Origin of the sequence: Acinetobacter sp. YH16044, from assembly GCF_013417145.1 — a bacterium.
Classification (GTDB): Bacteria; Pseudomonadota; Gammaproteobacteria; order Pseudomonadales; family Moraxellaceae; genus Acinetobacter; species Acinetobacter amyesii.
Genome location: NZ_VPEK01000017.1, coordinates 1 through 57671 on the forward strand (window position 1 = coordinate 1; position 57671 = coordinate 57671).

The 57671-nt window shown below is 39.9% G+C and carries 59 protein-coding genes, 2 tRNA genes and 1 pseudogene (1 of these 62 running past the window's edge); 31 read left to right on the forward strand and 31 right to left on the reverse strand.

All coding sequences use genetic code 11. The annotated features are described in order from the left end of the window. Nucleotides 1-69: 69 nt before the first annotated feature. Together FTV38_RS10865 and FTV38_RS10870 are read right to left on the reverse strand one after the other, a co-directional pair. Nucleotides 70-1002, reverse strand: coding sequence for an integrase arm-type DNA-binding domain-containing protein (locus tag FTV38_RS10865; RefSeq protein WP_257228770.1), 933 nt, complete (start codon nt 1000-1002; stop codon nt 70-72). Between the two features lie 162 nt (nt 1003-1164). Continuing rightward, nucleotides 1165-1240 (reverse strand) — tRNA-Arg (locus FTV38_RS10870). Between the two features lie 188 nt (nt 1241-1428). Between FTV38_RS10870 and FTV38_RS10875 the strand changes: the two genes are divergently transcribed. The 7 genes and pseudogenes from FTV38_RS10875 (at nt 1429) to FTV38_RS10905 (ending at nt 7920) form a co-directional block, all read left to right on the forward strand. Beyond that, the gene (locus tag FTV38_RS10875) at nt 1429-2364 is read left to right on the forward strand and encodes an ABC transporter ATP-binding protein (RefSeq protein WP_168378014.1); all 936 of its coding nucleotides are present in this window, start codon (nt 1429-1431) and stop codon (nt 2362-2364) included. Next, the gene (locus tag FTV38_RS10880) at nt 2361-3134 is read left to right on the forward strand and encodes an ABC transporter permease (RefSeq protein WP_078190306.1); all 774 of its coding nucleotides are present in this window, start codon (nt 2361-2363) and stop codon (nt 3132-3134) included. The genes FTV38_RS10875 and FTV38_RS10880 overlap by 4 nt, the downstream gene beginning before the upstream one ends. Next, on the forward strand, nt 3134-3952 hold the full coding sequence (gene queF / locus FTV38_RS10885) for an NADPH-dependent 7-cyano-7-deazaguanine reductase QueF (protein ID WP_180022474.1): 819 nt from the start codon (nt 3134-3136) through the stop codon (nt 3950-3952). Before FTV38_RS10880 ends, queF begins: the two co-directional genes overlap by 1 nt. 17 nt (nt 3953-3969) lie before the next feature. After that, nucleotides 3970-4620 (forward strand): hypothetical protein, encoded by a 651-nt coding sequence (locus FTV38_RS10890; RefSeq protein ID WP_180022475.1) that lies wholly within the window; start codon nt 3970-3972, stop codon nt 4618-4620. A gap of 788 nt (nt 4621-5408) precedes the next feature. After that, nucleotides 5409-6410: a lytic murein transglycosylase B gene (gene mltB, locus FTV38_RS10895; RefSeq protein WP_078190309.1), complete on the forward strand. Its 1002-nt coding sequence runs from the start codon at nt 5409-5411 to the stop codon at nt 6408-6410. A 287-nt stretch (nt 6411-6697) separates the two neighbouring features. Beyond that, nucleotides 6698-7312 (forward strand): septal ring lytic transglycosylase RlpA family protein, encoded by a 615-nt coding sequence (locus FTV38_RS10900; RefSeq protein ID WP_180022476.1) that lies wholly within the window; start codon nt 6698-6700, stop codon nt 7310-7312. 151 nt (nt 7313-7463) lie between these two features. Next, nucleotides 7464-7920: pseudogene (locus FTV38_RS10905) on the forward strand (DUF962 domain-containing protein). A gap of 253 nt (nt 7921-8173) precedes the next feature. Here the strand turns inward: FTV38_RS10905 and FTV38_RS10910 are convergent. From FTV38_RS10910 to rpsB, 3 genes are all read right to left on the reverse strand, one after another. Then, on the reverse strand, nt 8174-8683 hold the full coding sequence (locus tag FTV38_RS10910) for a DUF3465 domain-containing protein (protein ID WP_180022478.1): 510 nt from the start codon (nt 8681-8683) through the stop codon (nt 8174-8176). Nucleotides 8684-8857: 174 nt separating this feature from the next. After that, entirely contained in the window at nt 8858-9733 is an 876-nt protein-coding gene (gene tsf, locus FTV38_RS10915; RefSeq protein WP_078190313.1) for a translation elongation factor Ts, read from the reverse strand. Nucleotides 9734-9874: 141 nt separating this feature from the next. Continuing rightward, nucleotides 9875-10621, reverse strand: coding sequence for a 30S ribosomal protein S2 (rpsB, locus tag FTV38_RS10920; protein WP_078190314.1), 747 nt, complete (start codon nt 10619-10621; stop codon nt 9875-9877). 207 nt (nt 10622-10828) lie between these two features. Between rpsB and map the strand changes: the two genes are divergently transcribed. Together map and FTV38_RS10930 are read left to right on the forward strand one after the other, a co-directional pair. Further along, entirely contained in the window at nt 10829-11656 is an 828-nt protein-coding gene (gene map / locus FTV38_RS10925) for a type I methionyl aminopeptidase (RefSeq protein ID WP_168378021.1), read from the forward strand. A gap of 270 nt (nt 11657-11926) precedes the next feature. Continuing rightward, nucleotides 11927-13153 carry a pyridoxal phosphate-dependent aminotransferase gene (locus FTV38_RS10930; RefSeq protein WP_180022479.1) on the forward strand — a complete coding sequence of 409 codons (1227 nt, stop codon included), beginning with the start codon at nt 11927-11929 and terminating at the stop codon, nt 13151-13153. A gap of 295 nt (nt 13154-13448) precedes the next feature. Here the strand turns inward: FTV38_RS10930 and FTV38_RS10935 are convergent, their stop codons facing one another. Beyond that, complete coding sequence (locus FTV38_RS10935) at nt 13449-13946, reverse strand: DUF2711 domain-containing protein (RefSeq protein ID WP_257228771.1); 498 nt, start codon at nt 13944-13946, stop codon at nt 13449-13451. Between the two features lie 536 nt (nt 13947-14482). On the opposite strand from FTV38_RS10935, the gene FTV38_RS10940 reads away from it, so the two are divergent. Continuing rightward, entirely contained in the window at nt 14483-14917 is a 435-nt protein-coding gene (locus FTV38_RS10940; protein ID WP_180022480.1) for a PaaI family thioesterase, read from the forward strand. A gap of 51 nt (nt 14918-14968) precedes the next feature. Here FTV38_RS10940 and FTV38_RS10945 read toward each other — a convergent pair whose 3' ends face one another. Further along, a complete protein-coding gene (locus FTV38_RS10945; RefSeq protein WP_180022481.1) occupies nt 14969-15427 on the reverse strand; it encodes a hypothetical protein in 459 nt (152 codons plus the stop codon). Nucleotides 15428-15678: 251 nt separating this feature from the next. Between FTV38_RS10945 and FTV38_RS10950 the strand changes: the two genes are divergently transcribed. Next, nucleotides 15679-15754 (forward strand) — tRNA-Asn (locus FTV38_RS10950). An 87-nt stretch (nt 15755-15841) separates the two neighbouring features. Next, nucleotides 15842-16915, forward strand: a complete 1074-nt coding sequence (locus FTV38_RS10955) for a hypothetical protein (RefSeq protein WP_180009941.1) — start codon at nt 15842-15844, stop codon at nt 16913-16915. 45 nt (nt 16916-16960) lie between these two features. Here the strand turns inward: FTV38_RS10955 and FTV38_RS10960 are convergent, their stop codons facing one another. The 12 genes from FTV38_RS10960 to FTV38_RS11015 all read right to left on the reverse strand — a co-directional run bounded on the left by FTV38_RS10960 (nt 16961) and on the right by FTV38_RS11015 (nt 27188). Continuing rightward, nucleotides 16961-17785 carry a DUF4198 domain-containing protein gene (locus FTV38_RS10960; RefSeq protein WP_180022482.1) on the reverse strand — a complete coding sequence of 275 codons (825 nt, stop codon included), beginning with the start codon at nt 17783-17785 and terminating at the stop codon, nt 16961-16963. 136 nt (nt 17786-17921) lie between these two features. Beyond that, a complete protein-coding gene (locus FTV38_RS10965) occupies nt 17922-18575 on the reverse strand; it encodes a tRNA-(ms[2]io[6]A)-hydroxylase (RefSeq protein ID WP_180022483.1) in 654 nt (217 codons plus the stop codon). Between the two features lie 17 nt (nt 18576-18592). Beyond that, nucleotides 18593-19318 (reverse strand): pyridoxine 5'-phosphate synthase, encoded by a 726-nt coding sequence (gene pdxJ, locus FTV38_RS10970; RefSeq protein ID WP_180022484.1) that lies wholly within the window; start codon nt 19316-19318, stop codon nt 18593-18595. Nucleotides 19319-19327: 9 nt separating this feature from the next. After that, a complete protein-coding gene (recO, locus tag FTV38_RS10975; RefSeq protein WP_180010013.1) occupies nt 19328-20044 on the reverse strand; it encodes a DNA repair protein RecO in 717 nt (238 codons plus the stop codon). A gap of 8 nt (nt 20045-20052) precedes the next feature. Further along, complete coding sequence (locus tag FTV38_RS10980; protein ID WP_180009944.1) at nt 20053-20250, reverse strand: NF038104 family lipoprotein; 198 nt, start codon at nt 20248-20250, stop codon at nt 20053-20055. Between the two features lie 33 nt (nt 20251-20283). Next, nucleotides 20284-21312 carry a GTPase Era gene (gene era, locus FTV38_RS10985; RefSeq protein WP_180007638.1) on the reverse strand — a complete coding sequence of 343 codons (1029 nt, stop codon included), beginning with the start codon at nt 21310-21312 and terminating at the stop codon, nt 20284-20286. Then, a complete protein-coding gene (rnc, locus tag FTV38_RS10990) occupies nt 21312-22010 on the reverse strand; it encodes a ribonuclease III (RefSeq protein ID WP_111883979.1) in 699 nt (232 codons plus the stop codon). Before rnc ends, era begins: the two co-directional genes overlap by 1 nt. Further along, entirely contained in the window at nt 21982-22353 is a 372-nt protein-coding gene (locus tag FTV38_RS10995) for a DUF4845 domain-containing protein (RefSeq protein WP_168378031.1), read from the reverse strand. Before FTV38_RS10995 ends, rnc begins: the two co-directional genes overlap by 29 nt. Nucleotides 22354-22373: 20 nt before the next feature. Next, nucleotides 22374-23201: a signal peptidase I gene (gene lepB / locus FTV38_RS11000; RefSeq protein WP_168378032.1), complete on the reverse strand. Its 828-nt coding sequence runs from the start codon at nt 23199-23201 to the stop codon at nt 22374-22376. 21 nt (nt 23202-23222) lie between these two features. Next, on the reverse strand, nt 23223-25040 hold the full coding sequence (gene lepA, locus FTV38_RS11005) for a translation elongation factor 4 (RefSeq protein ID WP_168378033.1): 1818 nt from the start codon (nt 25038-25040) through the stop codon (nt 23223-23225). Between the two features lie 195 nt (nt 25041-25235). Further along, the gene (locus tag FTV38_RS11010) at nt 25236-25685 is read right to left on the reverse strand and encodes a thioesterase family protein (protein WP_078190331.1); all 450 of its coding nucleotides are present in this window, start codon (nt 25683-25685) and stop codon (nt 25236-25238) included. A gap of 120 nt (nt 25686-25805) precedes the next feature. Beyond that, a complete protein-coding gene (locus tag FTV38_RS11015) occupies nt 25806-27188 on the reverse strand; it encodes a Do family serine endopeptidase (RefSeq protein ID WP_168378034.1) in 1383 nt (460 codons plus the stop codon). Nucleotides 27189-27416: 228 nt separating this feature from the next. On the opposite strand from FTV38_RS11015, the gene nadB reads away from it, so the two are divergent. After that, the gene (gene nadB / locus FTV38_RS11020) at nt 27417-29063 is read left to right on the forward strand and encodes an L-aspartate oxidase (protein ID WP_180022485.1); all 1647 of its coding nucleotides are present in this window, start codon (nt 27417-27419) and stop codon (nt 29061-29063) included. 80 nt (nt 29064-29143) lie between these two features. Here nadB and FTV38_RS11025 read toward each other — a convergent pair whose 3' ends face one another. From FTV38_RS11025 to pabC, 4 genes are all read right to left on the reverse strand, one after another. Further along, nucleotides 29144-29563, reverse strand: coding sequence for a PaaI family thioesterase (locus FTV38_RS11025; RefSeq protein ID WP_180022486.1), 420 nt, complete (start codon nt 29561-29563; stop codon nt 29144-29146). A 68-nt stretch (nt 29564-29631) separates the two neighbouring features. Further along, on the reverse strand, nt 29632-30237 hold the full coding sequence (gene tmk, locus FTV38_RS11030) for a dTMP kinase (protein WP_180022487.1): 606 nt from the start codon (nt 30235-30237) through the stop codon (nt 29632-29634). Nucleotides 30238-30246: 9 nt separating this feature from the next. Continuing rightward, complete coding sequence (mltG, locus tag FTV38_RS11035) at nt 30247-31299, reverse strand: endolytic transglycosylase MltG (RefSeq protein WP_180022488.1); 1053 nt, start codon at nt 31297-31299, stop codon at nt 30247-30249. 1 nt (nt 31300) lies between these two features. Further along, nucleotides 31301-32110: an aminodeoxychorismate lyase gene (gene pabC, locus FTV38_RS11040; protein ID WP_180022489.1), complete on the reverse strand. Its 810-nt coding sequence runs from the start codon at nt 32108-32110 to the stop codon at nt 31301-31303. A 161-nt stretch (nt 32111-32271) separates the two neighbouring features. Here pabC and FTV38_RS11045 point away from each other — a divergent pair, with 161 nt between their 5' ends. From FTV38_RS11045 to FTV38_RS11080, 8 genes are all read left to right on the forward strand, one after another. Continuing rightward, entirely contained in the window at nt 32272-33279 is a 1008-nt protein-coding gene (locus FTV38_RS11045) for a sulfate ABC transporter substrate-binding protein (RefSeq protein WP_180022490.1), read from the forward strand. Between the two features lie 176 nt (nt 33280-33455). Then, nucleotides 33456-34469, forward strand: a complete 1014-nt coding sequence (locus tag FTV38_RS11050; RefSeq protein ID WP_180022491.1) for a sulfate ABC transporter substrate-binding protein — start codon at nt 33456-33458, stop codon at nt 34467-34469. 33 nt (nt 34470-34502) lie between these two features. Then, nucleotides 34503-35108, forward strand: a complete 606-nt coding sequence (locus FTV38_RS11055) for an alpha/beta hydrolase (RefSeq protein WP_180022492.1) — start codon at nt 34503-34505, stop codon at nt 35106-35108. A gap of 85 nt (nt 35109-35193) precedes the next feature. After that, nucleotides 35194-36027: a sulfate ABC transporter permease subunit CysT gene (gene cysT, locus FTV38_RS11060; RefSeq protein ID WP_078190342.1), complete on the forward strand. Its 834-nt coding sequence runs from the start codon at nt 35194-35196 to the stop codon at nt 36025-36027. Beyond that, nucleotides 36024-36911, forward strand: a complete 888-nt coding sequence (cysW, locus tag FTV38_RS11065; RefSeq protein WP_180022493.1) for a sulfate ABC transporter permease subunit CysW — start codon at nt 36024-36026, stop codon at nt 36909-36911. The genes cysT and cysW overlap by 4 nt, the downstream gene beginning before the upstream one ends. Before the next feature lie 11 nt (nt 36912-36922). Then, complete coding sequence (locus FTV38_RS11070) at nt 36923-37984, forward strand: sulfate/molybdate ABC transporter ATP-binding protein (protein WP_180007626.1); 1062 nt, start codon at nt 36923-36925, stop codon at nt 37982-37984. A gap of 55 nt (nt 37985-38039) precedes the next feature. Then, nucleotides 38040-38963, forward strand: a complete 924-nt coding sequence (locus FTV38_RS11075; protein ID WP_180022494.1) for a CysB family HTH-type transcriptional regulator — start codon at nt 38040-38042, stop codon at nt 38961-38963. Between the two features lie 153 nt (nt 38964-39116). After that, on the forward strand, nt 39117-40331 hold the full coding sequence (locus FTV38_RS11080) for an OmpP1/FadL family transporter (RefSeq protein WP_180022495.1): 1215 nt from the start codon (nt 39117-39119) through the stop codon (nt 40329-40331). A 58-nt stretch (nt 40332-40389) separates the two neighbouring features. Here the strand turns inward: FTV38_RS11080 and carO are convergent, their stop codons facing one another. After that, the gene (carO, locus tag FTV38_RS11085; protein ID WP_078190346.1) at nt 40390-41100 is read right to left on the reverse strand and encodes an ornithine uptake porin CarO; all 711 of its coding nucleotides are present in this window, start codon (nt 41098-41100) and stop codon (nt 40390-40392) included. A gap of 374 nt (nt 41101-41474) precedes the next feature. Between carO and dapD the strand changes: the two genes are divergently transcribed. The 5 genes from dapD to FTV38_RS11110 all read left to right on the forward strand — a co-directional run bounded on the left by dapD (nt 41475) and on the right by FTV38_RS11110 (nt 44835). Beyond that, the gene (gene dapD, locus FTV38_RS11090; protein ID WP_078190347.1) at nt 41475-42296 is read left to right on the forward strand and encodes a 2,3,4,5-tetrahydropyridine-2,6-dicarboxylate N-succinyltransferase; all 822 of its coding nucleotides are present in this window, start codon (nt 41475-41477) and stop codon (nt 42294-42296) included. Nucleotides 42297-42409: 113 nt separating this feature from the next. Then, a complete protein-coding gene (queE, locus tag FTV38_RS11095) occupies nt 42410-43120 on the forward strand; it encodes a 7-carboxy-7-deazaguanine synthase QueE (protein ID WP_180022496.1) in 711 nt (236 codons plus the stop codon). A 29-nt stretch (nt 43121-43149) separates the two neighbouring features. Continuing rightward, the gene (gene queC / locus FTV38_RS11100) at nt 43150-43821 is read left to right on the forward strand and encodes a 7-cyano-7-deazaguanine synthase QueC (protein WP_180022497.1); all 672 of its coding nucleotides are present in this window, start codon (nt 43150-43152) and stop codon (nt 43819-43821) included. 13 nt (nt 43822-43834) lie between these two features. Further along, the gene (locus FTV38_RS11105; protein WP_078192024.1) at nt 43835-44242 is read left to right on the forward strand and encodes a hypothetical protein; all 408 of its coding nucleotides are present in this window, start codon (nt 43835-43837) and stop codon (nt 44240-44242) included. 134 nt (nt 44243-44376) lie between these two features. Then, a complete protein-coding gene (locus tag FTV38_RS11110) occupies nt 44377-44835 on the forward strand; it encodes a peroxiredoxin (protein WP_111883962.1) in 459 nt (152 codons plus the stop codon). A gap of 60 nt (nt 44836-44895) precedes the next feature. On the opposite strand, the gene FTV38_RS11115 is transcribed toward FTV38_RS11110, so the two are convergent. After that, nucleotides 44896-45495 carry a LysE/ArgO family amino acid transporter gene (locus tag FTV38_RS11115; protein WP_180022498.1) on the reverse strand — a complete coding sequence of 200 codons (600 nt, stop codon included), beginning with the start codon at nt 45493-45495 and terminating at the stop codon, nt 44896-44898. A gap of 138 nt (nt 45496-45633) precedes the next feature. Here FTV38_RS11115 and FTV38_RS11120 point away from each other — a divergent pair, with 138 nt between their 5' ends. Further along, nucleotides 45634-46521 (forward strand): LysR family transcriptional regulator ArgP, encoded by an 888-nt coding sequence (locus FTV38_RS11120; RefSeq protein ID WP_180022499.1) that lies wholly within the window; start codon nt 45634-45636, stop codon nt 46519-46521. A gap of 17 nt (nt 46522-46538) precedes the next feature. Here the strand turns inward: FTV38_RS11120 and FTV38_RS11125 are convergent, their stop codons facing one another. Together FTV38_RS11125 and FTV38_RS11130 are read right to left on the reverse strand one after the other, a co-directional pair. Continuing rightward, a complete protein-coding gene (locus FTV38_RS11125; RefSeq protein WP_180022500.1) occupies nt 46539-47105 on the reverse strand; it encodes a YceI family protein in 567 nt (188 codons plus the stop codon). An 86-nt stretch (nt 47106-47191) separates the two neighbouring features. After that, nucleotides 47192-47761 carry a nicotinate-nicotinamide nucleotide adenylyltransferase gene (locus tag FTV38_RS11130; protein WP_180022501.1) on the reverse strand — a complete coding sequence of 190 codons (570 nt, stop codon included), beginning with the start codon at nt 47759-47761 and terminating at the stop codon, nt 47192-47194. A gap of 106 nt (nt 47762-47867) precedes the next feature. Between FTV38_RS11130 and FTV38_RS11135 the strand changes: the two genes are divergently transcribed. Both FTV38_RS11135 and FTV38_RS11140 read left to right on the forward strand, forming a co-directional pair. Then, on the forward strand, nt 47868-48668 hold the full coding sequence (locus FTV38_RS11135) for an enoyl-CoA hydratase-related protein (protein WP_078192396.1): 801 nt from the start codon (nt 47868-47870) through the stop codon (nt 48666-48668). 95 nt (nt 48669-48763) lie between these two features. Then, nucleotides 48764-49537, forward strand: coding sequence for a nitroreductase family protein (locus tag FTV38_RS11140; protein WP_180022502.1), 774 nt, complete (start codon nt 48764-48766; stop codon nt 49535-49537). Between the two features lie 208 nt (nt 49538-49745). Here the strand turns inward: FTV38_RS11140 and FTV38_RS11145 are convergent, their stop codons facing one another. Together FTV38_RS11145 and FTV38_RS11150 are read right to left on the reverse strand one after the other, a co-directional pair. Then, nucleotides 49746-50063 (reverse strand): NGG1p interacting factor NIF3, encoded by a 318-nt coding sequence (locus tag FTV38_RS11145; RefSeq protein ID WP_078192030.1) that lies wholly within the window; start codon nt 50061-50063, stop codon nt 49746-49748. A gap of 15 nt (nt 50064-50078) precedes the next feature. Continuing rightward, complete coding sequence (locus FTV38_RS11150) at nt 50079-50960, reverse strand: LysR family transcriptional regulator (protein ID WP_180022503.1); 882 nt, start codon at nt 50958-50960, stop codon at nt 50079-50081. A gap of 156 nt (nt 50961-51116) precedes the next feature. Between FTV38_RS11150 and FTV38_RS11155 the strand changes: the two genes are divergently transcribed. Both FTV38_RS11155 and FTV38_RS11160 read left to right on the forward strand, forming a co-directional pair. Continuing rightward, a complete protein-coding gene (locus FTV38_RS11155) occupies nt 51117-52859 on the forward strand; it encodes an FAD-dependent monooxygenase (RefSeq protein ID WP_180022504.1) in 1743 nt (580 codons plus the stop codon). A 385-nt stretch (nt 52860-53244) separates the two neighbouring features. After that, the gene (locus tag FTV38_RS11160) at nt 53245-53862 is read left to right on the forward strand and encodes a hypothetical protein (RefSeq protein ID WP_180022505.1); all 618 of its coding nucleotides are present in this window, start codon (nt 53245-53247) and stop codon (nt 53860-53862) included. A 34-nt stretch (nt 53863-53896) separates the two neighbouring features. Here the strand turns inward: FTV38_RS11160 and FTV38_RS18110 are convergent, their stop codons facing one another. Both FTV38_RS18110 and purL read right to left on the reverse strand, forming a co-directional pair. Then, on the reverse strand, nt 53897-54025 hold the full coding sequence (locus tag FTV38_RS18110) for a KGW motif small protein (RefSeq protein WP_257223017.1): 129 nt from the start codon (nt 54023-54025) through the stop codon (nt 53897-53899). A gap of 326 nt (nt 54026-54351) precedes the next feature. Then, on the reverse strand, nt 54352-57671 hold the 3' portion of the coding sequence (gene purL / locus FTV38_RS11165; RefSeq protein WP_180022506.1) for a phosphoribosylformylglycinamidine synthase. It continues 517 nt past the right edge of the window; the window shows 3320 of its 3837 coding nt (coding positions 518-3837); its start codon lies off the right edge, out of view; its stop codon occupies nt 54352-54354.

Below are 57671 nucleotides of genomic sequence, written 5' to 3' on the forward strand. Positions count from 1 at the left end.
CGCGACTCATGAGTGCTCGGTTATATGCGGGCCAATTGGTTGTGCGATAGATTTTGTGTGTAGGCTTCTTCATTTGAAAATTATATCGCTGAAAAAGCCTTTACAGATAGGTTTGTGCAACAAAGCCACTTGATCAGACAAAGGAACAATATGTTGTAGGGCTGTCTGATTTTTGGTCTTAGGCGGTGTATAACTCCATGTTCTATTTTTAAAATCGATATCTGCCCATTTTGCTGCACGTAATTCTCCAGGACGCACAAATACATGGGGTAAGATTTTGACTGCATAATCAATAGCAATATCCCCACGACCTGCATGTGTATTAATATTCTTTAATAGTTGTCCTAGCTTTTGCTCATCAGTAATAGCCGCTCGATGCTTAGTTTTACCCACCTTCAAAATACCGCTAATTTGGTCAGCAACATTAAATTGACATAAACCCAAAGCAATCGCATACCGAAACACCTGAGATGCTTTACTTCTCATTCGCTTTGCTGAGTCAGTCTTACCTTGTCTTTCATAAAGACGGCATACTTCCAAAATTTGAGTGGCTGTTATCGAATCAATGGGGAACTCACCAATAGCAACATAAAGCTTATCCCAGATAAACTGATTCCGACGTTGTGTACTTGATTCCAGCTCTTCAGTCTTACGGTATTCATCTGCTACTGATCTAAAACTATTATTTCGACATTGGGACTGTTTATCTTGCTTTTGAATTGCTGGGTCAATATTCTGCGCAAGCAGTTCTCTAAACTCACTTCGTTTTGCACGAGCTCTGGCCAATGTACAACTTGGATAAATACCGATAGCTATAGTGGCTCTTTTCTTAGAGATTGGGCGAATATAATCAAAACGCCAATATGCCCCACCTTTTCTATCTAACAATAAATAAAGGCCACCACCATCTGAAAGCTTAATATTCTTTTCAAATGATTTCTTTTGCATTGATATTGCAGACTTAATTTTTGAGTCAGTCAGACTGATAACTAATTTAGGCATTTTTACGGTATATTTTTGTCAGAAATGGAATGTACCGTAAAAAATACCGTAAAAGATTACGGTATCCTAAAACGCCCTCGGACATTATCGGACAATAAGTAGATATAAGTTATTAATTTTTAATAATATTAGGATTAATTCGGATATGATCAAACAAGGAAATGGTGCGCTCAGCGGGACTCGAACCCACGCCACAGGCTTCGGAGACCTGTACTCTATCCAGTTGAGCTATGAGCGCTTATTTTGGATTGCGCACATCATAACAAAAAAAACTGTAAGGTAAAGCAACTATATAGATGTTAGGTATTTTTCTGCTTAAGCTTTATACAACGTTCTATTTTTAAAATGCAGAATTCCATACGATTTACTTGGTTTATTTGCCCCGATATCGCACAATACTCATACTATTTATAGAGTGAATTATTTATGACTGATGCACTAACGTTAAAGCAGCTGTCAAAAACCTATAAAAATGGGTTTCAGGCGCTTAAAGGTATTGATTTAACAGTACCCGAAGGTGAATTTTATGCACTTTTAGGTCCCAATGGTGCAGGAAAATCTACCACGATTAGTATTATCAGTTCACTAACCCGTAAAACTTCAGGTACTGTCGAAATTTTTGGGCACAATTTAGATACCCATCCCTCGCATGCAAAGCAGTGTTTGGGCGTTGTACCTCAAGAATTTAACTTTGGTCAATTTGAAAAAACATTTGATATTTTGGTGACTCAAGCTGGTTATTACGGTATTTCTAAAAAGATAGCAGAGAAACGTGCAGAGGAATATTTAGAAAAGCTTGGCCTTTGGGAAAAACGTAGCACCCAAGCACGCATGCTATCGGGCGGTATGAAACGCCGTTTAATGATCGCTCGTGCCATGATGCATGAACCTAAACTGCTGATTTTAGATGAGCCGACTGCTGGTGTTGATATTGAACTACGCCGTTCGATGTGGGATTTCCTCACTGAAATGAACGAAAAAGGCACGTCCATTATTTTAACGACACACTATTTAGAAGAAGCTGAAATGTTGTGCCGTCGAATCGCAATTATTGATCGTGGTGTGATTAAAGAAGACACCAGCATGAAAGGTTTCCTCAGCCAGTTGAATGAAGAAACATTTATTTTCGATCTAGCCGAACCCATTGAACCGATCCATATAGAAATTATTGGTGTCCGTTTCAACTTAGTAGATCCTGTCACCTTAGAAGTCACTATGGATAAAGGCCATACCTTGAATGATTTATTCCAACTCATGGAATCTCAAGGTATTCAGGTTCGAAGTATGCGTAATAAATCTAACCGACTAGAAGAACTGTTTGTCCGTATGGTCGAAAAAAATCTTGAAGGTGCAGCACAATGAATTTTAACCAACTGTGTATTGCCCTCTACACCTTAGTGTATAAAGAAATTCGCCGTTTCATGCGTATTTGGCCGCAAACCCTTCTCCCACCGGCAATCACCATGAGTTTGTACTTTGTGATTTTCGGTAATTTAGTCGGTTCACGCATTGGGCAAATGGGTGGTTTTAGCTATATGCAGTTCATCGTGCCCGGCTTAATTATGATGGCGGTCATTACCAACAGCTATGCCAATGTGTCATCCAGTTTCTTTAGTGCAAAATTTCAAAAAAGCATCGAAGAATTAATCATGAGTCCAGTGCCGTTACACATGGTGCTTTGGGGTTATGTGATCGGTGGTGTTTGCCGTGGTGTTTTAGTCGGCTTTATTGTCACTGCGATGAGCCTATTTTTTACTGAATTACACCTGACCAATATCTTCGTAACTATATATACAGTTCTCATTACTTCGCTGCTGTTTTCTCTTGGCGGATTTATTAATGCTGTCTATGCAAAATCTTTTGACGATATTTCGATTATCCCGACTTTCGTCCTGACTCCGCTGACTTATTTAGGCGGTGTTTTCTATGCCATCTCATCACTGAGTCCTTTTTGGCAAAATCTCTCTTTAATCAACCCTGTCGTGTATATGGTCAATGCTTTCCGCTACGGTATTTTGGGCCATAGCGATGTGAATGTCGGCATTTCACTGACAGTTATTACTGCATGTTGCGTTGTTCTTTATGGCGTGGCGTATCATTTACTTTCTCGTGGTTCAGGAATGCGTGAATAATGAGTGTAGAACAATCCCTTTTAGGTAAAGACACCAACTACCCTACAGAATATCAACCCGATATTCTGTTTCCGATTGCACGTGCCACTGCACGTGAACAATATGCCCATGTGGAAGGCATACGCCAAGGTAAAGACTGGTGGCATGTTTTTGAAATTTCTTGGTTAAATGCTTCTGGTGTGCCTCAAGTTGCTATTGGTCGTTTAACTTTGCCAGCAAGTTCAGACAACCTGATCGAATCCAAATCTTTAAAGCTCTACTTTAATAGTATGAACTTTACCAAATTTGATTCTCAGGCAGCGTTTAAAGCAACTGTAGAAAAAGACTTATCAGCAGCAGCCAATGCCGCTGTGACTATTGATCTATTTCATGTCGATGATGTTGAAATTTCAAAACCGCAAGGCATTTGTATTGATGACTTAGAACCCACCCAGTTAGAAAATCATCCAAATGCAGCTTTACTCGCTTTAGATGAAGATGCAGCGCAAGAAGAAGTTGAAATTCAACTTTATTCACATTTATTAAGAAGTAACTGCCCAGTCACGGGTCAACCTGATTGGGGAACGGTATTTATAAGGTATAAAGGTACTAAGCCTTGTTATCGTAGTATTCTGGCTTATATTATTTCTTACCGTCAGCATAATGGTTTCCACGAACAATGTGTGGAGCAAATGTTTGCCGATATTTGGCAACATTTAAAACCAAGTCAGCTGATGGTATATGCTGCCTATACACGCCGTGGTGGATTGGATATCAACCCTTGTCGTGTATCGGATTTAACATGGATGCCTCGCCCCATTCGATTGGCGCGACAATAAAAAAATTGAGGTTAGTGATGCCATTTTTTGGTTTTATTCCTTCTGAGGAACTTCTAAACAGTATCCAAACTGGTCACGCGAAAAAAAATTCAAGTGAACCCCTTTATCCTTTACGTGATAAAACAGCTTTGCTGATTAATGAAGAAATCATTGGTGCAACTATATTAGCTCCTGTTCATCTGTTTCCTGCAAGCGATAAGCGCGACACAGCAGAAAAACTGGCTGGCTATGTCAAATCAACAGTCGCTGTATTGTTAAAGCAGCTACTGGGTAAATCTCCGAATGATGTGGTGAAACAATCCATTGAATTTTCAGAACGAAGTTTATTTCAGGACACAGTCGGCGCTCATCGTGTAGGTCTGAGCTTAGATGCAGGACTGGTCACTAACCTTAAGAACAGTTATGCCGAAATTAAATCGGGTGTAGATGTCAATAAAGCTGCTTTTGGTGAACTGTATAAACAGTTTGCTGAAGCTGCAGTACGTCATTTTATGAATGACTTTAATAAAACACTCGATTTAGGCATGATTAAACGTAAAGCAGCCGATATCGGTTCTTCTGCCGTGATTAAAGCAATTCATATCGCGATTGATAAGATTTTCCCAAATCTGACCAAAGAAGAGCTAGGTGCCCTTGCAGAAGCACATGATTCGATGTTTAACAAATAAATCGCACTACTCGTCAAAACCTAGCTTCAGCTAGGTTTTTTTATGGCTAAACGCATAAAATCGAATCCCGATACAATGACTATATATAGTCATGCAAACACAGTTCTAGAATATGAACTGATCTCAATTAAATGACAGTACATTTATATGTACTATTTTTAAAAATCCACACAGAAAAGAAAGAACCTGATTACAGATCAACTTTTAATGTTAGTCGTCATTTTGGCTTAAATTTCAATGTGTCCATTTTAATATTCAATCTCTTTCTTTTTTATCATTCATTCTATATTTCTACTTTATATAGCAACGTTTTCAACAGCATTGAAGCGTTAGCGAAAACACCCACGAGGTGAATATGCCATCACATGCATATGGAAGCTTTTAGACCGGTACCTTTTTAATCCTGTCCCTTTATTTTTAGATATAACATTGCAACTTTTGTAGCTTCTAAACAGTATTTCGCAACGCGATAAAGTTTACTCGTTCTGCGTTTTTATGAAGCATGAGTTTGAGAGTCATCTTTATTTCAAATGATTTGTGAATATTTGCAAGTTATGTAAATGAATATGTCACTTTTCAATATGTTAACTGCGAAAAAACCCTTTGCTTTGTCTTTTTTTGTATATCTATTTATGAAAGCATGCACTGTCAGTGGTATCTTAGTTGCTATTGGTAACCTTTACCTTTAATGAGCTATGAAACCAGAAGGTCATCACAATTTTCAGGACCTTTACCCCCTCGAAATTTTGTTCATACTCATCGCTAAAGCAACTGGAAATTTTTTATTTATGCTAAATCGAAATTTTTATAAAAAACTATCACATATTGCCATTATGGCCGGTTCACTTTCACTGACCAGTTTTTGTCAGGCCAACGACTTCCAATCTCATCCGGCATATGCAAGCTTTAAACAAAATGCAATGCAAACCTATGGTCTGAGTGAAAATCAAATTGATTGGGCAATGCAAGGTAGTAAAAACCTACCCAATATTATTAGTATTATGAATCGACCCGGCGAATCAAAGCCTTGGTATCAATACAAAACCAACTTTTTAGCTGAAAGTACAATTCAACGCGGCGTTCGCTTCAAAAATCAATATGCCGACACTTTAAATCGTGCAGAACAACAATTTGGTGTGCCTCAATCCGTGATTTTAGGCATTTTGGGTGTTGAAACAGGCTATGGCAGCAATAAAGGTAATTTTATTACCCGTGATGCTTTGGCGACCCTTGGTTTTGGCTATGAACGCCGTGCGCAATATTTCCAAGATGAACTTGCTGCACTGATTGCTTGGTCATATAAAGATGGTGTTCCAACCAACTCTGTCGTCGGTTCATATGCAGGTGCTGTGGGTTATCCTCAATTTATGCCAAGTAACATTCCAAAATTTGGTGTGGACTACGATGGCAATGGTCATGTTGACCTGCGTAATTCAGCTGTCGATGCCATTGGTTCAATTGCAAATTATTTAGCAAATTATGGTTGGCAGCGTAATCAACCGATTGCTTTTGCTGCTCGCTATAGCGGAAATAACCCAGATGCTATTATTGCAAAGGATTTAAACCAGCCAACACCCTATGGTGTACTCAAGGCTCAAGGTGTAACCCCTATGAATCCATTGGTAAAAATCGATGATCTCGATTTAGTCAATGTCATCCAATTGCAAGATAGTTATGGACCAATTTATTACATTACTTATCCAAATTTTCAGGTCATTACAACCTATAACAAAAGCCGTATGTATGCGACTGCACTATGGCTTTTAGGCACTGAAGTTACCAGTCGATAAGACTGGTTTTTTTCTTATAGAGCAAAAAAGTCAACAAATATTTTCACCAAAATGAGCATTTATTCGACATTTTACACACCTTGTTACATTATTGATTATTTTTTAACCAACTATTGTTAATTTTTTAGACATTTTCAAAGTATTTTAATTAAACACTAGACAGCCTATCGATGGCATGAATATTATCCATCTCGTTAAATGTAGTTGCAAAAGTGAAATATCAGACGTGTTTACATGGATATCAGCGACTTAGTTGAACCAGTAAATATGCCATTGGGAGATAAACAATGCAGTCATCAATTTTTAAATATGCCTTAGCGGTTGCCACGGCAGTTGCGCTAAGTCAGTCACAAGCTGAGATGGTTCAGTCATCATCATTCAATCATGATAATGACAACTCGCGTCTTGCAGCTCGTGTATTGAATAAAGAAGCTCAAAGCTTCAATTCAAACTTTACGAATTTAAGTAGCCTTTCAATCACTGAGCGTTCTGGCGATAAAATTCGTCGTCAAACAATCGCTGCTAAAATCGAAATCCCTGAAGATGAGCCTTCAGTGATTGAAAAGTTAAACACTGTCGCTTCGAATACTGTTCGTAAGTTCACTCAAACTGGTACTGCTTCTTGGTACGGTCGTCAATTCCACGGTCGTAAAACAGCAAGCGGTGAAACCTTTGACATGAACGCACTTACAGCAGCACATCGTAGCCTGCCACTTAATTGCTTTATTCGTGTTACGAATCGCAATAATGGTAAAAGCGTCGTGGTCAAAGTAAATGACCGTGGTCCATTCCATGGTAACCGTGTTCTCGATTTATCTTATGGCGCTGCTAAGCAATTGGGTATTACCAGTGCGGGTACTGCAAACGTGAGCATTGAACGCGTAGACGGTCCAAATTCTTAATTCTCCAATGAAGTGACTGCATTTAACAGACCACGCCTAGCGTGGTTTTTTATTTGTAGCCTCTTAGCCTTTCAAATCTTCAGTAACCCGATTTTGACCCTTACCCCATTCTTGTTTTTATTGGAGTCCTTCCCCATGATTAAGGACTATCATGAAAACAATCAACGAATGGTTTGATGAATACAGCGAAAGTCATCAAAATAAAACCAATAAAATGATTCACTGGATTTGCGTACCTACGATTTATTTTTCAATCGTTGGCATATTGGCACATTTTAGCGCGCTACTTACTGCTGTCTTACTTGCATTAGCATTTATCTTTTACGCACGTTTAAACATTGTGCTTGCTGTTGCAATGGCCGCGTTAACATTAATCATGGCATGGCTAATTTGGGTGTTACCAGTTGGATACGGCTTTTATATCGCACTCTTTGTATTCGCATGGATTGGTCAATTTTATGGCCATAAAATTGAAGGTAAAAAGCCCTCTTTTTTCAAAGATCTCCAATTCCTCCTCATTGGCCCTATTTGGTGTTTAGATACATTTTCAGGTAAAAGTACTTGGTAATTGGAAAATACGCCATAAATCGCAAATAAAGAGCATTTAGAGCACGATTAATTTCATGGATCTCTTTTTCAGTTATTCCAGATCGGTTTTCTTCATATTCGATGCTTAAAACCCTATTATTTATAGGTGTATTTATCTCTGGTATTTCCAATCATTTTTTCTATTTATACGACCAAAAAGTCAGTGTTTAAACACTGGCTTTTACTCAATATGGTTAATCCAATTTTATGTTGATAGCTTCATCTGAATCATGATCATTTAAATGACTAAAGTTAAAAATGACTACGTGATTTTTATTGATAGGTTTTACCTTGATGCTTTAACCAACCATCCTGATGACGTCCATTCGGATCGTGATGTGTCCAGTGCATCACACCCCCCTGATCTGAATATTCATATTCACCGTAAAATTGAACTGTATCGCCTTTTTGCAAGTTATCAATTCGTGGGGCTAGATCGATATTATGTGCAACTAAAAGGGTTTGACCATTATTTAAGGTCAAAATGAACTTTTGATGCCGACTACCTTCATTATCATCTCGAAGTACCGCTTTCACTCGACCTGTACCCTCAACCTGAACATTACTGAGTTTATTTTTAAATGCATGCGCAATAACATCTTCAGCACTCTGCCCTTTTTGTTGAGCATCTGCAGGTTGTACTGGTTCTATTTGTGGCTGTGAGTTTTGTTCCGCTGTCGTCTGAACTGGTGCAGTTTTTTGTTGTTGTAAATCGATTCCGAAATAAGCTGCTACAAGCGCAACAATAATTCCGCCGATGGTTAAGTTTGTTTTGTTTGCCATAAGATAGTTTAAATCTAAATTTTCAACTCATTATAGTCATTAATATGGATAAAAATAGAATCTGTGAACAACAATGTACACAATATAAAGTTTAAATAGCTTTGAAATCAGTAAAGCTACAGCCATAAAAAAAGCCCTCTAAAACGAGGGCTTTTTTCTACAAATAATCAGAGATTATTTTGCAGCAGCTTGAGCAGCAGCAACTTCTTCAGCGAAAGAAAGTTCAGCTTTTTTCTCAATACCTTCACCAACTTCGAAACGTACGAAGTTAGCAACAGTAGTACCAGTTGCTTTAAGAACTTCTGCAACTTTCTTATCGTTGTCGATAACGTACATTTGGTTCTCAAGAACAACTTCGTTCAAGTATTTCTGAACTGAACCAGTTACCATTTTTTCAACGATGTTTGCTGGTTTACCAGATTCAATTGCTTTCGCTTCAGCAATTTCTTTTTCTTTAGCGATAAGTTCAGCAGAAACGCCAGCTTCGTTTACAGCAACTGGGTTGAATGCAGCGATGTGCATAGCCAAACCTTTACCAGTTTCAGCATCACCAGCGTATGCAACTACAACACCGATTTTTAAACCGTGTTTGTAAACTGCAAGGTTGTCGCCTTCAACGATTTGAGCACGACGCACTTGGATGTTTTCACCGATTTTTTGAACAAGCGCGATACGAGCTTCTTCTACAGTAGCACCATCTTCAAGTTTCAATTCAGCAATTTGAGCAACGTCAGTTACACCAGCAGCAAGCGCAGCAGCAGCAACTTTAGCAGAGAAACCAGCAAAGTTTTCGTCTTTAGCAACGAAGTCAGTTTGACAGTTAACTTCTACAAGGATTGCTTTGTTGCCTTCTTGAGCGATAGTGATCGCGCCGTCAGCAGCAATGTTACCCGCTTTTTTAGCAGCTTTAGCTTGACCAGATTTACGAAGGTTGTCGATCGCTAATTCGATGTCACCGCCCGCTTCTGTTAATGCTTTTTTACATTCCATCATTGCAAGACCAGTACGATCGCGCAATTCTTTAACCATGCTTGCTGTAACTGCAGTCATGTTAATCTCCTAAATACGGTAGAAAATGAATTCTTTTTAGAACAGAAACGGCCCAGAGCTGTCTCTTGGGCCGTCTGCATACATGACGCTTACTTTGCCACCATCACGTGTCGCAAAAATGACAAGCTTACGTCAAACGCATTAAGCCTCAGAAGCAGGAGCTTCTTCGCCTTTAGCTTGTGCATTTGCTTGTGATTGAGCATATTCTTTACCAGCAAGAATCGCATCAGCCATAGCAGAAGCGTAAAGAGTAACTGCACGGATCGCATCGTCGTTACCAGGGATAACGTAGTCTACGTTGTCTGGGTTAGAGTTTGTATCAACGATACCGATAACAGGAATACCAAGGTTTTTAGCTTCTTTAATTGCAATTGCTTCGTGATCAACATCGATTACGAATAATGCGTCAGGTAAACCACCCATGTTTTTAACGCCGCCAAGAGCGCGTTCAAGTTTTTCCATCTCACGAGTACGTTCTAAAGCTTCACGTTTAGTAAGTTTAGCGAAAGTACCGTCAGTAGATTGAGTTTGAAGGTCTTTTAGACGGTTGATTGACTGGCGAAGAGTTTTCCAGTTAGTCAACATACCCCCCAACCAGCGGTGATCAACATATGGTTGACCTGCACGTTGAGCTTGTTCACGGATGATTGCAGAAGCTGCACGTTTTGTACCAACGAACAAAACTTTGTTCTTTTTGCTAGCCAAGTTGTTAGCAAAGTTCAAAGCATCATTTAACGCAGGAACAGTGTGCTCAAGGTTGATGATGTGAATTTTGTTGCGCGCGCCGAAGATGTATTCGCGCATTTTTGGATTCCAAAAACGTGTTTGGTGACCGAAGTGTGCGCCTGCTTGAAGAAGGTCGCGCATGCTTACGTTGTAATCTGCCATTTTCTTTACCTTAAAGTTTGGGTTAGGCCTCCATATACCCGCATTCTCCACCTAAAAAGGCACCCAGAGAAATGTGTCGATATATGTGCGGATTTTATTGCCCCATCGCACAAAGCTCGTGAAAGATATTCACGAAAAAGCATTTGATAAAATGGGCGGCTATTTATACCATAGTCACATACAAATTTCCAAAAGTTTTTAGAGATCATGAACAGTACTTACGAAGCTCCACGTCGATTAATTAAAACGCCTGACGAAATTGAAAAAATGCGCGTCGCGGGTCGACTGGCGGCAGAAGTTTTGGATATGATCAAACCGCATATTGTTCCAGGTGTGACTACCCTAGAACTTGATACGATTTGTCATGACTATATTGTCAACAAACAAGAAGCTATTCCTGCTTGTTTAGGTTATGGCGCTGCGCCGGGTCGTCCAGCGTTCCAGCACGTGATCTGTACTTCAGTGAACCATGTTGTGTGTCACGGTATTCCATCTGAAAGCAAAAAGTTAAAAAAAGGTGACATCTTAAACATCGATGTCACTGTGATTAAAGATGGTTACCACGGTGATACCAACATGATGTACATCGTGGGTGGTGAAACATCTATTTTAGCGAACCGTTTATGTAAAGTTGCCCAAGAAGCCATGTACCGTGGTATGGCGGTAGTAAAACCGGGCGCAACCATGGGCGATATCGGTAATGCCATTCAACAATATGTTGAATCAGAACGTTTTGGCGTTGTACGTGAATACTGTGGTCATGGTATCGGTACTGTTTTCCACGACGAACCACAAGTTTTACACTACGGTCAACCCAATACAGGCATGATCTTAGAAGAAGGCATGACATTCACGATTGAACCAATGGTGAATGGTGGCGACTGGAAAACCAAACTTCTTGGCGATAAATGGACTGTCGTGACTAAAGATCATAGCTTGTCTGCACAGTACGAACACACGCTACTTGTAACAAAAAATGGTGTAGAAGTGCTAACTGCTCGCCCTGAAGAAGATTTATCGCGTTTTGTTCAATAAGCAAAGTATTTGAAGCACAAAATTTTATTAAAAATGGTCACACATGTTGTGGCCTTTTTTATGCCCTATTTTTGTCCGTGACTTTAAGAATTTGCCATAAAATTTGATTAAAAATTTAAGTAACTCAATGTAAATTTTCTTAATTATAGGGTTAGGATGGAATATCACACTTTTTTGCACATTGTTGATTTTGCCACTCCCCATTACTGTGCATTTAAGCTAAGATAGTGTGCTTTTTATTTTTTAATCCCTATAAGAAGGAATACTGCCGTGGACGTACGTCTGTCTGATCGTGTAAATAGCATCAAACCGTCCCCTACACTTGCTGTTACTAACAAAGCTGCTGAATTGAAGGCTGCTGGTAAAAACGTAATTGGTTTAGGCGCAGGTGAACCGGATTTCGATACCCCACAACACATCAAAGATGCTGCAATTGCTGCTATCAACAATGGCTTCACTAAATATACAGCTGTTGACGGTACTCCAGGTCTTAAAAAAGCAATTATTGCTAAATTAAAACGCGACAATAACCTTGATTACGCTGCAAACCAAATTTTGGTTTCTTGTGGTGGTAAACAATCTTTCTTTAACTTGGCACTTGCTTTGTTAAACAAAGGTGACGAAGTAATTATCCCTGCTCCTTACTGGGTAAGCTACCCAGACATGGTGATCATTGCTGAAGGCACTCCTGTAATTGTGAAATGTGGTGAAGACCAACGTTTCAAAATTACGCCTGCTCAATTAGAAGCTGCAATCACTGACAAAACTCGTTTAGTGGTTCTAAACAGCCCTTCTAACCCAACAGGTATGATCTACACTAAAGAAGAATTACTTGCTTTAGCTGAAGTTCTACGTAAATACCCTGAAGTTTTAGTTGCTTCTGATGACATGTACGAACCAATCCGTTGGGACGACGAATTCTATAACATCGCAACAGTTGCACCAGACCTTTACGATCGCGTAATCGTTCTTAACGGTGTATCTAAAGCTTATGCAATGACTGGCTGGCGTATTGGCTACGCAGCGGGCCCTGCTAAACTTATTGGTGCGATGAAAAAAATCCAATCTCAATCAACTTCAAACCCAACTTCTATTTCACAAGTTGCTGCTGAAGCTGCATTGAATGGCCCTCAAGACGTTCTTGAGCCAATGATTGAAGCATTCAAACGCCGTCACGACCTAGTTGTGAAAGGCTTGAATGACATCAACGGTATTACTTGCCTTCCTGCTGACGGTGCATTCTATGCATACGCAAACATCCGTCCACTGATTCGTGCAAAAGGTTTAAAATCTTGCACAGAATTCTCTGCATGGTTATTGGAAGAAACTGGTGTTGCAGTAGTTCCTGGTGATGCGTTCGGTCTAGGTGGTTACATGCGTATTTCTTATGCAACTGCAGACGAAGTGCTTGTAGATGCACTTGCACGTATCAAGAAAGCTGCTGACTCAATCGAAGGCGTAGACGCTGCGATTGCTTCAATTGCTGCTGAAAAATAATTTGATCTAAAGATCAAATCAAAAAAACCCGCGATATTCGCGGGTTTTTTATGGTTTACATTTCACGGCTTAATATTGTGATGATTTAAAAGCCTCATCGTTTAAATCTCATGCAGTCCCCAATAGACTTCAGTTTTAGGAGTACAGAAGAATCCTTCAAAGGGGTGAATTTCTAGAATCTGATCAATGATTTTTTTTGAAGAACATAAAAAAGTACAGTGACTGTCCCAATGTGTGGCAAATAGAAGCTGATAATCTTCAGTGTAATTACATACATCAAGCAGATCATTTGCGATCAAATAATCAATCTGCATTTTTTCGGTTGATTTATCCCATACTCATCAACCGTCAGCAAAAAGTCATAGCCGATTTCTTTCAATGCATATAAAAGCGGATTTTCTAAAAATGGCGAAATAAGCCCATCATCACATGGATTAATAATTTCACTCTGCTTGTATAAATCAAGAACCTGCTTTTCCCACATTTTATTTTCATATTGTTGTTTAATTCCGCCAATCATCGTCCTTAATGCAACATCAATTTGAGAGACATTCTCCAGCCCAGACAAATTTAAAATTTCATGCCATGCAATTGGATAACAGCCTTTGATAAACTCATTTTTTTCAGGCCACGTTTCAACATTATAACGTTCCAGTTCCAATGTGACTGCTTTATAAAAGGGATGCAAAATGATATACACCGATTCAAAAACGCCCTGATAATATTCTAAAATCTTTCCATCATAAGGATAAGAGGCGTAAATTTCAGGAGTTAATACATTATTTTCTTTCATGATTTATATCTTCTAATTTTCATGTTTTTCAGAATACCCTTTCCCTGCCGAAGACCAAACCATCAAGTCAATTCCGGCGAAGACAATTACTTCGGGTAAAATAATATGCCAACTCAAAGGCACACCGATAAACCACATTCTGCCGATAATGGCTAAATACAGCACAGACAATTGAACACTTCTCCGTCACACAGTCTATCTACTTCATTAAGGTATATACAACTTGAGGCTAAATCGCCAAAGAGCATCGATAGAATGATATCTTTGGGCTATTCGAAGCTTTGACAAAATAAATCAAAAGCATAAAAGGAATTTCCAGCACAAAATTGGCTAAACAACTTGTCATTTGACAACTTTGATAAAACCTATCTCTCTTATAGCAACGAATAGCTCTATCTATCATCGTACTACACATATAAGTCTTACCAAATCGACTCTTCATTTCATTCTCTTTAATTGACGCATCTGCTGTTTTTTGTTTTATTAATAATCAAGTTCCAAAAAGAAACTAAAAACTTAGTAAAAGGAAAAGCACAATGAACCCAAAAGAAATGACTGGACTGCAACTTCTACAAGCCATGTGTGCAGGGAAAATTCCTCCTGCAAGTATTAGCGAAACTATTCCTATGCAGCCTTATGAAGTATCTGAGGGCAGTATTAGCTTTAAGGCTAAAGCAGATGCACGACACTTAAATCCGCTTGGCGGCGTGCATGGTGGCTTTGCTGCTACGGTACTCGACTCGGTGACAGGTTGTGCCATTCACACGTTATTAGAGGCTGGTGTGGGTTATGGCACCATCGACTTAAATATTAAAATGTGTCGTCCGATCCCAAAGAATGTTGAACTTACAGCGATAGGAACAGTCATTAATATCAGTACAAATTTAGGGATTTCTGAAGGGAAAATTATTGATGACAATGGCAAACTTTATGCACATGCAACTGCAACCTGCATGATTATACGTCCTTAATATTTTTATTTTTCTGCTTGCAATTCAATGCGAGCAGATGATGATTCAAACTTAAATTGCTGAATGTAAGGCACGAATTAATTGGCCTTCGCTTAGATCAATGCGATTACTGCCCTTTTGAAAGCAGTAATATTTTAAAGCACTATCTAACTCAACACGAAGTTCTTGTTGTTCTGAAATAGACCATACTTTAGAACGATTTGAGCCTGATAACGCATTACCTGCCAATTGGTATAAATACAAATCTTGCTTGCGTTGCAAAGGCACACGACGACCATCATCTTGATGTTCAAAACGTAAATGACATGGCGCGTTGATCAACCATTTTTCACTAAACCACAGTTGTAATAAATCACCCAATGCTAAGTCACGTTGACCCAAAGGCCAAACGTCAACGTACGCACCTTCAACAGGTGTTTGATATTGCTCTTGGTTACTGATAATGGAAAGATAGTTTTCTTGATAGAAAGAAAAGTTTGAAAAAATCTGAGAAATAGTCAGCGTATTCATTCGCTTTCTCCTGTTTAGCCATTTTAGTGCTGGCAAGTTGGGTTTAAATCCACACTGTTTAAACATATGTTTAAACGCTCTGTTGTTCCATTCAGACTATCAATTGAATTTTTTCTTTGCAAGCCTAAGATTCATTTTTTCTAAAAAATCCTTCTTTTTGTTCAAATAAAAAACATCTATCACGCATTTCTCCTCAGATTGGTATTTTTAGCTTGACCCTCCCCAAAATCTGCTTATAATCGCATTCAGATTCTCCAATAGCTCAGTCGGTAGAGCGACGGACTGTTAATCCGCAGGTCCCTGGTTCGAGCCCAGGTTGGAGAGCCAAATTCTAAAGCCCATTTATTTAAATGGGCTTTTTTAATGACTATGATTTACATATAATCTATAAGTCATTGTCATTAAAATAAAAAAATGTTCATTCAAGTTGATGCTGAATCAAATAAAACTGCCTTAAAACACTATCTCACTGCATTCATTTTTCTTTTAATTTTTATCAGCCCATTTGCAATTTATTTGGTGAGCTGCACACCCGAAAGTGAAATTGAGCAACATTTCAAAACACCACCCAATTTATATAATAGTGAATCGAACACCCTTCTTGACAGCAAGCTACAATGGTTGATTCCACCTCAGCAGTTTCAAAATCACAATACTATTCCCGAAATATCTGAATCTGTATTGAACGAGATGACAGAAGGACTATATTGGTCAAGCACACCGATTACGCTGCAAAACCAATCTGATCAGTTATATGTTCATATCGATTTTGCAGGTCAGCAACAAACTCGAAAAGATCTTGAAATTTCGGTACTGCCGTTATGTATTGTTCACGAGAAAGAAACACCATGTATGAAAGCTGGGTTAAATGCAACTGGACAACTTTTTAACATCTCAACTCAAAAAAATACGCAATATCACACACTAGAGACCAATAAGTCATGGATGTTTTATGGCCATGAATTCCAAGAAAATTATATTATTCCACCACAAGCCACTCTCAAATTTTTAGTTAAAGCCAACATCCCTGAACACTTAACCCTGCAATGGCTTAGGCTAAGCATCAGTACTAGCCCCATTGTTGAGAAACAGCAAAATTTTATGCTCATGACGCAAAACAGTATAAGAATAAAATATGCACTTGCTCTATTGCCATTCTTCATATTAGCTTTGATGCACATTTTTCAAGGGTTTGAAAGCCTGCGTAATTTATCTATCGGCGCACTTTCAGCACTTTTATTTGCAATCAACACCATCATTTGGGATATCCATTATATGGTGATTGGCTGCCTGATTTTATGTTTTGCAAGTGTCTGTTATTGTTTTGAGAGCCGATATTATCGATTGCTTTATTTAACGGGTTGTTTACTGATTGCAGGCTATTCGCAGCAATATTATGGTGGTTTTAATAAACACTTTTTCACTCAAACCAGTTTAATTTTATTGATAGGTTTATCGATGTTTTATCTTGAACCTAAAGATAGCTAAATCATTTTCATAAAAAAGCTCCGCAAATCGCAGAGCTTTTTCTCTTTAAATCACATTAAAACTCAAAGTATATTTATATCGTTTTAATGCGTGTTCCTTCATTTCAAAAGGCTGTTGATAATCCATTTTCAGCAAATACTGACCACGATCTGATAGGTTAAAATTCAAATTTCCATCTTGATCAGTTTTAAGCGTTTTATAAACTTTTCCTTCACGGCTGTAATCCGTGGTTTGCTGCAAAATTTCAACCTGTAAACCCGCAACCGCTTTTTTCTGATCTAGCACTTTCAGTTGCACAGGCTCATTATGCTTTATAGCATTTGGATGGGTTTTAAATTGCACATCAAAGCCATCATGTAAATGATTCACCACATGTGTAGAGGTTGCACGGCGTGATACAAAAGTTTCAATGATTTCCTGCGTTTGAATACTTTTGATTTGCGACTTTTTAGTCAACTCGGCTGTATAAATGACATTTGCATTCGCAGTTTTTTGAGGATCACGCACACCATTGATTAACGCTTTCCACTGCTTTTGATCATAAGCAAAACGCGCTGTACTTCCCTGTTTTTCACCACGAATACGATACGTGCCATCCTGCTTATTTTCTAAACTATAACTGCTGACCGTTTGCGTTTTTACCCAATCGGCATCTGTTAAATGCAGCTTATCACCTGATGGTGTATATACATGGAAATTAAAGTTTTTAATGGCTATTTCAGAAACAAACGGATTGTCATAAAAACCAGAAAGAATGGCACTATGATTATTAAATGTTTGATAGTTTAGAGGCGCAACATAAGGATAATGCGCTTGAGCCTGACCAACCGCACACAAAGCGATACAGAGTAAAGTGAATTGTAATTTCATATTAAATAAGTGAGCTTAAATTGTTTGATTCATAGAGATCGTTTCATTTTAGATTCACCCAAGATAATTATAAATAATTCTTATTATCATTTATTTTAAGTGCATAAAAAATCCCCCATTCTGGAGGATTATTTTATCAAGCTGCTTTGACTGGCACACCACTATGAAAGCGGAATAAATCATCTGGGCTGCTAATCAGATTTTTTTCAACTTCACGAATATGCTCAATACGCATCTGAATATCTTCTTTCGGGTTCTTTAGCTTATTGGTCGTCGCCACATCCATGGCCAATGCTAAATAGTCCTCATAATGGCGTGATTCAGACTTTAGCAAATAGCGGTAGTACCGCCCCAACTCTTCATCCACATGTGGTGCAAGCGCATAGAAACGCTCACATGACCGTGCTTCAACAAATGCGCCAATCACCAAGATATCAATTAACGCTTCTGGCTCATAAGTCCGTACTTCTTTACGTAGACCACCCGCATAACGACCAGCACTGATAGCAGCCCATTCCTGACCACGTTTTGCCATCAGTTCCAGCACTTGCTCATAGTGCAGCATTTCTTCACGTACTAGCTGTGCCAGTTTGATTTGTAAATCCGAAAAAAAACTATAACGAAACATCAAATTCATTGCCGTACTTGCTGCTTTCTTTTCACAATTGGCATGATCCTGCATCAGGATATCCAAATTATTTAAAGCTTCATCTAGCCATGCTTTTGGTGTTTCACACCCCAAGAAGCCAATGACTGGCTTCATTAGGGCATCATAATCAATATTTGACATATACTTTACTTAAATAATTAACGTGCGGCTTTAATCGCAGCTTTCATTTGTTTTACAGACTGTGCCAATCCAATAAACACTGCATCAGCAATAATCGAGTGACCAATATTTAGTTCATGAATTTGCGCAATGCGCGCAATCGGAGTGACATTGTCAATATTTAAGCCATGGCCAGCGTTCACAATCAAACCTTTAGATGCGGCATATTCAGCACCTCGAATAATACGTTCCAGCTCTGCTTTCTGCGCTTCAGGTGTTTCAGCATCTGCATATGCACCTGTATGCAACTCAATCGTAGGTGCGCCACAGGCAATTGCTGCATCAATTTGAGCGAAGTCAGCATCAATAAATAATGAAACTTCGCAACCAATCGCTGCAAGTGCTTGAGTCGCATTTTTTACATCTTCAAAATGCCCAACAACATCTAAACCACCCTCAGTGGTGACCTCTTCACGCTTTTCAGGAACGAAGCATACATGATGAGGTTGAATCTCTTTGGCGAATTTAACCATTTCATCGGTCACCGCCATTTCAAGATTCATATGGGTTTTTAATACAGAACGCATACGACGCACATCATCATCTTTAATATGGCGACGATCTTCACGTAAATGTAGCGTAATCCCTTCCGCCCCCGCTTGCTCACAAATAATTGCGGCATTCACAGGATCTGGATAAGTTGTCCCACGTGCATTTCGTAGTGTTGCCACATGGTCAATATTTACACCAAGCAAAGCTGCCATAATTCTTTCCTAATGACGTTGAGTTTGAGAATTCTGTATCCACAATTGACGACTTTTTAATGGACGATCACCAAGCAAGGAAGTAATCATTTGTCGGTACAACTTAGACAGTAATTGTAACTGTTCAGAATTAAATTCCCCACCTTTTTCATAATCACACATACTTAAAATATGTTGACCTGACAATGTTGCGCGTGAGGCTTTAATGACAGGTTGAAAACCTTCATTTAAATGAAATTGATAATTTTCATGAAGCTGAATTTGCTGTTGATTTGCATCAGTTGAATAATCCAGCGCATAACCCAACTCTTCAAGTAGCTCATGCTCAAACTGTCTAAGGATTTGTCGCAAAAACAGGTCAGGATTTTCTTGCGCAGACATGCATTGGAGTTGTTCTAAGGTATGCGCATATTGAGCAAATGTCTCTGGCATCTCGACCTCTAAGGGACATAACCTCAATAAGACTTCATTCAAATAAAAACCTGAAAAAAAAGCATCCCCATAAAAGAATATGGGTTGATTTACAATTTCAAGTTTACTGAAATTTTTAAGCTCAGACTTGCCGGAGGCTTGCAAGCAGATCGGTTGATACTGAGGCGGAGGTGTTTGCCTGAGAATACCATCAACTCGGCCATGCTCCTGCGTAAACAAGTGCACGATATGACTTTTTTCACGATATTTACGATGGTGAATTAAATAACCATGCAGTATCTCATTACGCATGATTTAAGATATTAATCCTTGTCTTTCTTTTTCTTTTCGTCTTCTTCATCATCACCCCCATCTGGAATGACTGCACCTACAACTGCAGCGGTCCCTTTGACCACGCCTTTTGTGGTTTTATAAGCCACTTTGACAGGAACAGTAACGATTTTATGAATACACCCTTGTAGAAACAAAACACATGCCACTACAGCTAATACTTTCATCATTACTCTTCCCTCAAAGTTTTAAATGTCTAGCAATTAAATATCGCTATAACCCAAGCTTTTCAATGCACGCTCATCATCAGACCAACCACCTTTGACTTTCACCCAAAGTGTTAGCATGATTTTTTGCTCGAACATTTTTTCCATATCCACACGTGCATCCATACCGATTTTCTTCAGTTTGGCACCTTTCTCACCAATCACAATGGCTTTTTGGCCAGAGCGATCGACAAAAATCGTCGCATCAATATAGGTACACGCCGCTTTAGGACGACCAGTTTTTGGATTAATTGTTGCTTCTTCTGTTTTAAACGACTCAATTTGAACCGTTAAATCATAAGGCAGCTCTTCACCCAATTGACGCATGATTTTTTCACGGATAATTTCAGATGCAAGGAAACGCTCTGAACGATCAGTCAATTGCTCAAGTGAATACAGTGGTGGTTGGAACGGCAGATATTTCTCAATCGTACTGCGCAAATGATCCAAATTTGCACCGCGTAACGCTGATACAGGAACAATTTCTGCAAAATTCATCAATTTTGCACGCTCTTGTATCAAGGGTAATGCATGGTTTTTGTTTTCTAGCGTATCAATTTTATTGATCACAAGAATAACTGGCATATCGGCATTTTTTAGCTTTTCTAACACTAAATCATCATTCTGTGTCCATTTGTCTGCATCAATCACAAACAAAACCAAGTTCACATCACGAAGTGCAGAATGCGCCGCACGGTTCATCATTTTATTGATGGCACGGACTTCTTTTTTGTGCATCCCGGGCGTATCCACGAATACTGCCTGAGACTTTTCGCGTGAGTCAATACCCACAATTTTATGACGCGTCGTTTGTGGTTTACGTGACGTAATTGAAAGTTTTTGACCCAAAATATGGTTCATTAACGTTGATTTACCCACGTTTGGACGACCGACAATCGCCACAAAACCACTTTTAAAATCGGCAGGAATTTCAGTACCTTGCGCACTAAAAAACTGACTAATTAAATCGTTACTGTCGCCTTGCGACTCGTGATCAGCATCTACGTGATCGGAATGAGTAGTCATTAAGACTTTTTCTCCAAAATTTCTAAGATTTCTGCCGCTACAGCTTGTTCAGCAAAGCGACGGCTTGAACCTTCACCGTATTTAACAGGGAGCCCTTCGACTGTACATTCAACTTTAAAATGTTGGTTCGGAGCATCACCCTGAATATCTACAACCTCGTAAACCGGGAGAGGTTTTTTACGTGCTTGTAAATACTCTTGCAAACGTGATTTAGGATCTTTCAGTTGATCGGTTGGTTCAATATGATCTAAATATGGCACATACCATTTAAGAACAATCGGTTCCAGAATTTTTAAATCCTGACAATCGACATAGATTGCACCAATGATCGATTCAACGGTATCCGCAAGTATAGACTCGCGATGATGACCGCCAGATTTCAACTCACCTGTACTCAAGATTAATTCTTGACTGAGTTTTAAGTCATTGGCAATTTTACCTAACGCTTCCTGACGAACCAGTGTCGCACGCATACGCGTTAGACGCCCTTCATTTTCATGCGGGTAGGCATGGTACAGATAATTGGCAATTATCATACCCAATAATGAATCGCCCAGATATTCTAGGCGTTCATAATTGTATTTATGGCTCACCGATCGGTGGGTCAAGGCCAGTTGTAACAATTCAGGTTGTTTAAACTGATAACCGATACGACTTGCTAAACGAGCTTCATTTAGCTTGGACTGAGCTTTGATCAAAACTTTTCTCGAACTTCAACACAATATCAATATTCAATAAGAAAGGTTTTCTTATTTCATAATCTGTTTTCACTTGTAGACCATCTACATTAGTGACTTGAGCAATATCTTTAAAATTTAAATCACGTACACCATTCATATCTAAACGCTGTGACATTTGTGACTCAAACTTACTCGGAGCAATATTTTTAGGACTGCTCTTCATCAATTCTTCAATTTCATTGTTGACGAGACGATCGTCAACATACGGTCCCCAAACCGCAATTAATGCTTTTGCTAAAAAAGCAAAACCAATAATAGCAATTAAAATTGCTATATAAGACGTTCCCCGCTGATGTCTCATTTTATTTTCCTGATGTAAGACTAATCAATACTGCCATTACGACTAAATGAAGGCAGTTTTAAACCAGGTTCCTTATGCATCCACTTGTAAAAAGCACGTCCAGTCAGGTTTTCTTCAGGCACAAAGCCCCAAAAACGACTGTCCGCACTTTGATCGCGATTATCCCCCATCGCGAAATAGTGACCTTCAGGAACCTTAACTTCCCAATATAAACCATTTTCTGTTGAATATTTACCATTTTCAACATAGTTGATAAATGGCGCTTGGCGCGCAACATTGACACCTTCAAGCTCACGCATGGTAAACGTATGCTTACCCATGGTTTCTTTATGATAAATCGATGTAGGTGTGTCGAGTTGATCTTTTTCACGGCTAAATTCCACAGGAACTTTTGCCACTTTCTGACCATTCACACTCAGTTGACCATGATCATAAATAATATGATCCCCTGGTAAACCAACCACACGTTTAATATAGCTAATGGTTGGTTGTGGTGGATAACGGAATACAATGACATCTCCACGTTCAGGCTCACCAACATCAATAATTTTTTTATTAATAATAGGTAATCGTACGCCATACTGATATTTATTCACCACAATAAAATCACCTGTCTCTAAAGTTGGAACCATAGAGTCTGATGGAATATTAAATGGCTCATATAAGAATGAACGCATTACCAAAACTATCGCTAGAATCGGCCAAAAGTCATAAGCCCATGCGATAACGACATTTTCATTCCCTTTACCTTTGGTCTGTCGTTGTTTCCAGACAAACTTATCCAACAACCAAATTAAGAAAAAAATGACTGTGGCAGGAACAAGGATCAAATTAAAGTCAAAATCCATGAGCTCATAAACCTCTATTTATTATCTTTCTACTTTCAATACAGCAAGGAACGCTTCTTGTGGGATTTCGACGCTGCCCACTTGCTTCATACGTTTCTTACCTTCTTTTTGTTTCGCAAGAAGTTTCTTCTTACGTGACACGTCACCACCATAACATTTTGCCAATACGTTTTTACGCATCGCTTTTACAGTTGAACGTGCAATGATTTGCGCACCAATTGCTGCTTGAATAGCCACATCAAACATTTGACGTGGAATCAAATCTTTCATTTTTTCAACTAGAGCAATACCACGGTGACGAGCATCTTGGCGGTGACAAATCATGGCCAAGGCATCCACCTTCTCACCATTAATTAACACATCAACTTTAACGAGAGATGAACTCTCAAAACGGACAAAGCTATAGTCAAGCGATGCAAAGCCACGTGAACATGATTTCAACTTATCAAAGAAATCCATTACCACTTCAGCCATTGGAATTTCAAACGTAATGGCCACTTGGTTCGCCATGAACTTCATATTCTTTTGAACGCCGCGACGTTCAACACATAAAGTCATCACATTACCCAAGTATTCTTGCGGTACTAAAATGTGACATTCAGCAATTGGCTCACGTAAGTCTTCAACTGTTGAACCATCCGGCATTTTAGAAGGACTATCGATATAAATGGTTTGACCATTTTTCATCACCGCTTCATAAATTACGGTTGGTGCAGAAGAAATCAGGTCCAGATCATACTCACGTTCTAAACGTTCTTGTACAATTTCCATGTGCAGCATACCCAAGAAGCCACAACGGAAGCCAAAACCAAGTGCATCTGAACTTTCAGGTTCAAAGAACAACGCTGAGTCATTAATTTGCAGTTTGTGCAGCGCCTCACGGAACGGTTCAAATTCACTTGAATCGATTGGGAATAAACCTGCATAGACCTGTGGTTTCACTTTTTTGAAACCCGGTAAGCTTTCAACTTCTGGTGTAGTTGCCAAGGTAATCGTATCACCAACTGGAGCACCAAAAATATCTTTAATACCCGCAATCACAAAACCAACTTCACCTGCTTCGAGCATGTCCGTTTCTGTGTGTTTCGGATTAAAAATACCTACTGAAGTAATGATGTGCGTTTGACCTGTTGATTTCATCAACATTTTATCGCCTTTACGCACACGACCTTCTTTAATACGAACTAAAGAAACCACGCCCAAATAGTTGTCGAACCAAGAGTCAACAATTAAGGCTTGTAATGGTGCATTACGATCGCCTTCGGGTGCAGGAATAACATTTACCAGTGTTTCAAGCACCCCTTCAATGCCTAGACCGGTTTTAGCTGAACATGTAGGTGCTTCAGTCGCTTCGATACCAATAATGTCTTCAATTTCTTGAATAACACGCTCTGGCTCTGCTTGCGGCAAATCAATTTTATTTAAAACAGGTAGGACTTCTAAACCTTGTTCAATTGCGGTATAGCAATTCGCTACAGATTGTGCTTCTACCCCTTGTGCAGCATCGACAACCAATAGTGCACCTTCACACGCAGCCAATGAACGTGAAACTTCATAAGAAAAGTCAACGTGCCCCGGTGTGTCAATGAAGTTGAGTTGGTATTCTTCACCATTAGGATGGGTGTAATACAAAGTCACTGACGCAGCTTTAATCGTAATACCACGCTCACGTTCCAATTCCATAGAATCTAGAACCTGCGCCTGCATTTCACGATCTTGCAAACCACCACAAGTTTGAATAAATCGGTCGGCAAGGGTCGACTTACCATGGTCGATATGCGCAATGATCGAGAAGTTACGAATGTTTTTTATATCAACAGATTTTTTAGCTTGCGCCATGGGCTACCTTGGAAAAATAAAAGCGCTATACATGCAATTCTTTATGCATAGCAAAAGCCGAATAGAAATTGCCGAGGATTATAGCAGATGGATTTTTCAAAGTATCGAAAATAATGCATTGCTTTTATGCAAGTCATTCATCCTACATGGAGAACTTGGCTAGTCTTGGTTTGAAATTTTGCGATAAAATCAAACTCAAAGATCATAAGCACTAAAATCCAGCGGATTTAGGCTATCCGCAATAGGTTGATACGCTTGGGTAAAGGTTGGCGACATGCGTTTTGGACGACCTGTGGCAATTTCAATGCATGCCCACTGCGTATTGCCTGTAAATAATATCGCTTTGTCTTTAGGTCGATAAAATACATACTGACGAAATGAATACAACGCATTGATATCATTGAGCCACGTTCGCAGAATAATCTCCTCACCTTCAACTGCTGCTTTGCGATATTGCACATGATGCTCAACAGCAACCATGGCATGCTTCAATTCAATATATTCTTTTAAGCCTAAACCCAAGGCTTCAATATGTGCTGTCGCGACATCTTGCATCCAACTGACGTACACCACGTTATTCACATGATTTAATGTGTCGATATGTTCAGCTTGAACTGTAATTTTTAAATCAAAGATATCGCTCATAGCGTCCTGCAAATTTTAAAATATGCTCCACAGTCTACTCATTTTTATCTAAGGGTAAATTGCAAAAACACTAAAGTTAAAAAAACCACTCGCTTGGAGTGGTTTTCATTCAGTAATTCATTATTGAATGCGCATGCCCACAATCGCACGTTGCCCCTGACGAATCAAAGAAACACGTGCAATGCTGCCATTTTTCAATTCTGAAATAACTTTCACAAAATCTTCTGCATTATTCACAGCTTTATTATTAACTTGAGTCACAACGTCACCCGGCTGAATTCGCGCTTGTGCAGCAATACCACTAGCTCGTACATCTTGAATTAATACACCACCTTTCACACTCAGTTGCTTTAATTCATCTGCAGTTAAATTACGAATTGACACCCCAATCACCGGGCCTTTTTTCACAGGTGCAATTTCAGCTTTTGCAGGCGTATCATCTGGTGCAGTGATCAAGGTTGCTGAAATGTTTTGGCGTTTATCATCACGTAATACTTCAAGCTGAATACTTTGATTAGGACCTGTACGATTGAGATAATTCAGTAGTTCGCCAGTACGTGAAATCGGTGTACCATTAAATTTCAAAATGACATCACCCGCTTTAAAGCCAGCTTTTGCTGCGGGTGAATTCGGTGCAACTTGAGTAATCAATGAGCCCTCAGGTTTTGAAAGGTTATAGGATTCAGCAAGATTCCGATCGATATCTTGCAGCATAACGCCTAAGTAAGCACGTGTCACCTTGCCGTTTTTCTTTAATTGGTCTGCAACATCCATCGCCACATCAATAGGAATCGAGAACGATAAACCCATATAACCACCCGTACCACTAAAGATACGAGAGTTCACCCCAACCACTTCACCAGACTGGTTAAATAAAGGGCCGCCTGAGTTTCCGGGGTTCAATGCCACATCGGTTTGAATAAATGGAACCGAGGTTTCTCCCATCATATTGCGCATTTTCGCACTGACAATCCCTGCCGAAGCTGAATAGTCAAAACCAAATGGTGAACCAATAGCCAACACTGGCTCACCTACACGTAAACGGTCAACATTACCTGTGCGTAGCTCTGGAAAATTTGAACCTTTCACCTTTAGCAAAGCCACATCAGTCCGCTCATCACTACCCACAACGGTGGCATCAATTTCACGGCGGTCATTCAATACGATGGTGACTTTCGATGCATCTTCTACCACATGGTGATTAGTTAATAGATAACCATCTTTACTAATAAAGAATGCGCTTCCATAACCGGTCTTTTCTTGCGGCATTTTTTGCTGCGGGATAACGACCTGATTACCAAAAAAGCGTCGTAATATTTCTGGGACTTGCTGCTGTAAAAGCTCTTCTTGACTGAGCTTTTTAACCACATTCACGCTTACGACAGCTGGGCTGACCTGTTCAACCAAATTGGAAAAATCAACAGGACCTGCTGCCTGCGTTTGTACGCTAGCAACCGTAAACACAGCTGCATAAAGTCCCTTTTGTAAATACGATTTATTCATTGTTAGCATTCACTCAATTGTGCTTATCATTTGAAATACGTTAGTTTTTATCACAATGCAAGTCTAAGCTTCGTAATAAAATGTTTGATGAATATTTAGGATAAACAATCTTAAACATTCCTTAAATATTACAGATCCATGAATATTTTTCATTATTTAGTTAATTTATAGTCATTGCGTTTTTAGGCAAAAACAGTTGTGATGATCGGACATTTTTAAAATTAGCTGATGGACATGTCTAATTTAAACACGACACATCAATTTGATGTGATTATTGTGGGAAGTGGCGGTGCAGGTTTAAGTTTAGCCCTCTCGTTACCAGATCATTTTAATATTGCTGTTTTAGCTAAGTCGACGCTGACGGATGCCAGTACATATTTTGCCCAAGGTGGCGTGGCAGCCGTCCTCGATAAAACAGATTCCATTGAACAACATATCGATGACACCATGATTGCAGGTGCACATTTATGTGAAATGGCGGCGGTAAAACAAACCGTTGAAGGTGGTAAGCCCTCTGTCGATTTTCTACTGAATCAAGGGGTACAATTTACTTTAGACGAACAAGAACAGCTACATCTGACCCGAGAAGGTGGCCACTCTCAGCGCCGTATAATTCATGCAGCGGATGCAACTGGACGTGCAATTTCCACAACATTGGTAGAACGCGCCCAAGAAAAATCAAATATTCAGATCTTTGAAAACTATATCGCGATAGATCTAATTACCGCACAAAAGTTAAATCCTGAAACTGAAAACCGTGCTCTCGGTCTGTATGCTTTAGATGAAAAAACCGAAAAAGTACATACCTTTTTAGCACCCTTCACTGCCCTTGCCTGTGGTGGTGCCATGAAAGCATATTTATATACATCAAATCCCGACATTGCGACGGGTGATGGTATTGCCATGGCGTATCGTGCAGGCTGCCGTGTTGCCAATATGGAGTTTAACCAATTCCATCCAACCTGTTTATATCATCCTCAAGCTCGCTCTTTCTTAATTACCGAAGCGATGCGTGGCGAAGGTGCCTATTTACGTCTTCCAGATGGTGAACGCTTTATGCTGCGCTTTGATGAGCGTGCCGAATTAGCACCACGCGATATCGTAGCGCGCGCTATTGATTATGAAATCAAACGTCTAGGAATCCGTCATGTTTGGCTTGATATCACCCATAAACCTGCAGAATTTGTCAAAGAACATTTCCCAACATTGTATGCACGCTTAATGGAACTCGGTATTGATATTACCAAAGAAATGATTCCGGTGGTTCCGGCAGCACACTACACCTGTGGTGGCGTTGTGGTTGATGAAAACAGTCAGACCGATATTCCAGGCCTATATGCCATTGGAGAAACCTCTTATACCGGCCTACATGGTGCAAACCGTATGGCAAGTAACTCCTTACTTGAATGTTTCGTCTATGGTATGAGTGCTTCAGCACATATCACATCACAACATCAAGGGACTTATCAGGCGCCTCATGTCCCAGAATGGGATGACTCGCAAGTGACCAACCCTGATGAAGACGTGGTGATTTTGCAAAATTGGGACGAGCTTCGCCAAACCATGTGGAACTACGTGGGTATTGTCAGAACAACCAAGCGCCTCCAACGTGCCCTACACCGCATTGAAATGCTTAAGCGTGAAATCACCGAGTATTACCAAGATTACCAAGTCAGTAAAAATCTGATTGAACTCCGTAACTTAGTATTGGTATCAGAAATGATTGTGCGCTGTGCAATGGAACGTAAAGAGTCTCGTGGTCTGCATTTCACTTTAGACTATCCTGAACAAGCAGACGAACTACGTAAAACGGTGTTAAGTCCACCCGATTTCCAAGTGGAATGTCCATTGGTGAATACAGAACTGGTTTCTTAAACATCTAAAATGTCTAAAAACCATAAAAAGCCGAATATAAATTCGGCTTTTTATTTGAATCAGCAAATGCAATTGAGCCTTTATATTCGTTTTGGTGGAATAGAATAACTCCCTGTTATATGTGCAACAGGCTCATCCACACCTGCTGAATACACCAACACCTCACCATAAATTATACTTTTGCCCACTTTCAGCAATCGACACTCGCCTATTAAATCTTGATTGGCTTCGGGTTTTCTTAAAAAATTAATATTCATATTGGTCGTGACTGCAAGACCGACAATTCCAATCTCTGCAAGTATTGCCACATACAATGCAAAGTCCGCCAAAGTCATCATAGTCGGGCCTGAAACAGTATTGCCAGGCCGCAAATCTTTTTCAGTCACATGCCAAATTAAAGTGGCAGCCTTTTCACCAACTTCAACGATAGTGCAATGCTTTAAGCTTGGCGCAAATTCAGTCTTAAGGAAATTGATAATCTCCTGTTTTGTAGCATGCATAAAAAATCATCCATAACTTTTGCTATGAATGATTTTTAAATCAATTACCTAACAAATACTATGGCATTTTAGATCTGCTGTAGTTGCGATAATGCCTGTTGGAATACATGCTCAGGTGTTTGGGTTGCGTCAAGGCGTTTCATTCGTTCAGGATGCGTTTGATGAATCTCAGCAAAACCTGATCTTACTTTCTCAAAGAAAGTTGCTTTCTCTTGTTCAAAACGGTCTAAAGCACCACGCTCTCTTGCTCTTAACATTCCTGTTTCAATCGGTGCATCAAGCCAAAAAGTAATATCCGGTATACGCGCAACAAAACTTGCATTTAAGACATTGAGCTTGTCACGATCTAAACCACGTCCTGCACATTGATAAGCAAAACTCGAATCGGCAAAACGATCGCATAAAACGATTTTACCTTCTGCCAATGCAGGTAAAATCACGCGCGCCAAATGCTGTGCGCGTGCAGCATACATAAGTAACAACTCTGTATCATCACTCATTGCTTCATCATGATTGACGGCCAGAAGTAATGCACGAATTTGTTCAGCCATAGGTGTACCACCCGGCTCACGTGTAAGTACGACATTTTTACCCAAATTTTGGAAATGATCATGTAATTTACGAATGAGTGTAGTTTTACCCACACCTTCCGTACCTTCAAAGCTAATAAACATGCTCACTCCTTAGTTTTTCGCACGAATTACAGATAAATATTCTTGTACCGCGCGGTTATGGTCTTGCAAATTACTGCTAAATTTATGGCCGCCATTTCCTGTTGCAACAAAATATATATTGTTAGATGAATCAGGATGCATCGCGGCTTCAATTGCTTTTTGACTCGGCAAAGCAATCGGTGTTGGTGGTAAACCATTAATCGTGTAAGTGTTATAGGCTGTTGGTGTACGTAAGTCCTGACGAGTTATATTACCGTTGTACTTATCGCCCATGCCATAAATAACCGTAGGGTCCGTTTGTAAACGCATGCCTTGTTGCAAACGACGGACAAACACCCCTGATACTTGCTCTAACTCACGATCAAGACTGGTTTCTTTTTCAATAATCGACGCCATAATTAAGGCTTCATATTTATCTTTGTACGGTAAATTTTGAGCTCGATTAGTCCAAGCCTGATCTAAGGCTTTGATTTGTCTGTTATACAAATCTTTTAAAATTTTACGATCAGACTCGCCTTTTGCAAAGAAATACGTATTCGGTGCAAATAATCCTTCAGGGTGTGAATACGGAATGCCGAGCTCTTTTAAGATTTCTGCATACGGTAAATGACTGATGTCATGCGTCACCAAAGGGTCATTTTTTAAAGCATCTATCAGTTGCTTAAATGTCGTACCTTCGATCACTAGAATTCGATTCATTTGCGCATTTTCAGAATTCGAAATCAACTCCATAACTTCTCGTACACTCATACCTTCATGAATTTCATACACACCTGCTTTTAAGGTGTCATTAATCATGAACTTTTGGTACAACTTCAAAATAATAGGAAAATGAACTTGTTTCTCTTTGGCCAGTCGGTCAATAAAACCTGAATAGGTATCCCCTGCACCAATCGCCAACATTTGCTTTTTGCCTTCCACGGGATAGGCTTTAAATAAACTCGACCACAGTAAAATCGCCACAAGTACAACGATGCCAAGTAGCACAACCAAACATGCTTTAAATGGAAAACCTGCTTTGGCAGATTTTTTCTTATTTGTTTTTTTAGACGCGGTGGACATATTAACGAATCTGACTTAATTGAAGTGTTCGGAAAAGTTCAATACAAGCTTGAACATCTAACTCAACTCCATTCAGAGTTGATGCAATTTTCATGGGACTTAAAGCATTGCAGAAAAAAACACTCTGAAAATGCGTAATTTCATCCATATTGACGTGACGTTGAGTACATGCAATCTGATGCTGCTGCATCCGTTTTAAAATTTCTGCACGCATGACACCATGCACGCCATTATAACGAAGTTCGGGCGTAATCCATCCTTCATTTGTACGAATAAAACAATTACTGCTCACACCTTCGACAACTGTACCTTGCACATCCGTCACCAAAGCTTCCCCCCATGGGGTTTGATCCAACTCTGCTTTGAGCATGACTTGTTCTAATCGATTTAAGGACTTCAAGCCCACCAAACTTGGCATGGTTAACCCAATAGCTTGATGTAATACACCACTTTCGACAGTTTCGTACTCAAAATCTGCAACGGTTTTGGGGTAATAAAACACCCAAACATCTGCTGGGTGCTCAGGTAAACTATAGCCACGCTGACCAATACCACGACTCAACACAATTTTTAAAGTGCCATTGACGACATCTTGTTTACGTAACAATTTTAGAGTGTCTTCAATGAGGCTTAAATCTGCATTTAGCTTTAAACGTTCATTACTCAGTTTTAATCGTGCAATATGCAAAGCTAAAAGTTCTATTTGTCCTTGGCGAATACGTGCCGTGCTAAAACAGCCATCGCCATAGTGAAAGGCTCGATCAAGTAAATCAACTTGTTCTATTTGCTGCGCATTTTTAAAACACTGCATACGTCGTCATCCCAATTACATCTCTTTATTTTAAAAAATAATCGTTCAGCATATATTTCTTTTTTGTTCATATTAAATTCTTTTTTAATTATTTTTTCTGCATAAAAACTACAGATATTCTTGCCTCATCCAACAAAACATGTATAAAAATTGAGGACAACATGAATCTATCTAAATTAAAACTTGGAGTTTTGGCTGCATTCATTTCTGCCACAGCATTCAGTGCATCTGCCAAAGATTTCTTAAATGTGTCATATGATCCAACCCGTGAATTGTATGACAACTTCAATAAAGACTTTAGTGTTTACTGGAAAAAAACCACAGGCCAAGACATTAACTTTAAACAATCTCATGGTGGATCAGGTAAACAGGCTCGTGCAGTTATTGATGGTCTAGATGCCGATGTCGTCACTTTGGCCTTGGCTGCAGATATTGATGAAATTGCTGCACGTGGTTTAGTTGCAAAAGACTGGCAAAAGAAATTTCCGCAAAACTCAACGCCGTATACATCGACTATTGTGTTCTTAGTGCATAAAGGCAACCCGAAAGGCATCAAAGACTGGGGCGATTTATTTAAACAAGGTGTCGACATTATTACCCCGAACCCAAAAACATCGGGTGGTGCGCGTTGGAACTATCTAGCAGCGTGGGCTTGGGCCAAACATCAAGCAGGTGGTAATGATACAAAAGCCCAAGAATTTGTCCGTCAAATTTATAAGCAAACCAAAGTCCTCGACTCAGGCGCACGTGGTGCAACAACTACATTTGCTGAACGTGGTATTGGTGACGTGTTATTGGCTTGGGAAAATGAAGCACATTTGGCAGTTCGTGAACAGCCGGGTAAGTTTGAGATTGTGACCCCTTCACTTTCTATCTTGGCCGAGCCACCTGTTGCGATTGTAGAAAAAAATGCCAAGAAGGATGGCAATGAAAATTTAGCCAAAGCATATTTAAATTATCTGTACTCACCTGCAGGTCAAACCATTGCAGCACAGAACTATTATCGTCCACGTAATGCTGCGGTATTGGCAAAATATAAAAATGTTTTTAAACCTTTAAAATTAGTGACTATTGATAAAGAGTTTGGTGGTTGGAGCAAAGTGCAGAAAAAACATTTTGAAAATGGTGGTGTCTTTGATCAAATCGTGAAGATCAATAATTCAAAATAATGCTTTAAATACTGAAAAGCATCTTCCTTTCGAATAAGGTCGATGCTTTTTTTTCATAGACATGCCTTTTATCTTTTTTATTCATATAAAATTCGTTTTTAATTATTTTTTATGCATAAAGATTGGCGCTATTCTTCACCGATGTTACAGATAAAGTAAAAATTATTGAGGTTCACATGAGTATTTCCGCAAAGTTAAAATTGGGTGTTCTTGCTGCAGTCATTTCGACGGTTTCTTTTGGCGCAGCTGCGAAAGATTTTTTAAACGTATCTTACGACCCAACGCGTGAACTCTATGAAAGTGTGAATAAAGACTTCAGCAAATATTGGGAAAGCCGTACAGGTCAAAAAATTAATTTTAAACAATCTCATGGTGGTTCAGGCAAACAAGCGCGTGCAGTCATTGATGGCTTAGATGCCGATGTAGTGACTTTAGCACTTGCAGCGGATATTGATGTGATTGCAGAAAAAGCCAAACTTTTACCTGCAGATTGGCAAAAGAAACTTCCACAAAACTCAACACCATATACTTCAACCATTGTGTTCTTAGTCCGTAAAGGCAACCCAAAAGCAGTTAAAGATTGGGGCGATCTGGTTAAACCAGGCGTAGGTATTATTACCCCAAACCCGAAAACTTCAGGCGGTGCGCGTTGGAACTATCTAGCTGCATGGGCTTGGGCAAAACATCAAACGGGTGGTAATGATACAACGGCTCAAGAATTTGTCCGTAAGATTTATAAAAACACCAAAGTACTCGATTCAGGCGCACGTGGTTCGACTACGACCTTTGCTGAACGTGGCATTGGTGATGTATTACTAGCTTGGGAAAATGAAGCACATTTAGCGATTCGTGAACAACCGGGTAAGTTTGAAATTGTGACCCCTTCACTTTCAATTTTAGCTGAGCCACCTGTTGCTGTTCTTGAAAAAAATGCGGAGAAAAAAGGCAATCTTTATTTAGCCAAAGGTTATTTAAACTTCCTTTATTCACCACGTGGTCAGCAAATCGCAGCTCAGAATTTTTACCGTCCACGCAACGCTACAACGCTTGCACAATACGCATCAGTCTTTAAGCCACTTAAACTCGTAACCATTGATAAAGAATTTGGTGGTTGGGATAAAGTCCAAAAAGCACACTTTGAAAATGGCGGCGTGTTTGACCAAATCGTCAAAGCCAACAATGGAAAATAAGACCATTCATTGACTGAATCAGGAGAACTTGACATGACACATACAGTAATTGTCCCGGGTGTAGGCGGTAGTGAACACGCACATTGGCAATCTTGGTTACAACGTCAGCTCATGTCTAGCTCTCGTGTTCAGCAAAAAGACTGGAATCATCCTGTACTAAAAGACTGGATTAAACAATTCGTTCAAACCGTACGACCTTTACAGGGTGAAATTCAAATTGTGGCGCATAGCTTTGGTTGTTTAACCACGGTGGCAGCATTGGCATTGCATCCAGAACTCAATAAAAAAATCAAAAATTTAGTTTTGGTCGCACCAGCCAATCCAGCACGCTTTGGTGAAAACGGCTTTGCACGCGACAGTACAACGGATTACAAAGCATTTTTTCATCAGCTGAGTATTCGTGTGCCGACAACGATGTTGATTAGTGAAAATGATCCTTGGCTTGGCTTTGAAGATGCAAAACAACTTGCAGATGCTTGGAAGCTCTACCCTGTGAATATGGGCGCTGTAGGACACATTAATGTTGCATCAGGTTTTGGGCCGTTTCCTGAAATTTTCAATTACTTAATTTCAGAAAACCACATGAAATATATCAGCTTTACTGATGAAAACAAGTATTTATTTCAATTTGCTTTTTAAGTACTGAGCATTAAGCTTGTCGCAAAATCATTTATTCAATTTTGCTGACCTTTTAAGTCAGCTTTTCTCATTTTGAGGAGTCATCATGTCGCAGCGATCCCGAGTGCTGCCAGGATTTGGTCTTTCTCTAGGCTTTACCCTAGCGTATTTATCCTTAATTGTGCTCATTCCCCTTTCGGCCGTATTTATTAAATCTTTAGGTATCGGTTGGGATGGACTATGGGAGATTTTAAGCTCAGAACGTATTTTAAAATCGTTACAACTGAGTTTTAGTGCCGCCATTATTGCTGCGTTAGTCAATGTAGTTTTTGGTTTGCTCTTAGCATGGTGTTTGGTTCGTTATACCTTCCCGGGTAAACGTATTGTCGATGCTTTGGTTGATTTACCTTTTGCATTGCCAACTGCCGTTGCTGGTATTGCATTAACTTCGTTATATGCACCGACTGGTTGGATCGGTCAGTACCTTGAACCTATTGGCATTAAAGTCGCATATACCCCGATCGGTATTACCTTAGCCCTCATCTTTATTGGTATTCCGTTTGTGGTTCGTACTGTACAGCCTGTACTGAGCGACCTAGAAACTGAACTTGAAGAAGCAGCTTCGGCACTGGGCGCAAATCGCTTTCAGATCGTGACCAAAGTAATCTTACCTATTCTATTTCCTGCGCTGTTAACAGGTTTTGCTTTGGCCTTTGCACGCGGTGTGGGTGAATATGGTTCGGTGATTTTTATCGCAGGTAACCAACCCTTCAAAACTGAAATTGCCCCATTGATGATCATCTCTCGCCTTGAAGAATATGATTATGCAGGCGCGACCACGATTGCAGTTGTGATGCTGGTCATTTCTTTTGCCATTTTATTCTTAATTAACTTGGTTCAAGCATGGGCAAGTCGCCGTACAGGGAGAACTGCACGATGAATACGAATAGTAATGCGCTTGCGGAAAAATTACAGTCGCGTGATGCTACGCGTGAACCAACATGGGTACGCTATACACTGATAGTGATTGCATTGATTTTCTTTGCGAGCTGCCTGATTTTGCCCTTGATTTTGGTTTTCGTTGAAGCCTTTAAACAAGGTGTTGGCGTTTACTTCCAAGCACTGGTTCATCCAGACACATTATCAGCAGTGAAACTGACCTTACTAACAGCTGTGATTGCCGTACCGCTAAACGTGGTCTTTGGCGTAGCTGCGGCATGGTGTGTTGCCAAGTTTAATTTCCGTGGTAAATCTATTTTAACCACGATTATTGATATGCCATTTTCAGTCTCTCCAGTCATTGCAGGCTTAATGTTGGTATTGATTTTTGGTACTCAAGGTTGGTTAGGCGGCTGGCTGATGGATAACGACATCAAAATTTTATATGCCGTTCCAGCCATTGTCCTTGCCACTGTGTTTATTACCGTTCCTTTTGTGGCACGTGAGTTGATTCCATTAATGGAAGCTCAAGGGACTGAGGAAGAAGAAGCAGCTATCGTATTGGGTGCTTCAGGTTGGCAGACCTTCTGGAAAGTGACACTTCCAAATATCAAATGGGGCTTAATCTACGGCGTGATTCTATGTAATGCACGTGCAATGGGTGAGTTTGGTGCTGTTTCTGTGGTTTCAGGTCACATTCGCGGCGAAACCAACACCTTACCGCTACATGTAGAAATCCTTTATAACGAATATACCTTTAGTGCTGCTTTTGCTGTGTCTTCACTATTAGCGCTCTTGGCGATTGTCACCCTGATTTTAAAAACATGGGTTGAACTACGTCAGGAACGACAAGACAAGCGTAAAGAAGATTCACAAGTTTCTTAAGGAATGACCTCATGAGTATTCAAGTAAAAAATATTGAAAAACACTTTGGTGCATTCCATGCACTTAAAAATATCTCTTTAGATTTCCCTGATGGTCAGCTCGTTGCGCTGCTTGGCCCATCAGGCTGTGGTAAAACTACCCTATTGCGTATCATTGCAGGACTTGAATCTGCCGATGGCGGTCAAGTCATTCTAGAAGGTGAAGATGCCACTAAAGTTCATGTCCGTGAACGTGAAGTTGGTTTTGTATTCCAACATTATGCACTGTTCCGTCATATGACCGTATTTGACAACATTGCTTTTGGTTTACGTGTACGCCCACGTGCAACACGCCCATCTGAAGCCGAGATCAAAAAGCGGGTTACTCGTTTGCTTGATCTTGTTCAGCTTGGTTTCTTGGCTGACCGTTACCCTGCTCAACTTTCAGGTGGTCAACGTCAACGTATTGCACTAGCACGTGCTTTAGCGGTTGAACCGCGTGTGTTATTACTGGATGAACCTTTTGGTGCATTGGATGCCAAAGTTCGTAAAGAATTACGCCGCTGGTTACGTACCTTGCATGACGAACTCCACATCACCTCTATTTTCGTGACCCATGACCAAGAAGAAGCGCTTGAAGTGGCCGATCAAATCATTGTGATGAATAAAGGCAACGTAGAACAGATTGGCTCGCCGCGTGAAGTTTATGAAAAACCTGCAACACCGTTTGTATTTGACTTTTTAGGTCAAGCCAACCGTTTTGAAGGTCAAAATAGCAATGGCCTTTTTCAAATTGGTGAAGACCGAATTTTGTTGCCACAAAATGCCAATGCACCGCAAGGCAATGTCATTGCCTTTGCTCGTCCGGATGAACTGCGTATTCATGCACAGCCGCAAGAAAATGCCATCCAAGCGACTTTTGTACGTGAGCTTTGGATTGCAGGTAAAGTCATTGCTGAACTGCATGACCGCCAAGGCAATCTGATCGAAATTTCATTAACGGCTGATGAAGCGAAAGCACATCAATTCCGCCCAAATCAAACGGTATGGTTAAGTGCAACTAACTTGCATTTATTTGAAAACCAAGTTGCATAAAACAATAAGTTGGGGCCTTCACAAGCCCCACTTGCTTTTAAGGTAAAATAAAATTATGAATTTCCAACAATTAAGAATTATTCGAGAAACAGTACGTCAGAATTTTAATTTAACAGAAGCGTCTGCTGCACTTTACACCTCGCAGTCTGGCGTGAGTAAACACATCAAAGATCTAGAAGATGAACTTGGTGTACAGCTGTTTATCCGTAAAGGTAAACGTCTACTCGGTTTAACCGAACCAGGCCAGTCATTATTGGGTATCGTTGAACGCATGCTCGTAGATGCAGATAATATTAAACGTCTGGCAGATGACTTCAACAAAGTAGATGAAGGGACATTGACGATTGCGACCACACATACGCAAGCACGTTATGTCTTGCCGCCGATTGTGAACCAATTTAAAAAAGAATTTCCAAAAGTTCATCTAATTTTGCAACAAGCAAGCCCTGTTGAAATTACAGAAATGCTCCTTCAAGGTGAAGCGGATATCGGGATCGCAACCGAATCATTAACCAATGAAGATAACCTGGCAAGCGTGCCTTACTACAACTGGCAACACAGCATCATTACGCCTAAAGAGCACCCACTGACCCAAAAATCAAATATCACCATTGAAGATTTATCGAACTATCCAATTATTACCTATCACGGTGGTTTTACAGGTCGTTCAAAAATTGATAAAGCCTTTGAAGATTCAGGCTTTGATGTTGATATCGTGATGTCCGCACTTGATGCAGACGTTATTAAAACCTATGTTGAACTTAATATGGGAGTGGGTATTGTCAACGATGTAGCATATGACCCAGAACGTGATTACCGTTTAAAACAAATTCCTACCGATATTTTTGGTGTTAATACCACTTGGATTGCTGTTCGCAAAGGACATTTACTACGCGGTTATGGCTATGAGTTTATTTCTTTATGTTCACCAGATGCTGACATCAAAGCGTTGAAAAAAGTCGCTTACCCAGAAGAATGATAGGCCAATTGACGAATTAAAGAGGACACCTACTGTCCTCTTTTTTTGGTAAACACATATTTTATCTAAGTTTTCTTGGCTTTATTTTTAATTTTGATTAAAATACATCCAACACAATAAAAATTAAAACCTTATTACTTCCGACCCATATTTATGAAAAATCAATTCGTCGCAGTGGCAGTCGGTATCGTCTGCCCCATACAGATCATGTATGCAGCAGGAATAGAAAACTCAGATCAATCGATCTCGGCCTTTCTTGAGCCTGGAAATTATACTGAAGCCAGTTTCGCCTTCGTCGATCCTCAAGTGGGCGGCAAAGTTCAAAACCAAGGTTTAATTAGTGAACTAGGCGTAACTGATTTTTCTACAGGGAATCTCGCCCATCAACAATTTTCTGGGAAATTTGCACTTAAAATTCAACCGCATGAAAATATTTCTGCGGGGGTGATTTATGAGCAACCTTTTCATACTGATATCAATTATCAATATAGTCCTCGCTTACCAGATAGCTCAAATATCGATATTGAAAGCGCCGATATTAACTTTAGAACGCATAACTTAACTGGACTGGTGGGCTATCAACCCAATAAAAATTGGAATATTTATAGTGGTTTAAGCCTACAAACATTTAAAGGTGATTTAAAAATTTCTGGGCAACAATATGCTGCTCTCAATGGCTACCATGCCGATTTTAAACAAGATGAAGCGCTTGGTTGGCTGCTCGGTTTAAGCTATCAAATCCCTGAATATGCTATTAAAACTAGCCTAACCTATCGTTCAAAAATCAAACATGAAAATAAGACCTCTGAATCAACTTTATATTCAAATGGTCCTTTTCAATTAGTACTTGACACCCATACCTCTATTCAAACGCCACAAAGCGTTAATTTTGAATTTCAAACAGCTGTTAGCTCACATAATGCTGTATATGGCACAGTTCGGTGGATTAATTGGAAAGATTTCAACATTCAGCCACCGCAGTTTAATGCCGTGCTTCAGTACGCAGCACTCAATCCACAATACCATGATTTAGCGGATATCCAATTGGTGGAATATCAAAAAGATCAATGGTCAGGAAAGTTAGGGATTGCACATCAATTGAATCCAAGTTGGCTTACTGCAGCAGAATTTATTTGGGACAATGGTACTGGAAATGCTGCCTCTACTTTAAACCCAAGTGATGGCTATCAAGGTTTGGGTTTAGGTGTGATGCATAATTTTAATCCAAATAGTTTTTTAGCGACGGGGCTGTATTATTTGAAGCTATCAAAACCATCGAATACTGAAACATCTCATATTTCAGGTCTTGCAAGTGTCTCAGACAATGATGCCATGATCTATGGTCTGAAATTTGGTCACAGATTTTAAACGCTTTCTAAAAACAAAAAAAACGAGCCGAAGCTCGTTTTTTTATTTCAGTAATAACTTACCAATGGTAGCTCACACCTACTTTACCTACTGGAAGCCATTCGTATTTGTCATCTTGTTCGATGCTACGTTCATGGTCAGCAAGTAATTCGCGGTCAGCAGCAGTACCACCAACAGCCGTTAATTTTGCAGTTGGGTTACCAGTGTAATAAGCACCTACTTCACCGAATACGCCCCAGTTTTTATTTAATTTTGGTGCAAAACCAAGACCTAGGTATGGTGCGATATCGTTATCGTAAGACACTTTACCGTTTAGGCGTTCGAAAGAAGTTTCTTTACCATCAATTTCGATTTCACCGCTTTTCGCTGTAGATTTCAAACCATATTCAGTGTCGATATAACCTACACCCGCAGCAACATAAAGACCTTGAGCCCATGGATTAGCACTTGCACCCCAAGGACGAACTTCTGCATTTAAATAACCAACTTTGTTATCCATATCCATGTCGTATTTTACGCCATCGACAGATAAGTCATCAGACCATGAAATATCACCACCGTTATAACCTAATGCAAGGCCGACGTATGGGTTCGCGGTCCAAAGTAACGCACCACCATAACCAGTCGTACCCACTTCTAGACGAGCGCCAGTTGGGATAAGTTGGTTTTGATCAAATGCATAGCCATCATGAACTACAGAGGTATCTGCCATTGCAGTACCTGCAGCAGTAAGTAGAGCAGCTACCGTTAATAAACGTAATGATTTCATGTGTTTCTCCTCAAAATAAACTGTTATTCAGATTTTACAGACTTGTTATATGGCACATGTTAAAAGGAAACACAGCTCAACTTTTATGCAAATTTACTGATTTTTTGTTAACTTTTGATACATTTAGATTTTAATATTGATTAATAAAGAGTTTTTGTTTCATTTTTTTAAATATAATAATGATGTTAAGGAACAATTCTGTATATTTTGCGTATTTTTTATACAAACCTTATGAAAATGCTAAATTCATCACTCTTAATTTCTTGGTTATAGTGCTTGCTTAATAATTAATTCCGATCCTAGGCCGATTTACCATCTATTTTTGACTCGATTTAGTGTAAAATCTTGGAAAATTTTTTTCTGGATGGAAGAACATGTCTCAGCTTTCAACAATCATTGAACAAGCGTTTGAAGACCGTGCTAATTTCACTGCAGCTGACTGTCCTGCTGAAGTACGTGCAGCAGTAGAAGAAGTGATCGCTGGCCTAGATAACGGTACATTACGTGTTGCTGAAAAAATTGATGGTGAATGGATTGTTCATCAATGGGTGAAAAAAGCCGTTTTGCTTTCATTCAAATTGAACGACAACAAACCAATGGAAGCTTGTGACTTACGCTTCTATGACAAAGTTGATACTAAGTTCTCTGACTGGACTGAAGAACAATTTAAAGCTGCTGGTGTACGTGTAGTACCACCTGCTGTAGCACGTAAAGGTTCTTTCCAAGCGAAAAATGTTGTATTGATGCCTTCATATGTCAATATTGGTGCATATGTTGACGAAGGTACAATGGTTGATACATGGGCAACTGTTGGTTCATGTGCTCAAATTGGTAAAAACGTTCACTTATCAGGTGGCGTTGGTATTGGTGGCGTTCTTGAACCACTTCAAGCAAACCCAACAATCATTGAAGACAACTGCTTTATCGGTGCGCGTTCTGAAATCGTTGAAGGTGTGATCGTAGAAGAAGGTTCTGTGATTTCAATGGGCGTATTCATTGGTCAATCGACTAAGATTTATGACCGTGAAACTGGCGAAATCCATTACGGCCGTGTTCCTGCAGGTTCTGTTGTTGTTTCTGGCAGCTTGCCGTCTAAATGTGGTAAATACAGCCTATATGCTGCTGTAATCGTGAAAAAAGTTGACGCGAAAACTCGTGCGAAAACAAGCTTGAACGAATTATTACGCGAAGACTAAGTCTTTATTTCAGCGGAGCATTCGTGTTCCGTGGAGCTTCTATCGCTCCTCGTCTCTACGGTTAGCAATGATCGTAGAGATTTTTTGTTTTTTTATATCTGGTTAATTTTGTTATGAGTACCCTTCGATCTTCCGCTATTCCTGTTTCTGATCCGTCTGCGGGTTTACGTATTACGGAGATTTTTTATTCATTGCAAGGTGAAGCCAATACCGCAGGTTTGCCTACGGTCTTTATCCGTTTGACGGGCTGTCCGTTACGTTGCACTTATTGTGATACAACCTATTCGTTTGAAGGCGGTGAACGCCAATCATTAGAAGAAATTATTCAAACTACTTTAGATTTTAAAACCCCTTATATTTGCGTGACGGGTGGTGAGCCGCTTGCTCAACCGAACGCCCTTCCCCTTATGACTCGTCTGGCCGATTTAGGCTGCGAAGTCTCTTTAGAAACCAGCGGTGCTTTAGATGTGTCTAAAGTTGACCCACGTGTTTCAAAGGTTATGGATTTAAAAACCCCGACATCGGGTGAAGTTGCACGAAACTTGCTTAGCAACTTCGACCATTTAACAGCGCATGATCAGATCAAATTTGTAATTTGTAATCGTGAAGACTATGAATGGTCAAAACAGCAAGTTGAGCGCTATCAGCTAAACGAAAAAGTTAGCACCATTTGGTTCTCTCCGGCCTTTGCCATTGAAAAAGGTGCTGTTCGTTTGCCTCAGCTTGCACGTGATTTAGCACAATGGATTTTAGAAGACCATCTCCCTGTTCGCTTCCAATTGCAATTACATAAATTGCTTTGGAACGATGAAACTGGTCGTTAAGTTTTAAAGAATTATTTGGAGTAATGCATATGCGCCCTCGTGCCATAGTTTTATTGTCTGGCGGCTTAGACTCAACCACTTGTTTAGCTTGGGCTCAAGCACGTTATGAATGTATTGCCTTAAGTTTTATGTATGGTCAACGTTCTACGACAGAACTGGATGCTGCTCGTGAGTTAACTGAGCAGGCTGGTGTAGAACATCGTGTCATTAATATCGATTTAGGTAACTTAGGTGGCTCTGCGTTAACTGACCATAGCATTGAAGTTCCTGATCATGAACAAGCCGGTATTCCTGTAACTTATGTACCAGCTCGTAACACGATTTTCTTGTCATATGCTTTAGCTGCGGCGGAAGTTTTTGGTGCAGAAGCGATTGTCATTGGTATTAATGCAGTTGATTACTCAGGCTATCCAGACTGTCGTCCAGAGTTTATCGAAGCATTTGCCAACATGGCTCGCCTTGCAACAAAGGTTGGCGTTGAAGGAAAACCACTTAAATTTGAAACACCTCTGTTACATTTATCCAAAGCAAATATCATTCGCTTAGGTATAGAACATGGCGTAGACTACAGTCAAACGGTGTCTTGCTATCAAGCAGATGACCAAGGTCGTGCTTGCGGTAAATGCGATAGCTGCCGTCTTCGTAAACAAGGTTTCGTTGACGCAGGTGTTGAAGATCCGACACGTTACATACCGAAATAACAAGGTAGGGTTTATGAAAAATTTAAAATCAAACATTATTCTTTCTGCTGCTTTCTCTGCGGCTGCATTGTTTGCTTCAGTTGCACACGCTGACAACGACAAGCTTCAACAAGCATATAAGAGCACTAACGTAAAATCTTCGTTAATTAATGTTTGTAAAGAAGAAACTGGCAAAGGTAAAAAACTAACTGCCGCTGAAGTTAGCAAATACTGTACTTGTGCTGTTGAAGCAGATGGTCGTTTAACCAATGCTCAAAAATGGGAAATCCAAAGCACAATCAACCAGAAGAAAAGCCCTGCAACACTCGCTTTTGTTCAAAAACAAAATAAAGACCTTCAAGCATGTTTCGGTCCTCAGTTAACAGGTAAATTAAAAAATTTAACTGAAGAAGCAATGAAATCTGCTCAAGCGAAAAAATAATTTTCGTTTTAAAAAAGCCTGCAAATGCAGGCTTTTTTATTGCTTTAAGTTCAAAGTAAATTCTGTATGATGGTCATATTTCACATACTTTGTTTAAGCCCATTTAGGGATAAGACATGAAAAAGGAAATCTTCATGACTGAAATTAGCTTACCAAATCAAACCTTCCCAACCACCTCAGGTGAAGTCAACCTTGCAGAACTAAACAATGACTGGCTGATTGTTTACTTCTACCCTAAAGATTCAACACCGGGTTGCACAACGCAAGCTATAGGGTTTTCATGCTTAAAAGATCAGTTTGATGCGCTTAATACACCAATCTACGGTATTTCTCGTGACTCGGTTAAAGCCCATCAAAACTTCACTGAAAAGCAAAATCTAAGCATTGATTTAATCAGTGATAAAGAAGAAGTGCTATGTCAGCATTTCGATGTAATTAAAGAAAAAAATATGTATGGCAAAAAGGTCATGGGCATCGAACGCTCAACCTTTATTTTCCATCATGGCAAGCTGGTGAAAGAATATCGTAAAGTCAAAGCTGCAGGCCATGCAGAACAAGTCCTAGAAGATTTAAAAGCATTACAAGCAGCATAAAAGTAATGATTTGAGCCTGCTCCTTTAGGAATGGGCTCAAACTTAATAAGAAGCTTCTAACTAGAGCAATAATGAGGCTGCAATTCCCCACATCACAACGCCAATAATAAAATCTAAAACTTTCCATGCCTTTGCACTTTGGAAGAGCGGTAATAAATAGCGCGCACCAAATCCGAGGACAAAGAAAAATACCCATGAGGCTGTGATTGCCCCAGTCGCAAAATAGACTGCGGTCGAGTCAAACTTCGTGGAAATAGATCCAATCAGCACAACCGTATCGAGATACACATGTGGATTCAACCACGTTAAAGCCAAGCAGATCAGTACCAGTTTCAATAATTTGGTTTCATTCTTTTCACTGGGCGCTAAACTGCTCGAAGTTTTAAAGGCTTGCAGAAAATGCTGTGCTCCATAAACTGCTAAAAACGTTGCGCCCAAATATTTCGCTCCACTCACAATTTCCGGATGACTTTCAACCAATTGGGAGAATCCGAGCACTCCTAATAAGATGAGTATCGAATCAGAAGCAGCACAAATAGCGCAGAGCCAAAAGACATACTGCTTTTTTAACCCCTGCTTGAGAATAAACGCATTTTGCGCACCAATCGCGATAATTAGGCTAAATCCAATTGCGAGCCCTTGCATATAACTGTGCAACATTTTTAACAACACTTTCAAAGCTTTAAATGAATCTTGCTATTATCCAAGCTTATTGCTAAAAATAAGTATTTATAAATAAATATCAATATAACTAAGTTTTTCTTAGTTTATAGAATTTCTAATGCTCATAGGTGACTCATGTTACAAAGCAAACATAGTGAAGCATTTCTTGCGGTTGCAGAAACAGGAAGCTTTGAACAAGCAGCACTGCGTTTAAACATTACGGCATCTGCGGTCACGCTCAGGTTACAAACCCTAGAAAAGAAATTAGGTCATGTGCTCATTGTACGTGAACGACCCTGCCGCCCAACGCTTGCGGGCCAATCTTTATTGCATTATCTACAACACAGCAAATTACTAGAACATAATTTTCTGCAAAATCTAACAGGACAAACGGCGAATGCGTTTTATCAAGTCAATATTGCAACCAATGCTGACTCACTTGCGACATGGCTGCTTCCGCTACTCAAAGATCTCTTAATTGAAGAAAAAATCGTGATTCATTTTCAGGTCGATGATCAGTCACAAACACATCATTTATTAGAAGCAGGACTAGTCAATGCCTGTGTCACAACAGAATCGGAAGCCATGAAAGGCTGCGTTGCAGAATATCTGGGTGAAATGCATTATCGCTTTGCAGCAACCCCTGATTTTATCCAAAGATGGTTCGGTCAAGGCGTGACGCGAAATGCGTTAAGGGCTGCGCCTGCACTGATTTTTAATGAGAAAGATGACCTACATACGCAATCGATTCAGAAAAATTTCGGACTCAATCCTTCACAATATCCACATCATTTCATTCCCTCTTCAACGGCATTTTTTGATGCCATTACGATGGGCTTGGGCTATGGATGGTTACCCGACTATCAAAGCAAAGACTTATTGGCAGAGGGAAAATTGATAGAGCTTTCAACAGAACTCAGTATTGATTTAGCCTTGTATTGGCATCACTGGAACCAACAATCTGTTCAATTACAAAAATTGACTGCTGTTGTGCTACAACATGCCAAAGATCATATGTGTTAAACCCTGTAAGACTGCGGTTATTCAAGCCGCCATTGGCCTTTGAGCTGTATCAATACTTGCTCACCAACACCACCCAGTGCTTTACGCATACCAAAATCACTACGCTTAATGGTTGCTAAAGATTGAACATTCAACACTTTTGGATTTTGCGGATTTGGGGTGAGTGTGGTATCGAAGATCACAGGTTTAGTGATACCACGAATGGTGAGATCCCCTCGAATCATATACTTCGCATATGCCACTGGTTCGATTTGTTTACTGACAAACTTCACTTGCTTAAATTCAGCAGCATCAAAATATTCGCTCCCCAAGATTAATCCTTTCAAGCTTGGGTTACTAAAACTGATGCTATCCACATCTAACACTAAATGCGCTGAACCTTTATGCGGAATTTCAGGATCAAATTTTAGGTTCGACTGAACCTTATTAAAGCGCCCTTCTACAATAGACAGCCCCACAGATTTAATGCCAAAAGTGACCTGACTATTAGGCGTTAGCGTCCACTCAGCAGCATGTAGGGGCAATACGCAGCATAAAGCGAAGGCTCCCATATATTTTGCTAAGGTTCCGTGACGCAAATTCATGTTTTTCTCCTGAATAAAACACAACCTAAAATCACAACAATGTTTATTTTTTGCTCCATTGTAGTGCTAGAAATTTTAGCGTTTTTTTATAGCAGATTTGTTTTATCCTGAGTCATAAATTTGTGTTGAAGTTGTTTATAAATGTCTGTCTGTTGAAATTTTTGCAAAAATTCGACGGTACCTTGAGGAAAAGCATCTCTTTCAATTTCACCACGAAAATACGCTTCACGTACTGGTGTCGCAGAAATCGCCCCTTCTAGACTATCCAGCTCAACCATTTTCCACTCGGGGAAGAATTTTAAATAATAAGAAGAATCATCTTTAAAATGCCCGATCAAACCGACTTTTGCATTCGTTTCAATTACATCATTCACCAAAGATTTGACTAACTTTTGCCATTTTTCATCGTTATATACATCTATCACATGCACAAACTTGATTCGCTTCTGATCTTGCTCTGAAAAATTCGACAGGATCATCTGCTCACGTTCTACAGCCAAAAATGGATTTTTGATATTACGTTCATTTTGCGCCGAACCCAGTGCTAAAAGCACATATTGACTTTGTTGTAAGGCAATTTTAATGGTTTGCAAATGCGCTAAATGGAACGGCTGAAAACGCCCAATGAAAACCAAATAATCAAATGTATATTTCATATCAAATCAAACTTTTTATGAACTGAGCAGTTGTGCCACAGGCTGAAATATGCGACATAATGTCGAGCATAAAATCAAAACGAAACTTTTACGCAAGGATAGTACGATGACACTGAGCTGTATTCAACAACCCCATGAACATTTGAATGCGAATTTGGACAATGGCGTACTGACCTTAGCCATTAACCGACCTCAGGCGAAGAACGCGCTGTATACAGAATTATATCTGTGGATTGCAAAAGCATTAGATGAAGCTGATCAAGATACTTCAGTGCGTGTAGTAGTACTCCGTGGTCAAGATGCAGACTTCAGTGCGGGCAATGACATGCAAGATTTTATGAAATCTGCTGCTCAAAAAGGACAAGCTCCAGCTTCAGAAGGCGCACCTTTTATTTTGTTAAAATCTGCTGCTCAATTTTCTAAGCCGCTGATTGCTGCGGTTCGTGGTGTTGCCATTGGGATTGGTGTTACGATTCTGCTTCATTGCGATCTAGTCTACAGCGACAATACTGCCCTATTCCAAATTCCGTTTGTGAGCCTTGGTCTATCGCCTGAAGGTGCATCGAGCAAGCTATTGGTTCAACAAGCCGGCTACCATAAAGCGGCGGAATTACTGTTAACTGCTCAGAAGTTTGATAGTGCGACAGCGCTTTCAGCAAATTTGGTCAATAGCATTGAAGAAGATGCTTATGCGACAGCTGCGAAAAAAGCAGCACAGTTATCTGCACTTCCACTAGCATCTTTGGTTCAATCAAAAGCATTAATGAAACATAATGTAGATGAAATCGTGGCATGGATTGACCATGAAGCTGAAATTTTCATGGATCGAGTAGGCTCTCCAGAAATGATGGAAGCTGTTGCAGCCTTTATGCAAAAACGCAAACCTGACTTCTCTCAGTTCAATTAATGTTTTAATGGAACTAAAAAACCACTCATATTTGGGTGGTTTTTTTCATCTCAGCCCCAATCTATTTTCTAAATTAAAAAACTGGATGTTTCCACATGACTGCAGTATCACAAACTGAAACTAAACCTGAAAAGAAACGCTACTACGAGCCTGCGCCTGAAGGCATCGATATCGAGAATTTTAAAAAAGTTGTACAAAGCCGTCGTTCTGTACGTAAGTTTACCGACAAGGCCATTCCAAACGACGTTTTAGATGAATGCTTAGACCTCGCCTTGCTTGCACCGAATTCATCGAATTTACAGCCTTGGACATTCTATGTCGTTCAGAATCCCGCAAAGAAAAAACAATTGGTGAAAGCTTGCTTAGGGCAACTTGCGGCAAAAACTGCTGCTGAATTGATTGTCTGTGTCGCGCGTACCGACCGTGTAGATGAAATGGCTAAACGTAATATTTCCGAATTTCCATTCCCTGAAGCACCTGCAGCTGTGCAGAAGTATTACAAGTTCATTCCTTATAACTATAAAACTGGTTACTTCAACGCACTAGGTAACTTTAAGAAAGTAGCTTTCAAAGTTGCACGTACACTGGATAAACAGTTGCCTGTGACGGCGTTTAATGAAGCAGATGCGAAACTTTGGGCGAGCAAAACCACAGCATTGGCTTGTGAAAACTTAGTTTTGGCTTTACGTGCCTATGGTTTTGACAGTTGTATGATGGAAGGTTTTGATGAACCTTTGGTGAAGAAGATTTTAAGATTAAATGCTCAGCAATACCCAGTGATGGTGATTGGTGCAGGTGAACGTGCTAAAGATGGTGTGTTCTTCCCGCAGTATCGTTTTGATCGTGATTTATTTATTCAGAAGGTTTAACTTGCTTTCAATTGAATACTCACAACCTCAATTAGCTACGTGACTTTAGTGTATAACGCGTAGGTATTACGTTACTTTGAAGGATCAAAGTAACCAAAATCCCTTGTTAGACAGAAGATTCATCCTTGAATCTCTGTCTAACGGGTGACATCCATGTCACCCTTCGTGTATCTACTTTTTTCTATAACTTAAAAATTTAAAAGCATCATTAAAATTGAATATCCACCATTTGAATAAACTCAAATGCTGGCTCTTCATAAGGATGACTTACTTTTAAAGCCCTTGCGACCTCACTCGCTTTATCTTCAGGCACTATGGTTTCCACACGCCATTCAGGGATAGATTCAAGCTGATCCAACTCACCTATAAAAGGATTTGCGCCTTTTACAGGTTTAAATTGCCCCTTCCCTAAAACTTGCCACGCGCAGTGTTCATAGTTGCCTATACCGCCTGCTCCTGCTTCAAATACGGCCAGTTTAGTCGACTCTAAGTGAGACTCAGGTACATAATAAATCAGTTTTAACATTGGTTATTCCAGACGCTATTGTGCAGTTACATTATTTAAAGCACTGTAAATCATTTTCAATGCCACATTATTCGATGCATGTGGATAGGTTGCATATAAACCTAGTTTCGGTAATTCCACATCTGTTTGAATGACTTTGACCGAATCATTTAAAAATTTGAGTAAATATTCGGGCACAAAACTCAGGCCCATGCCCATATTAATCAAATTTAAATGCTGCATGACATTTGTTACCCACAGCATATGATCATGTTGATGCTGATCAAAAGGAATCAAGGCATTTAAGGTATCGTAAAAAACAGGAGAAGCATTTTGTTCACACATAATAATGGTGTGATTTTTTAACTCTTGAAGTTTTAAGATGCGATCTGATGGATGCAGATGCGCTGCACCGACTAGATAGATCTGCTCACTTAAAACCTGAATATTGGTAAAGTCGTCATGACTTAAGTGATAACGAGTAAAGCTAATATCCAATTCGGTATTTTTGAGTTTTTGGATTTGGTCTGTACACGTCAAGCTATGTAAATGAATTTTCAAATCAGGGATATGTTGTTTTAATTGCGCCAAAATACTCGGCATAATTTTCAATTCTGCGACATTTAAAAAGCCAATATGTATTTGATTATTTTTGGCTTGCGACACGTGGCGAGCTGCTGCTATAGCTTGTTTGGCATTTTCTAGTGCTTGCTCTGTATATTTCAGAAAAGCCTGCCCCTCATCGGTCAGTAAGACTTTTCGGGCAGAACGTTCAAATAATTGCACCCCAACCTCCTGCTCTAAGTCTTTAATTTGCTGACTGAGCGATGGTTGTGCTGTAAATAGTTTTTCCGCTGCCTTAGTGAAACTCTGTTCTTTCGCCACCGTCACAAAATAACGTAAATGTCGTAATTCCATTCGCTTCACTCCACACACTCACTACATCACCCGTGTCATGCAGTCAAAATACCAATAGATCTATAGTTTATATGAATATCCATTCTACTCGGAAAATCATTTGCCTAGACTGCGGACTATTCCAAGTTTGCGCTTCACATACACATAGAGTTTTGTATGACACAGCAATACGATACCGATGTTCTGATTATTGGCACAGGGCCTGCAGGTTCTACTTTAGGTTTGGCCTTGGCAAATTACGGTATTCAGGTTCAGCTTTTTACCCAATTTAATTGGTTAGCCAATAGTCCGCGTGCCCATATTACCAACCAACGTGCGATGGAAGTGTTACGTGACTTAGGTATCGAAGAACAAGTTCTCGACATTGCCACACCTTGGGAACAAATGGGTGAAAGCCTCATTACCACCAGTCTTGTCGGTGAAGAAATTGCCCGCATGAGTGCTTGGGGAACCGGTGATGAACGTCATGGCGATTATATTAAAGGCAGTCCTTGTCCATTGGTCGATCTCATTCAGCCGAAAATGGAAGCTTTGTTGGTAAAAAATGCGGCTGAACGTGGTGCAATTTATAATTTTAATACTGAATATTTGTCCCATATGCAAGATGAGCATGGTGTAACAGCAACCTTTTTAAATCGTATTACAAATACTGAATTCAGCTTACGTGCCAAATATTTGGTCGGTATGGATGGGGCAAAATCCAAAGTCCTTGAACAGCTTGATTTACCCCTGGAAGGGGTGATGTCTCGCGCAGGTACAGTCTATGTCACGTTTAAAGCAGATCTTTCACAATATGTGAAAAACCGCCCTGCTATTTTGCAATGGATTGTTAACCCAGAAGCGAGCTTTGGTGATCTGGGCATGGGCTTACTCCGTGCCATTACACCGTGGAATGAATGGATTATGGGTTGGGGCTTTGATATTTCCAAAGGCGAACCACAAGTCACCGAAGAGCAAGTCCGTGCGCGTTTAAATGCCTTTGTCGGTGCTGAAGTAGAAAATGACGAAATTCAAAAATTGTCTTATTGGTATGTGAACCAAACATGGGCAACTGAATACTCGAAAGGTCGTGTATTCTGCGGCGGTGATGCGGTACATCGTCATCCACCATCAAGTGGCTTAGGTTCAAATACCTGTATGCAAGATGCTTTTAACCTCGGTTGGAAATTGGCATATGCCATTAAAGGTTGGGCTGCTCCTACTCTACTTGATTCTTATACATTAGAGCGTGCGCCTGTTGGCAAGCAAATCGTGGCGCGTGCCAATCAATCTCGCTTTGACTATAAGCATCTCAAAGAGGTATTTGGTTTTGACCAAGGCATCACAACTCAAGCTCAAATGATGCAACGTATTTTTGCAGAAGATGAACAAGCTGCAGAAATACGTCAAAAGCTTTATCAAGCCTTAGAAATTAAAAACTTTGAGTTTAATGCCCAAGGTGTAGAGCTGAATCAGCGTTATACATCCAATGCCATGATTGCTGAATCTGAAGCGGAAGTCTTTGAGAAAGATCAACAGCTTTACTTGCAAGCAACCACGCGTCCGGGGGCTAAAGTTCCACATACTTGGATTATTGATGCCAAAGGCGATAAGCAATCAACGTTAGATATTACAGGGCATGGTCGTTTCACCCTACTGACAGGTCTTTCAGGCAAAGGTTGGAAATCTGCTGCTGAATCGTTGAATCTACCTTATTTAGATGTGATTCAAATTGGTTCTCGTGAATACCGTGACGTTTATGGTACATGGAATGCTAAATCTGAAATTCACGAGTCAGGTGCTGTGTTGGTTCGTCCAGATGGTTATGTGGCATGGCGTTATCAAGACAGCACTAATGATGCGTTTGATTATGAAAATACGTTGAAGGCGGTGTTAAAGCAGGTTCAGTTAGTGATTTAAATAGAATCATAAAATGACGAGCATCTAATTTAAATTGGATATTTGATCACGGAACCTGAGACATAGATGTCGCCCATTAAATTGTGGAGTTAGATGTTTCATCATTCTAAAAAATATAGATGACTTAGATCCTGCAAAATGAACGCCATCAATAGATGGCGTTTTACTATTACATGTTCAAATGAAATCGTGTCTAATCTGTTCCTACATAGTATTCAGAATTACCTTTACCACCTGAACCCGCTTCAAAAAGGCAATTTTTGTGGATTTAAGGTGAGATACTGGGAACATAATAAATTTGTTTGAGTATAAACTTAAATAAATAAAAGGTTTTTTTTCATACTAAGTTATAATAAATCCATTAAAAATAAACAAAAAATTCACTATGACTGAAACTTTTGAACAACTATGGAATAAATATTTTCCAAATAAAGTACCTATTCCATACGTATTAAAATTTTATTTTTCGGAATATTGGTTTCGTATGCATAGCTTGCCCGAGTCTAAACGTTATGCCGATTCAAAAGAAGAAGAGCTACTTTTATTAGATCGTCAAAATCAGATCATCACAGATTGTTTAGGCTTAGATACCTCGGTTTACCTTGTGACAGGTAATTATGTTACGCCACATTATTCTCAGCCAGATCCAGATCGTTTTCACCCTGAATATGATAGAAGAAAAATCATTTCCTACAATTTAATAGAATCACCTTCTATGAATCTACATCAGATAGATCCTGAATACTTTGATGATGGTGATGAAAATGATATCTGTTTTATACCCTTATACACTCAAATAATATGGGAGCCTAAAAAACATGATGATTTATTATTAAAAATTGCAAATGAAGAAATTCATGCATTTCTCATTTCATTTGAAAAAAAAATTATTGTTGCACCTTATGATGGTGGGATTGATTTTATTATTTGGGATGAGAAGTTTAAAAAGCAATTGAAAGAAAAATATAGTGCTTGGTTACCATCTAACGCGGAAGGCTTATAAAAACCGCCTCACGGCGGTTTCAATTGTTCAAATATTACATCTGTAAAGCATAACCCAAAACTAAAAACACCAACTGCAAACACACGACTGCACCAAAAAGCTTCCAGCCCTTTTTACGCAGCGCAGACTTATCAACTGCCGAATATTCCGCTGTTTTAATCATGTCATCACCTCATCATGAGTGTTGATACTGAACTCGTTTAGTTATCCATCTTTCTTTTATCTTGCTGTCTTTAATCTTGCATAGTTATTGTGCATAAAATACACACTAGCATGTTTCCACAAATATAAAAGCAAAATCTAAACCAAGTTCAGTGGGAGAAATAAAAATTTAAAACCAACAAAAAACCACCCGCAGGTGGTTAAAAATCGAAAGCGATTATATGTGTAAAAACAAGCATTCACAATAATTAATATATCTTTTGGTAAATTTTAACCATAAAAAAGCCACCCGAAGGCGGCTCTTTTCTATGATTTATCTATCTAAGATTAACCAATAAATTTACGTGCATTACGGAACATACGTAACCAAGCACCGTCTTGATCCCAATCTTCTGGTTTCCAAGAATGCTGAATCGCGCGGAAGTTACGTTCAGGGTGCGGCATCATAATCGTTGCACGACCGTCTTTAGACGTTACACCTGAAATCGCTTCTGGCGAACCATTCGGGTTCATTGGGTAATGCTGCGTTGGGTTGCCCTGACTATCTACATAACGCAAGATCACTTGATCGCCTGCATTGAGTGCTGCAATGTTTTCTGCGCTTGTAACCACACGACCTTCACCATGTGCTACAGCGATAGGAAGAATCGAACCTTCCATACCTTCTAACAATACAGAATTTGATTTTTCAACGCGTACGTTTACAGCACGAGCTTCAAACATCTCTGAAGTATTGCGGTGGAAACGAGGCCAAGCGTCTGCACCCGGAATGAGTGGTGCAAGCTGAGACAACATTTGACAGCCGTTACAAATACCTAGAGAGAAAGTTTCATCACGGTTGAAGAATTTCTCAAATTGGTCACGAAGTTTAGGATTGAACAATACAGATTTAGCCCAACCGCCGCCTGCGCCCAATACGTCACCGTAAGAGAAACCGCCACACGCGACTAAACCTTCAAAGTCATCAAGACTGATACGGCCAGCAAGCAAGTCGCTCATGTGTACATCTACAGTGTTGAAGCCGACTTTATCGAATGCAGCAGCCATTTCTACATGACCGTTTACACCCTGTTCACGCAGAATCACCATGTTTGGACGGCGTTCATTGATGTACGGTGCTTCGATAGGCTCGTTCAAATCAAATGTTGGTTTTGCAATTAAACCTGCATGTGATTTGTCAGCGATTAACGCATATTCTTGATCCGCAGTTTCTACGTTGTCACGTAGACGTTGGATTTGATGTGACACTTCAGTCCATGCTTGCTGTAATTCAGCACGGTCTAAGCTCAAACCATTTACAGTTAAAGTATCTGTATCATTTACAGTACCTACCACTGCAATTGCATCTTTAAGGCTAGACGCTGCAACTTCAGCTTCTAAGGCAGCCCAATCTGCTTTGCTGATTTGAAGCACTGCACCAATTTCTTCTGCAAACAAGCTTGCAGTAGATTGATCTTCAAGTGCTACACCTAGGCGTGAAGCGAACATCATTTCTGCAACAGTCGCCAATAGGCCGCCATCACCGATGTCATGGTAAGCCTTGATTAGATCGCGGCTGTTCCAGTCTTGAACCAATGCAAAGAATGCTTTGAAGTCATCAAAACTGTCTACATCAGGTGTTACAGAACCAATTGCTTTATAAACCTGAGCAAGGATCGAACCGCCAAGGCGGAATTGACCTTTAGAAAGATCGATACGTAGAAGTACAGACTCGATATTTTTAAGTTCAGGTGTTAATGTTTTGCGAACATCTGTTACAGGTGCAAATGCTGTGATCACGCCTGTCATAGGAGATGTTACAGATTTATCAACACCGTCATCATTCCAAGTTGTACGCATAGACAATGAGTCTTTACCTACAGGAATTGCGATACCTAAAGCAGGACACATTTCCATACCGATGGCTTTAACGCCTTCAAATAGCGCTTGGTCTTCACCCGGTTGACCTGCTGCAGCCATCCAGTTTGCAGACAATTTAATGTCACTGATCTGGTCGATTTTTGCAGACATGATGTTTGAAATTGATTCTGCTACAGATAAACGTGCAGAAGCAGCAGGATTCAACAACGCAACTGGTGGACGCTCACCCATTGCCATCGCTTCACCTGTATAACCAACAAGGCTAGTCGTTGTTACTGCAGCATCCGCTACAGGCACTTGCCACTTACCGACGAACTGATCACGTGCAACCATACCTGTAATCGAACGGTCACCAATGGTGATGAGGAACGATTTAGATGCAACAGTTGGATTCTTAAGAACGCGGTAAATCGCATCTTTCAAATCTGTTACTGTTTCAGCAGTGAAGTCATCGCCTTTACGTTCAATGGTTTCGTATGAACGGCTCATGCGTGGTGTACCACCAAGCATCACTTGCATTGGCATATCCACAGCTTTGTTTTCAAACAATGGATCTTCAACGGTTAAATGGCGCGCTTCAGTCGCTTCACCCAATACTGCAAACGGACAACGCTCACGCGCACAGATTGATTCAAATAATTCTAAAGAACTTGGACGGATGGCCAATACATAACGCTCTTGCGCTTCGTTTGACCAAATTTCCATTGGTGACATGCCTGGTTCTAAAGATGGAATCTTACGCAAATCAAGTACAGCACCTAGTTCGTGATCATTCACCAACTCAGGCATTGCGTTCGAAATACCACCTGCACCCACGTCATGCACTGATACGATTGGGTTAGCATCTTCCAAACGCCAGCATGTATCAATCACTTCTTGGCAACGGCGTTCCATTTCTGGGTTTTCACGTTGTACTGAAGCGAAGTCAAGATTTTCACCCATGGTTCCGCTATCTACAGAAGATGCAGCGCCACCGCCTAAACCGATCAACATCGCAGGGCCGCCTAAAACGATTAATAAATCGCCTGGCTGAATTGGGTCTTTTTCGACATGGTCTGGACGAATGTTGCCGTAACCACCTGCAATCATGATTGGTTTATGGAAGCCTTTTACTTCACCATTCACGTTTTGCTCGAAAGTACGGAAGTAACCATTTAACGCAGGACGACCAAATTCGTTGTTAAACGCTGCACCGCCCAATGGGCCTTCAATCATAATTTGTAATGGCGATGCCATACGTGAAGGCTTGCCATAGTTTTCTTCCCAAGGCTGTTCAAAACCAGGAATATTTAAATTCGATACTGTAAAGCCTGTTAAACCTGCTTTTGGTTTACCACCACGACCTGTCGCGCCTTCATCACGGATTTCACCACCCGAACCTGTCGCAGCACCTGCAAATGGTGCAATTGCAGTTGGGTGGTTGTGTGTTTCCACTTTCATAAGAATGTGGGCAGCTTGGCTCTTATATTTATAAACGTAGTGACCTGTTGCAGCATCTTTTTTCGGATAGAAACGCTGCGTATCAAAACCAACAATCACCGAAGCGTTGTCTTTGTAAGCCGACAATACGTCTGTTGGTGATTCTTTATAAGTATTTTTGATCATTTGGAACAATGACAATGGCTGTACTTCGCCATCAATTGTCCATTCAGAACCAAAGATTTTGTGACGGCAGTGCTCAGAGTTGGCTTGTGCAAACATCATCAATTCAATGTCATGCGGATTACGGCCTAACTTGATAAATGCTTCGGTTAAATAATCAATTTCTTCATCAGACAAGGCAAAAC

Excerpts from the sequence above, each read along its gene's own strand:
- FTV38_RS10865 (WP_257228770.1), bottom strand. The coding sequence starts at position 1,002 with ATGCCTAAATTAGTTATCAGTCTGACTGACTCAAAAATTAAGTCTGCA.
- FTV38_RS10875 (WP_168378014.1), top strand. The coding sequence starts at position 1,429 with ATGACTGATGCACTAACGTTAAAGCAGCTGTCAAAAACCTATAAAAAT.
- FTV38_RS10880 (WP_078190306.1), top strand. The coding sequence starts at position 2,361 with ATGAATTTTAACCAACTGTGTATTGCCCTCTACACCTTAGTGTATAAA.
- queF (WP_180022474.1), top strand. The coding sequence starts at position 3,134 with ATGAGTGTAGAACAATCCCTTTTAGGTAAAGACACCAACTACCCTACA.
- FTV38_RS10890 (WP_180022475.1), top strand. The coding sequence starts at position 3,970 with ATGCCATTTTTTGGTTTTATTCCTTCTGAGGAACTTCTAAACAGTATC.
- mltB (WP_078190309.1), top strand. The coding sequence starts at position 5,409 with ATGCTAAATCGAAATTTTTATAAAAAACTATCACATATTGCCATTATG.
- FTV38_RS10900 (WP_180022476.1), top strand. The coding sequence starts at position 6,698 with ATGCAGTCATCAATTTTTAAATATGCCTTAGCGGTTGCCACGGCAGTT.
- FTV38_RS10910 (WP_180022478.1), bottom strand. The coding sequence starts at position 8,683 with ATGGCAAACAAAACAAACTTAACCATCGGCGGAATTATTGTTGCGCTT.
- tsf (WP_078190313.1), bottom strand. The coding sequence starts at position 9,733 with ATGACTGCAGTTACAGCAAGCATGGTTAAAGAATTGCGCGATCGTACT.
- rpsB (WP_078190314.1), bottom strand. The coding sequence starts at position 10,621 with ATGGCAGATTACAACGTAAGCATGCGCGACCTTCTTCAAGCAGGCGCA.
- map (WP_168378021.1), top strand. The coding sequence starts at position 10,829 with ATGAACAGTACTTACGAAGCTCCACGTCGATTAATTAAAACGCCTGAC.
- FTV38_RS10935 (WP_257228771.1), bottom strand. The coding sequence starts at position 13,946 with ATGAAAGAAAATAATGTATTAACTCCTGAAATTTACGCCTCTTATCCT.
- FTV38_RS10940 (WP_180022480.1), top strand. The coding sequence starts at position 14,483 with ATGAACCCAAAAGAAATGACTGGACTGCAACTTCTACAAGCCATGTGT.
- FTV38_RS10945 (WP_180022481.1), bottom strand. The coding sequence starts at position 15,427 with ATGAATACGCTGACTATTTCTCAGATTTTTTCAAACTTTTCTTTCTAT.
- FTV38_RS10955 (WP_180009941.1), top strand. The coding sequence starts at position 15,842 with ATGTTCATTCAAGTTGATGCTGAATCAAATAAAACTGCCTTAAAACAC.
- FTV38_RS10960 (WP_180022482.1), bottom strand. The coding sequence starts at position 17,785 with ATGAAATTACAATTCACTTTACTCTGTATCGCTTTGTGTGCGGTTGGT.
- FTV38_RS10965 (WP_180022483.1), bottom strand. The coding sequence starts at position 18,575 with ATGTCAAATATTGATTATGATGCCCTAATGAAGCCAGTCATTGGCTTC.
- pdxJ (WP_180022484.1), bottom strand. The coding sequence starts at position 19,318 with ATGGCAGCTTTGCTTGGTGTAAATATTGACCATGTGGCAACACTACGA.
- FTV38_RS10980 (WP_180009944.1), bottom strand. The coding sequence starts at position 20,250 with ATGATGAAAGTATTAGCTGTAGTGGCATGTGTTTTGTTTCTACAAGGG.
- era (WP_180007638.1), bottom strand. The coding sequence starts at position 21,312 with ATGACTACTCATTCCGATCACGTAGATGCTGATCACGAGTCGCAAGGC.
- FTV38_RS10995 (WP_168378031.1), bottom strand. The coding sequence starts at position 22,353 with ATGAGACATCAGCGGGGAACGTCTTATATAGCAATTTTAATTGCTATT.
- lepB (WP_168378032.1), bottom strand. The coding sequence starts at position 23,201 with ATGGATTTTGACTTTAATTTGATCCTTGTTCCTGCCACAGTCATTTTT.
- lepA (WP_168378033.1), bottom strand. The coding sequence starts at position 25,040 with ATGGCGCAAGCTAAAAAATCTGTTGATATAAAAAACATTCGTAACTTC.
- FTV38_RS11010 (WP_078190331.1), bottom strand. The coding sequence starts at position 25,685 with ATGAGCGATATCTTTGATTTAAAAATTACAGTTCAAGCTGAACATATC.
- FTV38_RS11015 (WP_168378034.1), bottom strand. The coding sequence starts at position 27,188 with ATGAATAAATCGTATTTACAAAAGGGACTTTATGCAGCTGTGTTTACG.
- nadB (WP_180022485.1), top strand. The coding sequence starts at position 27,417 with ATGGACATGTCTAATTTAAACACGACACATCAATTTGATGTGATTATT.
- FTV38_RS11025 (WP_180022486.1), bottom strand. The coding sequence starts at position 29,563 with ATGCATGCTACAAAACAGGAGATTATCAATTTCCTTAAGACTGAATTT.
- tmk (WP_180022487.1), bottom strand. The coding sequence starts at position 30,237 with ATGTTTATTAGCTTTGAAGGTACGGAAGGTGTGGGTAAAACTACACTC.
- mltG (WP_180022488.1), bottom strand. The coding sequence starts at position 31,299 with ATGTCCACCGCGTCTAAAAAAACAAATAAGAAAAAATCTGCCAAAGCA.
- pabC (WP_180022489.1), bottom strand. The coding sequence starts at position 32,110 with ATGCAGTGTTTTAAAAATGCGCAGCAAATAGAACAAGTTGATTTACTT.
- FTV38_RS11045 (WP_180022490.1), top strand. The coding sequence starts at position 32,272 with ATGAATCTATCTAAATTAAAACTTGGAGTTTTGGCTGCATTCATTTCT.
- FTV38_RS11050 (WP_180022491.1), top strand. The coding sequence starts at position 33,456 with ATGAGTATTTCCGCAAAGTTAAAATTGGGTGTTCTTGCTGCAGTCATT.
- FTV38_RS11055 (WP_180022492.1), top strand. The coding sequence starts at position 34,503 with ATGACACATACAGTAATTGTCCCGGGTGTAGGCGGTAGTGAACACGCA.
- cysT (WP_078190342.1), top strand. The coding sequence starts at position 35,194 with ATGTCGCAGCGATCCCGAGTGCTGCCAGGATTTGGTCTTTCTCTAGGC.
- cysW (WP_180022493.1), top strand. The coding sequence starts at position 36,024 with ATGAATACGAATAGTAATGCGCTTGCGGAAAAATTACAGTCGCGTGAT.
- FTV38_RS11070 (WP_180007626.1), top strand. The coding sequence starts at position 36,923 with ATGAGTATTCAAGTAAAAAATATTGAAAAACACTTTGGTGCATTCCAT.
- FTV38_RS11075 (WP_180022494.1), top strand. The coding sequence starts at position 38,040 with ATGAATTTCCAACAATTAAGAATTATTCGAGAAACAGTACGTCAGAAT.
- FTV38_RS11080 (WP_180022495.1), top strand. The coding sequence starts at position 39,117 with ATGAAAAATCAATTCGTCGCAGTGGCAGTCGGTATCGTCTGCCCCATA.
- carO (WP_078190346.1), bottom strand. The coding sequence starts at position 41,100 with ATGAAATCATTACGTTTATTAACGGTAGCTGCTCTACTTACTGCTGCA.
- dapD (WP_078190347.1), top strand. The coding sequence starts at position 41,475 with ATGTCTCAGCTTTCAACAATCATTGAACAAGCGTTTGAAGACCGTGCT.
- queE (WP_180022496.1), top strand. The coding sequence starts at position 42,410 with ATGAGTACCCTTCGATCTTCCGCTATTCCTGTTTCTGATCCGTCTGCG.
- queC (WP_180022497.1), top strand. The coding sequence starts at position 43,150 with ATGCGCCCTCGTGCCATAGTTTTATTGTCTGGCGGCTTAGACTCAACC.
- FTV38_RS11105 (WP_078192024.1), top strand. The coding sequence starts at position 43,835 with ATGAAAAATTTAAAATCAAACATTATTCTTTCTGCTGCTTTCTCTGCG.
- FTV38_RS11110 (WP_111883962.1), top strand. The coding sequence starts at position 44,377 with ATGACTGAAATTAGCTTACCAAATCAAACCTTCCCAACCACCTCAGGT.
- FTV38_RS11115 (WP_180022498.1), bottom strand. The coding sequence starts at position 45,495 with ATGTTGCACAGTTATATGCAAGGGCTCGCAATTGGATTTAGCCTAATT.
- FTV38_RS11120 (WP_180022499.1), top strand. The coding sequence starts at position 45,634 with ATGTTACAAAGCAAACATAGTGAAGCATTTCTTGCGGTTGCAGAAACA.
- FTV38_RS11125 (WP_180022500.1), bottom strand. The coding sequence starts at position 47,105 with ATGAATTTGCGTCACGGAACCTTAGCAAAATATATGGGAGCCTTCGCT.
- FTV38_RS11130 (WP_180022501.1), bottom strand. The coding sequence starts at position 47,761 with ATGAAATATACATTTGATTATTTGGTTTTCATTGGGCGTTTTCAGCCG.
- FTV38_RS11135 (WP_078192396.1), top strand. The coding sequence starts at position 47,868 with ATGACACTGAGCTGTATTCAACAACCCCATGAACATTTGAATGCGAAT.
- FTV38_RS11140 (WP_180022502.1), top strand. The coding sequence starts at position 48,764 with ATGACTGCAGTATCACAAACTGAAACTAAACCTGAAAAGAAACGCTAC.
- FTV38_RS11145 (WP_078192030.1), bottom strand. The coding sequence starts at position 50,063 with ATGTTAAAACTGATTTATTATGTACCTGAGTCTCACTTAGAGTCGACT.
- FTV38_RS11150 (WP_180022503.1), bottom strand. The coding sequence starts at position 50,960 with ATGGAATTACGACATTTACGTTATTTTGTGACGGTGGCGAAAGAACAG.
- FTV38_RS11155 (WP_180022504.1), top strand. The coding sequence starts at position 51,117 with ATGACACAGCAATACGATACCGATGTTCTGATTATTGGCACAGGGCCT.
- FTV38_RS11160 (WP_180022505.1), top strand. The coding sequence starts at position 53,245 with ATGACTGAAACTTTTGAACAACTATGGAATAAATATTTTCCAAATAAA.
- FTV38_RS18110 (WP_257223017.1), bottom strand. The coding sequence starts at position 54,025 with ATGATTAAAACAGCGGAATATTCGGCAGTTGATAAGTCTGCGCTGCGT.